The 57,671-nt window shown below is 74.5% G+C and carries 33 protein-coding genes, 1 pseudogene and 1 riboswitch (2 of these 35 cut by a window edge); of the genes and pseudogenes, 16 read left to right on the forward strand and 18 right to left on the reverse strand.

Annotated elements, in window-relative coordinates; all coding sequences use genetic code 11:
• The 5 genes from ABT070_RS12820 to ABT070_RS12840 all read right to left on the reverse strand — a co-directional run.
• Positions 1-1,916, reverse strand: the 5' portion of a protein-coding gene (locus ABT070_RS12820; RefSeq protein ID WP_351758682.1) for an SWIM zinc finger family protein. It extends 532 nt beyond the left edge of the window; only the first 1,916 of its 2,448 coding nucleotides appear in the window; its start codon is at positions 1,914-1,916; the stop codon falls past the left edge of the window.
• On the reverse strand, positions 1,916-4,750 hold the full coding sequence (locus ABT070_RS12825; RefSeq protein ID WP_351759620.1) for an SCO1167/SCO6262 family helicase: 2,835 nt from the start codon (positions 4,748-4,750) through the stop codon (positions 1,916-1,918). The genes ABT070_RS12820 and ABT070_RS12825 overlap by 1 nt, the downstream gene beginning before the upstream one ends.
• A 139-nt stretch (positions 4,751-4,889) precedes the next feature.
• Entirely contained in the window at positions 4,890-5,483 is a 594-nt protein-coding gene (locus ABT070_RS12830; RefSeq protein WP_351758684.1) for a sugar kinase, read from the reverse strand.
• A 69-nt stretch (positions 5,484-5,552) separates the two neighbouring features.
• Positions 5,553-6,701: an ROK family glucokinase gene (locus ABT070_RS12835; protein ID WP_351758686.1), complete on the reverse strand. Its 1,149-nt coding sequence runs from the start codon at positions 6,699-6,701 to the stop codon at positions 5,553-5,555.
• Between the two features lie 283 nt (positions 6,702-6,984).
• A complete protein-coding gene (locus tag ABT070_RS12840; RefSeq protein ID WP_199876132.1) occupies positions 6,985-7,722 on the reverse strand; it encodes a GntR family transcriptional regulator in 738 nt (245 codons plus the stop codon).
• 128 nt (positions 7,723-7,850) lie between these two features.
• Here ABT070_RS12840 and ABT070_RS12845 point away from each other — a divergent pair, with 128 nt between their 5' ends.
• Entirely contained in the window at positions 7,851-8,867 is a 1,017-nt protein-coding gene (locus ABT070_RS12845; protein ID WP_351758689.1) for a Gfo/Idh/MocA family protein, read from the forward strand.
• 62 nt (positions 8,868-8,929) lie between these two features.
• Here ABT070_RS12845 and ABT070_RS46260 read toward each other — a convergent pair.
• The 3 genes and pseudogenes from ABT070_RS46260 to ABT070_RS12855 all read right to left on the reverse strand — a co-directional run.
• Positions 8,930-9,052 (reverse strand): annotated as a pseudogene (locus ABT070_RS46260) (cytochrome P450); the annotation flags it as partial.
• A gap of 116 nt (positions 9,053-9,168) precedes the next feature.
• Positions 9,169-9,849 (reverse strand): response regulator, encoded by a 681-nt coding sequence (locus ABT070_RS12850; protein WP_351758692.1) that lies wholly within the window; start codon positions 9,847-9,849, stop codon positions 9,169-9,171.
• 86 nt (positions 9,850-9,935) lie between these two features.
• The gene (locus tag ABT070_RS12855; protein WP_351758694.1) at positions 9,936-11,198 is read right to left on the reverse strand and encodes a histidine kinase; all 1,263 of its coding nucleotides are present in this window, start codon (positions 11,196-11,198) and stop codon (positions 9,936-9,938) included.
• A gap of 201 nt (positions 11,199-11,399) precedes the next feature.
• Here ABT070_RS12855 and ABT070_RS12860 point away from each other — a divergent pair, with 201 nt between their 5' ends.
• Positions 11,400-11,600: a hypothetical protein gene (locus tag ABT070_RS12860; protein WP_351758697.1), complete on the forward strand. Its 201-nt coding sequence runs from the start codon at positions 11,400-11,402 to the stop codon at positions 11,598-11,600.
• A gap of 110 nt (positions 11,601-11,710) precedes the next feature.
• Complete coding sequence (locus tag ABT070_RS12865; protein WP_351758700.1) at positions 11,711-12,097, forward strand: guanyl-specific ribonuclease; 387 nt, start codon at positions 11,711-11,713, stop codon at positions 12,095-12,097.
• Between the two features lie 102 nt (positions 12,098-12,199).
• Here ABT070_RS12865 and ABT070_RS12870 read toward each other — a convergent pair whose 3' ends face one another.
• The gene (locus ABT070_RS12870; RefSeq protein WP_351758703.1) at positions 12,200-13,021 is read right to left on the reverse strand and encodes an AIM24 family protein; all 822 of its coding nucleotides are present in this window, start codon (positions 13,019-13,021) and stop codon (positions 12,200-12,202) included.
• 125 nt (positions 13,022-13,146) lie between these two features.
• Between ABT070_RS12870 and ABT070_RS12875 the strand changes: the two genes are divergently transcribed.
• Positions 13,147-13,893, forward strand: a complete 747-nt coding sequence (locus ABT070_RS12875) for an SDR family oxidoreductase (protein ID WP_351758705.1) — start codon at positions 13,147-13,149, stop codon at positions 13,891-13,893.
• A 115-nt stretch (positions 13,894-14,008) separates the two neighbouring features.
• Here ABT070_RS12875 and alc read toward each other — a convergent pair whose 3' ends face one another.
• On the reverse strand, positions 14,009-15,124 hold the full coding sequence (alc, locus tag ABT070_RS12880; RefSeq protein WP_351758707.1) for an allantoicase: 1,116 nt from the start codon (positions 15,122-15,124) through the stop codon (positions 14,009-14,011).
• Between the two features lie 79 nt (positions 15,125-15,203).
• Positions 15,204-16,541: an allantoinase AllB gene (allB, locus tag ABT070_RS12885; protein WP_351758709.1), complete on the reverse strand. Its 1,338-nt coding sequence runs from the start codon at positions 16,539-16,541 to the stop codon at positions 15,204-15,206.
• Between the two features lie 267 nt (positions 16,542-16,808).
• Between allB and ABT070_RS12890 the strand changes: the two genes are divergently transcribed.
• Complete coding sequence (locus ABT070_RS12890; RefSeq protein ID WP_351758711.1) at positions 16,809-17,606, forward strand: IclR family transcriptional regulator; 798 nt, start codon at positions 16,809-16,811, stop codon at positions 17,604-17,606.
• A 54-nt stretch (positions 17,607-17,660) separates the two neighbouring features.
• Here the strand turns inward: ABT070_RS12890 and ABT070_RS12895 are convergent, their stop codons facing one another.
• A complete protein-coding gene (locus ABT070_RS12895) occupies positions 17,661-17,975 on the reverse strand; it encodes a DUF5955 family protein (protein ID WP_351758713.1) in 315 nt (104 codons plus the stop codon).
• 190 nt (positions 17,976-18,165) lie between these two features.
• On the opposite strand from ABT070_RS12895, the gene ABT070_RS12900 reads away from it, so the two are divergent.
• Positions 18,166-18,777 (forward strand): nucleotidyltransferase family protein, encoded by a 612-nt coding sequence (locus ABT070_RS12900; RefSeq protein ID WP_351758715.1) that lies wholly within the window; start codon positions 18,166-18,168, stop codon positions 18,775-18,777.
• A gap of 184 nt (positions 18,778-18,961) precedes the next feature.
• Positions 18,962-20,596 carry a malate synthase A gene (aceB, locus tag ABT070_RS12905; protein WP_351758718.1) on the forward strand — a complete coding sequence of 545 codons (1,635 nt, stop codon included), beginning with the start codon at positions 18,962-18,964 and terminating at the stop codon, positions 20,594-20,596.
• A gap of 22 nt (positions 20,597-20,618) precedes the next feature.
• On the opposite strand, the gene ABT070_RS12910 is transcribed toward aceB, so the two are convergent.
• Positions 20,619-20,906 (reverse strand): Rdx family protein, encoded by a 288-nt coding sequence (locus tag ABT070_RS12910; protein ID WP_351758720.1) that lies wholly within the window; start codon positions 20,904-20,906, stop codon positions 20,619-20,621.
• Positions 20,903-21,817 (reverse strand): HipA family kinase, encoded by a 915-nt coding sequence (locus tag ABT070_RS12915; RefSeq protein WP_351758721.1) that lies wholly within the window; start codon positions 21,815-21,817, stop codon positions 20,903-20,905. The genes ABT070_RS12910 and ABT070_RS12915 overlap by 4 nt, the downstream gene beginning before the upstream one ends.
• Positions 21,818-21,922: 105 nt before the next feature.
• Positions 21,923-22,123, forward strand: a riboswitch (cobalamin riboswitch).
• A gap of 67 nt (positions 22,124-22,190) precedes the next feature.
• Between ABT070_RS12915 and ABT070_RS12920 the strand changes: the two genes are divergently transcribed.
• The 3 genes from ABT070_RS12920 to ABT070_RS12930 are packed head-to-tail and all read left to right on the forward strand — an operon-like array spanning position 22,191 to position 25,152.
• On the forward strand, positions 22,191-23,246 hold the full coding sequence (locus tag ABT070_RS12920) for an ABC transporter substrate-binding protein (protein WP_351758724.1): 1,056 nt from the start codon (positions 22,191-22,193) through the stop codon (positions 23,244-23,246).
• Positions 23,243-24,307: a FecCD family ABC transporter permease gene (locus ABT070_RS12925; RefSeq protein WP_351758726.1), complete on the forward strand. Its 1,065-nt coding sequence runs from the start codon at positions 23,243-23,245 to the stop codon at positions 24,305-24,307. Before ABT070_RS12920 ends, ABT070_RS12925 begins: the two co-directional genes overlap by 4 nt.
• On the forward strand, positions 24,304-25,152 hold the full coding sequence (locus ABT070_RS12930; RefSeq protein WP_351758729.1) for an ABC transporter ATP-binding protein: 849 nt from the start codon (positions 24,304-24,306) through the stop codon (positions 25,150-25,152). The genes ABT070_RS12925 and ABT070_RS12930 overlap by 4 nt, the downstream gene beginning before the upstream one ends.
• A gap of 18 nt (positions 25,153-25,170) precedes the next feature.
• Here the strand turns inward: ABT070_RS12930 and ABT070_RS12935 are convergent, their stop codons facing one another.
• Complete coding sequence (locus tag ABT070_RS12935; protein WP_351758731.1) at positions 25,171-25,926, reverse strand: cobalt-precorrin-6A reductase; 756 nt, start codon at positions 25,924-25,926, stop codon at positions 25,171-25,173.
• A 210-nt stretch (positions 25,927-26,136) separates the two neighbouring features.
• On the opposite strand from ABT070_RS12935, the gene ABT070_RS12940 reads away from it, so the two are divergent.
• From ABT070_RS12940 to ABT070_RS12950, 3 genes are all read left to right on the forward strand, one after another.
• The gene (locus ABT070_RS12940) at positions 26,137-27,897 is read left to right on the forward strand and encodes an ABC transporter ATP-binding protein (RefSeq protein ID WP_351758733.1); all 1,761 of its coding nucleotides are present in this window, start codon (positions 26,137-26,139) and stop codon (positions 27,895-27,897) included.
• Positions 27,894-29,711, forward strand: coding sequence for an ABC transporter ATP-binding protein (locus ABT070_RS12945; RefSeq protein ID WP_351758735.1), 1,818 nt, complete (start codon positions 27,894-27,896; stop codon positions 29,709-29,711). The genes ABT070_RS12940 and ABT070_RS12945 overlap by 4 nt, the downstream gene beginning before the upstream one ends.
• Positions 29,712-29,793: 82 nt before the next feature.
• A complete protein-coding gene (locus ABT070_RS12950) occupies positions 29,794-30,870 on the forward strand; it encodes an iron-siderophore ABC transporter substrate-binding protein (protein WP_351758738.1) in 1,077 nt (358 codons plus the stop codon).
• Between the two features lie 101 nt (positions 30,871-30,971).
• Here the strand turns inward: ABT070_RS12950 and ABT070_RS12955 are convergent, their stop codons facing one another.
• A complete protein-coding gene (locus ABT070_RS12955) occupies positions 30,972-31,175 on the reverse strand; it encodes an MbtH family protein (protein ID WP_351758741.1) in 204 nt (67 codons plus the stop codon).
• 65 nt (positions 31,176-31,240) lie between these two features.
• Complete coding sequence (locus tag ABT070_RS12960) at positions 31,241-53,329, reverse strand: non-ribosomal peptide synthase/polyketide synthase (RefSeq protein WP_351758742.1); 22,089 nt, start codon at positions 53,327-53,329, stop codon at positions 31,241-31,243.
• A 252-nt stretch (positions 53,330-53,581) separates the two neighbouring features.
• Here ABT070_RS12960 and ABT070_RS12965 point away from each other — a divergent pair, with 252 nt between their 5' ends.
• From ABT070_RS12965 to ABT070_RS12975, 3 genes are all read left to right on the forward strand, one after another.
• Complete coding sequence (locus tag ABT070_RS12965) at positions 53,582-54,607, forward strand: FecCD family ABC transporter permease (protein ID WP_351758745.1); 1,026 nt, start codon at positions 53,582-53,584, stop codon at positions 54,605-54,607.
• Positions 54,608-54,738: 131 nt separating this feature from the next.
• Positions 54,739-55,734, forward strand: a complete 996-nt coding sequence (locus tag ABT070_RS12970; RefSeq protein ID WP_351759623.1) for a FecCD family ABC transporter permease — start codon at positions 54,739-54,741, stop codon at positions 55,732-55,734.
• A gap of 4 nt (positions 55,735-55,738) precedes the next feature.
• The gene (locus ABT070_RS12975) at positions 55,739-56,722 is read left to right on the forward strand and encodes an ABC transporter ATP-binding protein (RefSeq protein ID WP_351758748.1); all 984 of its coding nucleotides are present in this window, start codon (positions 55,739-55,741) and stop codon (positions 56,720-56,722) included.
• Positions 56,723-56,829: 107 nt separating this feature from the next.
• Here the strand turns inward: ABT070_RS12975 and ABT070_RS12980 are convergent, their stop codons facing one another.
• Positions 56,830-57,671: the 3' portion of a methionyl-tRNA formyltransferase gene (locus tag ABT070_RS12980; RefSeq protein WP_351758750.1), read on the reverse strand. 112 nt of this gene lie beyond the right edge of the window; 842 of the gene's 954 nt are visible here — the last part of the coding sequence; its start codon lies beyond the right edge, outside the window; its stop codon occupies positions 56,830-56,832.

A 57,671-nucleotide genomic window follows, 5' to 3' on the forward strand; every position in this document is an offset into this window, starting at 1 on the left:
GGCGCGGACGGGTAGGCCGGGGGCTGCCCGGGGTGCGGGGGCACGGGCAGCGGGGCGGGCAGCGGCGGGAGCCGGCGCTCGGCGAGGGCCTCGGCGGCCCGTACGCCCGGCAGAGGTTCCGGTTCCTGCTCCTGGGCGGCGCGGGCCGCCCGGGTGGCGTTGCGGCGCGACAGGGCGTCGAGCACCTCGCGTTCGCCCCTGCCGCGCAGCAGGAGCAGCACGAACGGGTCGGCGTCGAGCAGCCGCGCGGTCTGGTAGCAGAGGGCGGCGGCATGCTTGCAGGGGTGACCGCGGTCGGGGCAGCTGCACTGCGGCTCGAGGTCGCCCGGGCCGGGCAGCAGCGGCACCCCGCACTCGGCGAGGGACTCGGGCATCTCCTTGTCGAGCAGCGCGGCGATGTGCCCGGGGCGCTCGACGGCCGCCTCCAGGAAGCGCTCCCAGTCCTCCCCGCCGAGCGTGCGCAGCCGCACCTGCACGCGGTAGGGGCGGGGGCGGCTGCCCTGCACGTACGCCAGGACGAGCCCGGGGGTCACGGTGATCGCGTCCACGTGTCCCTGCTCCGCGTAACCCCGCCCGCGGACCAGGCGGCCGGGGTCGAGGGCGCCCTCTTCCAGCGCGGTGACCCAGGCGTTGCCCCACCAGGTCCCGGCGAAGGATCCGCCGGTGCGAGGGGGGAAGGCGGGGAAGGTGCGACGGTGGTCGCCGTCCCGTGCGGGGGCTGCCATGGAGCGGGGGGCCCGGGACGGTTCGAGAGGCAGAAAAGGCGCGCTTCCGAGGAGAGTCGCCGAGGGCGAGTCATCGCGTGAACTTCGGTCATCCGCCGACGCGTTGCCGGCACCGGCCTCCCCCTCGGCCCGGCCGTCGGCCTCGAACTCGGGCTCGGGCTCGGGCTCGGGCTCGAAGTCGTGCGCGGCCTCGATCTCGTGCGCGGCCTCGATCTCGTGCGCGGCCTCGAACTCGGGCTCGTGCTTGGGCTCGTGCTCGGCCGTCCCTTCCGACGGCATCTGGAAGGCGCCCGCGAGCAACTCCCTTACAACACGCGCTCGTTCGTCGGCGACGCGGTCCTGTGCGCTGACGGGCCGCCGGGCGTCGGTGGGACGTGCGTCGGTACGGGGGCGGCGGCCGCCGTCGGCGCGCGAGGTACCGCGGCCTGCCCGCTTCCGGGTCTCGGCCGGGGCCTGCCGGGCCTCCGCGCGGGCGGCGCGCAGGGCCTCACGCGCGATGTCCCCGGGGCGCTGACCGGTACCGGCCTGCGGGGCGCGCGGCCCGGCGTCCGCCGACGGGGCCTCGGCCGACGAGGGGGTCGCGTGCGCGGGGTCCGTCGGCGAGAGGTCGGTCGGCGAGGGGCCCGTCGGCGAGGCATTGGTCGGCGAGAGGTCGGTCGGCGAGGCGGCTTTCGCCGGTGCGGGGTTCGCCTGCGCGGGGTTCGCCTGCGCGGAGAGCGCCCGCTCGGGGTTCGCCCACGCGGGGTTCGCCGACGCGGGGTTCGCCGGTGGAGTGGGGGCCGCGGTGGGGTCGGCGTCGTCGGCCCGGGCGGCTTTCGCGGGGGCCGGGTCCGCCACGGACACGGCCTCCGCTGTCGGCGCGGATTCCGCCGTGCGCCGCAGGGCCGCGCGGGCCGCGTCGCCGGGCCTGAGGGCGGGGCCCGCGGGCCGCGTCGAGGGCTCGTGCGACGGTCCTCGCGTCGGCCCCGGTGACGGCCCGTGCGGCGGTCCCTGCGCCGGCTCCTGTTCCTGCGAGCGCTCCCGAGCCGCCCGCAGCGCACGGCGTGCCTCGTCGGCCGGGCCGGCGGCCTTCTCCCGTTGCTCCCCGGCCGTGACGGCGGTGGCGGTCTCGGCCGCGCTCTCGGCGGCGGTGTCGGCCGCGGTCTCGGCGGCGGTCTCGGCCGCGGTCTCGGCCTTCTCCATCTCCCCCATCACGCCTCCCTCCGCAGCCTGACCAGGTCGGACAGTTCACGGTCCGTGAGTTCGGTGAGGGCCGACTCGCCGGAGCCGAGGATCGCGTCGGCCAGGGCGCGCTTCGCCTGGAGCATCTCGGCGATACGGTCCTCGACCGTGCCCTCGGTGATGAGCCGGTGCACCTGGACCGGCTGGGTCTGGCCGATGCGGTAGGCACGGTCGGTGGCCTGTTCCTCCACCGCGGGGTTCCACCAGCGGTCGAAGTGGACGACATGGCCCGCGCGGGTGAGGTTGAGGCCGGTGCCGGCGGCCTTCAGGGAGAGCACGAGGACCGGCGTCGCACCGGCCTGGAAGCGGTCCACCATCCGCTCCCGCTCGGGGATCGGGGTGCCCCCGTGCAGCAGGTCGACCGGGACCGCGCGGGCGGTGAGATGAGCGGTGATCAGGCGGGCCATCCCGACGTACTGCGTGAAGACGAGGGCCGAGCCGTCCTCGGCGAGCAGGGTGTCCAGCAGCTCGTCCAGCAGGGCGAGCTTGCCGGAGCGGGCGGCGAGGGCGTCGCCGACGGAGGCGGTCTCCTCCTTGAGGTACAGGGCCGGGTGGTCGCAGATCTGCTTGAGCGCGCCCAGCAGCTTCAGCACCAGGCCGCGCCGGGCGATGCCGTCCGCCGTCTCGATGGCCAGCAGGGACTCCCGCACCACGGCCTCGTACAGCGCGGCCTGTTCGCGGGTGAGCGGGACCGGGTGGTCGGTCTCGGTCTTGGGCGGCAGCTCGGGCACGATGCCGGGGTCGGACTTCTTGCGGCGCAGGAGGAACGGGCGGACCAGCCGGGCGAGGCGCTCCACCGCCTGGTCGTCCTCGCCGTTCTCGACCGCGCGCGCGTGCCGGGCGCGGAAGGACTTCAGGGGGCCGAGGAGCCCCGGTGTCGTCCAGTCGAGCAGGGCCCAGAGCTCGGAGAGGTTGTTCTCGACGGGGGTGCCGGTCAGGGCCACGCGCGCGGAGGTCGGGATCGTGCGCAGCGCCTTCGCCGTCGCCGAGTAGGGGTTCTTCACGTGCTGGGCCTCGTCCGCCACGACCATGCCCCAGGGCTGCCCGGCCAGCGTGAGCGCCGCCGAGCGCATCGTGCCGTAGGTGGTCAGGACGAAGCCGCCGCCGAGGTCCGCAAGGCTGCGGTCGGCGCCGTGGAAGCGGCGGACCGGGACGCCGGGCGCGAAGCGGTTGATCTCGCGCTGCCAGTTGCCCAGGAGGGAGGCCGGGCAGACCACCAGGGTCGGTTCGGCGCGGTCCCGCTTCAGGTGCAGGGCGATGACGGTGATCGTCTTGCCGAGGCCCATGTCGTCGGCGAGGCAGCCGCCGAGGCCGAGGGAGGTCATGAGGTCCAGCCAGGCCAGGCCGCGCAGCTGGTAGTCGCGCAGGGTGGCGTGCAGGCCGGCGGGCGGATCGGCGGGGTGCACACCGGTGGTGAGGCGGTCGCGCAGGGCGGCCAGGGCGCCGACGGGGACCGCCTCGACGCTCTCGCCGTCGACCTCCGCGGTGCCGCTGAGCGCGACGGACAGGGCGTCGACCGGGTCCAGCAGGCCCAGTTCCCGCTTGCGGGCCTTGCGCACGAGCGCCGGGTCGACCAGGACCCACTGGTCGCGGAGCCGGACCACCGGGCGGTGGGCCTCCGCCAGGGTGTCCATCTCGGCCTCGCTGAGCGGGTCGCCGCCGAGCGCCAGCTGCCAGCGGAACTGGAGCAGTTCCTCGCTCTCGAAGAAGCCGGTGCCGTCGGTCGCCGAGCCGGGTGCGGACCGGACCACGGCGGCGGCGCTGAGGTCCTGCGCCAGGTCCCTCGGCCAGTGCACGGCGACCCCGGTCGCCGCGAGCCGGGTGGCCGCCACCCCGAGGAGATCGCCGAGCTCGTCCTCGGACAGGGCCAGGACGTCGGGTGCGTCCTGTTCGGCGAGCCGGGCGAGCGGCGGCCAGACGCGGGCGGCGCGCCGTACGGCGAGGGCCGCGTCCACGCGGGCGCGCGCCCCGAAGGCGGCGTCGGCCTCGCCCGCCCACAGGGCCGCCGCGTCGGTCATCAGGGTGGGGTCGGCGAGGCTGTGCACCTGGACGATCGCGGCGCCCGCGCGGCGGGCCCGCTCGCCGTCGTCGAGCCGGTCGAACATGTCGTACGCGGACAGGTCGAGGCGGAGCGAGATCCGCACGCCCGCGTCCATGCCCGCGGCGACCTCCGCGGCCCAGTCGTGCGCGCCGGGCAGCCGCTGGGGCCGGCGGTCGGCGAAGGGCTTTCCGCACGCGTGCGGCGCGGCCGGGGTGCGGGGCAGGGTGTCCGCCACGGCGTCGAGGAACGACCGCATCAGGGCCTCGGGGCGGGGCAGCCGGAGCGGCCCGGGGCCGGGCAGCGGCACCGCGTGGCCCTCGTGCGGGAGCGCGGCGGCGACCGCGCGCAGATGTGCGATGTCCTCCGGGTCCAGCGGGCCCGCCCGCCAGGCGTCGTGGCCTGCGGGTGTCAGGCCGGGCAGCAGACGGCCGCGGGCGGTGAGCCGCAGCGCGTGCAGCGCGGCCGCGCCCCAGCAGGCGGTCGCCGGGTGGGCGGCGGGGTCGCGGCGGGCCCGCACGAGCAGCGGGAGCGCCTTGTCGAGCGGCAGGGACAGGGCGGGGGCCTGCTTGCGGCGGATCGCCGAGCCGTGGCGCCGGACGACGGTGAGCTCCGTGTGCTCGGCGTCCGCCGTGGTGGGCAACGGGCCGTCCGCCGGGTCCCAGAAGGCGACGCGGCCCTCGCGCGGAAGGGGCGCGGGCAGGAAGACGGCGGCGAGCCGCACGGAGACGGAGCCAAGCTCCGCCGCGGCCGTGCCGTCGGTCATGACGCTCATGCCGGGTGTCCACCTCCCGCCCGCGTGTCGGATCAGTCGTCTTCGACTCTACGGGCGGGGTCTGACAATCGGCCCCGGCGGCCGGCCCGGGCACCGCGTCCCGGTCCGGGCGGGACCTCGTCGGGGCCGGTCAGGGGACCGTGCGGGAGACCACGTAGACGAAGGGGTAGATCGCGTTGCCGGTGTTCACCACGACGTCCAGCGTCGGCATGGGCTTCTTCTGCTGGTGGACGATGCCGAAGTCGTCGCCGGGGCGCGAGCCGGGGCCGTCGAACTTCCAGCCCGTGACCTCCTGGTCGCGGGCGCTGATGGTGATCTCGCCCTTCTTCAGATCGGCCCTGCTGACGCCGATCTCGGCGAGGAACTGGTCGAGTCCGGCCTGCGTCGTCTGGAACTGCGCGTACAGGCGGCTGGTCTTCCAGTTGTTCGTCTCGTAGTAGGCGACCTGGTTCGAGGGGTGCGGGATCGGCACCTGGTACAGGCGGCGCTGGACCTTCGACGGCCAGCCCTCGGTCAGGCCGGTCGCCGAGTACTTGGCCTCCTTGTCCTTGCCGCTGTCGCGGCTCTGGTTGGCGGAGATCACCAGGTAGCCGGCCGGGACACCGATGAGCAGCACGATGATCAGCAGGGTGAGCGCCCTGCGGCGGATCACGTGCCGGCGGTCCTCCGGCGGGCGGTGCGGCTCGTCGGGGGGCGCGGCCTGGCGGGGCAGCGATGCTGTCATGCGGTGTCCCGGGTCGTGCGGGGTCGTGCGGCGGTCATGCGGTGTCCTGGGGGCGGGGCGGTACGGCGGTCACGCCGTGTCCTGGGTGCGGCGGGCCGCCTCGGTGAACCGTTCGAAGCGCTCGTAGCGCTCCACGCGGCGGCGCTTGGCGCGCCGGAAGCGGCGGGCGACCAGGCGGGCCAGGTCGGCCGCGCCGACCATACCGGCCTCGGGGCCCAGCTGGGCGCGGACGATCCGGGCCTCGGGGCGGTAGCCGCGGCCGGTGAGCTGACGCTTGAACGCGTCCCGGGCGGGGCTGATCAGGAGATCGTCCGCGGCCGAGACACCGCCGCCGATCACGAAGCAGGACGGGTCGAGGGCGGCCGCCAGGTTGGCGATGCCGACGCCGAGCCACTGGCCGATGTCCTGGAGCAGCTCGATGCACATGGCGTCGCCGTCGCGGGCCAGCTCGGTGATCATCGGGCCGGTGATGTCGCCGATGTTGCCCTTGACGTGCTCGATGATCCCGTACGCCACCGGGGAGTCGGCGGCGGCCAGCTCGCGGGCCTCCCTGACCAGCGCGTTGCCCGAGCTGTACTGCTCCCAGCAGCCGCGGTTGCCGCACGGGCAGCGGTGGCCGCCGGGCACGACCTGCATATGGCCGAACTCACCGGCGACGCCGTACTTGCCGCGCTTGACCTGCCCGTCCTCCAGGATCGCGCCGCCGATCCCGGTACCGAGGGTGATCATGACCAGGTGGTCCTCGCCGCGGCCCGCGCCGAAACGCCACTCGGCCCAGGCGGCGGTGTTGGCGTCGTTGTCCACCAGGACGGGGACCGCGAGACGGCCGGAGAGGCGGTCGCGCAGCGGCTCGTTGCGCCACGACAGGTGGGGGGCGAACAGGACGCGGTTGCGGTCCGCGTCGACCCACCCCGCCGCGCCGACGCCGACCGCGTGCACGTCGTGGCGGTCGGACAGGTCCAGGACCAGCTCGACGATCGTGTCCTCGACGACCTTCGGGCTCTTGGACTTGTCCGGAGTCTCCGTGCGGACCTTCTCCAGGATGTTGCCGTCGGCGTCGACGACCCCCGCCATCACCTTGGTGCCACCGATGTCGATGCCGACCGTCGGCACTCGGGGTGCGGTGAGGTGCGATCGGCGCTCCCTCGTGCCCACGGTGCGGAGTGCGGGGGCGCGGCGGGAGCCGATGGGGGCGGTGAAGTTGCCGTAGGTGCTCATCGCCGCCGATTCTGCCTCACCCTCCCGCCGGGTGCCGAGCGGGGCGGCGGCGGGGCGGGCGGCCTGTGCCGGGCGCGGGCGCGTCGCGGCCGGTCACGCCCGGTGCGGCCGCGCTTCGGTGCGGGTCCGCGCTCCCCGGGCCCCGAACGGCCCATGACCGGACATGAAATTACGCAGAATTACGCGCACTCGGGCCGGGACCGCCCATCACTCACCTTGTACGGATATCCGGTCGCATTGTCCGGACAATGCGACCAGGGCGGGCCGATCGCGCCGGTGGGAGTCAGGGGCGTACGAGGAGCTGGAACTCGAAGGAGTAGCGGGTCGGCCGGTAGATGTGGTCGCCGAACTCCACCGCCCGGCCGGTGTCGTCGAAGGTCGTGCGCTGCATCGTCAGCAGCGGGGCGCCTTCCTCCTCGGCCAGCCGCTCGGCCTCGGCGGTGGTGGCGGCGCGGGCGCCGATGGACTGGCGGGCGCTGTGCAGGGTGATCCCGGCGGCCCGCATCAGCCGGTACAGGCCGGTGGCCTGGAGCTGCCCGGTGTCCAGGTCGAGCAGGCCGGACGGCAGGTGGTTGCACAGGTACGCCATCGGCTCCCCGTGCGCCAGGCGCAGCCGCTCCACCCGGTGCACGTCACTGCCCTCGGCCACCGCGAGCGCGGCGGCGACTTCGGCGGACGCCGGGACCATGGTGTTGACCAGCACCGTCGTGGCCGGGCGCTGGCCGGCGGCCTCCAGGTCGTCGTAGAGGCTGCTGAGCTCCAGCGGGCGCTTGACCTGGCTGTGCACGACCTGCGTGCCGACCCCCCTGCGGCGGACCAGGAGGCCCTTGTCGACGAGCGACTGGATCGCCTGGCGGACGGTCGGCCGGGACAGGCCGAGCCGCGCGGCGAGCTCGATCTCGTTGCCCAGCAGGCTGCCGGGGGTGAGCGAGCCGTGCTCGATAGCGGCCTCCAGCTGCTGGGCGAGCTGGAAGTACAACGGCACCGGAGAACTTCGGTCCACACGTAGTTCTAGCTGCACGGTCGGGTCCACTTCTGGTTTCGGCACGGCCCGAGCGTAGCTCCGCGACCGGTTGACGGGAAGTTGTGTAGTTCGGTTGTCCGGACATACGCATTGACAGCGCCCGGCCTGGAACGCACCTTTGTCTCATGCGCATCGGGGTCATCGGGACGGGCCGCATAGGCACCATTCATGCGAACACACTCAGCCGTCACCGCGAGGTCGGATCCCTGATCCTGACGGACGCGGACCACGCGCGGGCCCAGGAGCTCGCGCATCGGCTGGGCGAGACGGCCGCCCCAGGGGTGGACGAGATCTTCCGCTGGGGCGTGGACGCCGTGGTGATCACGACGGCCACGTCGGCCCACGCCGAACTGATCGGTCGGGCAGCACGCTCCGGGCTCCCGGTCTTCTGCGAGAAGCCGATCGCCCTCGATCTGGCCGGGACCTTACAGGCGATCGCCGAGGTCGAGACCGCCGGAACGATCCTTCACATGGGCTTCCAGCGCCGCTTCGACGCGGGGTACACCGGGGCCCGGGAGGCGGTGCGTTCGGGGCGGCTCGGACGGCTGCACACCGTACGGGCACTGACCTCCGACCAGTCGGCGCCGCCGGCCGCGTGGCTGCCGGTGTCCGGCGGGATCTACCGGGACGCGCTCCTGCACGACTTCGACTGTCTGCGCTGGGTGACCGGCCGCGAGGTGACGGAGGTGTACGCCGCCGGCTCCGACGCCGGGCCCGCGATGTTCCGCGAGGCGGGGGACGTGGACACGGCGGCGGCCGTCCTCACGCTCGACGACGGCACCCTCGCCACGGCGACGGCGACGCGGCTGAACGGGGCGGGCTACGACGTCCGCATGGAGCTGGCAGGGGAGCTCGACCAGATCGTCGTCGGCCTGGACGACCGCACCCCGATCGCGTCCACCGAACCCACCGGTCCCCCGGCCGCGGACAAACCGTGGACCGGGTTCCTGGAGCGGTTCGAGCCCGCCTACACGGCCGAGCTCAACGCCTTCGTGGACGTGGTGCGGGGCGAGCGGGCCAACCCCTGCGGCGGCCGCGAGGCGCTCGAGGCCCTGCGGATCGCCGAGGCCTGCGAGGTGTCCCGGCGAGACCGCAGGGCGGTGTGGCTCGCGGAGATCCCGGTGACGTCCGGGACGGGGTGAGGCAGCACCGGCCCCGGAGACGCCGGGGCCCGGCCGGCACCCGGAACGGGCCGGCCGCCGTTCTACCAGCGCACCGGGAGGCTGCGCATCCCGCGCATCAGGGGGCCGGGGAGCCAGTCACCGGGTGGGCCGTCGAGCGCCGGGGCGGGGGTGCGCTCGAGCAGGGACCGTAGCGCTCCGGAAGCCGTCGCCGAACTCCCCCAGGTCGATCACCTCGGCCATGTCCTGCCCCCTCCCGTCACGCCCACAACGAGCGGGACGCCCGTCCGGTGCCCACCGCGCCGCCCGTCTTCGCGGCCCGTCACCCGGGCCCGTCCGCCCCCTCCTCCAGAAGCCCCGCGTCGTAGGCCAGCAGGGCGATCTGCACCCGGTTGTTGAGGCCGAGCTTGGCCAGGACCCGGGAGACATGGGCCTTGACGGTGGCGACGCTCATGAACAGTTCGGCGGCGATGTCCGCGTTGGACAGCCCCCGGCCGACCGCGACGGCCACCTCGCGTTCGCGTTCGCCCAGGGCCGCGAGCCGCACGCGCGCGTGCGGGCGCCGGGCGTCGGCCGCGGTGCCGGCCGCGTGGTCCATCAGCTGCCGGGTGACCGTGGGCGACAGGACGGGGTCACCGGCCGCCACCCGGCGCACGGCGTCGAGGATCTCGGCGGGCGGGGTGTCCTTGAGGACGAACCCGGCGGCGCCCGCGCGCAGCGCGCGCAGCACCTGCTCGTCGGCGTGGAAGGTGGTGAGCACCACGACCTGCGGGGCGTCCTCGCGCCCGCGCAGCCGTTCCGTGGCGGTGAGTCCGTCCACGGCCGGCATCCGGATGTCCATCAGGACCACGTCGGGGCGGGTGCGCTCCACGAGCCCCTCGACCTCGCTCCCGTCGGCGGCCTCACCGACGATCTCGATGTCCTCGGCGCCCCCCATCATGAAGGCCAGACCGGCCCGCACCAGGGGATCGTCGTCGACGAGGAGGAGCCTGATCGCAGTCATGGACCTCACGTAATCACGGTTGTGGGCGGGCGGGTCCCCGGTTCGCGACGAACGGTCCCCCGGGGGCCGGCCCCGCCCGGCCCCCGCTAGGGCGTCGCCGGCCACGGCAGCCACGCCCGTACCTCGAATCCCCCGTCCCCCCACGTCCCGTGCGCCAGCCGGCCCCCGGTCAGGGTGGCCCGTTCGGTCAGGCCGATCAGGCCCTGGCCGGAGCCGGGAACGGGCGGTACGGCGCCCTCGGGGGCCGGGTTGCGCACGGTCACGTCTAGGCCCTCGCCGGGGCCGCCCGTGACGGTGACCGCGACCTCCGCGCCCGGGGCGTGCTTACGGGCGTTGGTGAGGCACTCCTGGGCGATGCGGTAGGCGGTGCGGCCGACGGAGGCGGGGACCGCGCCGGCGTCGGCGACGCGCTGGTCCAGGGTGACCTTCATGCTGGCCTCGCGGGACTCGGCGACCAGGGTGTCGAGCGCGGCCAGCGTCGGCTGGGGGCGGCCCCCGTCGTCGGGTTCGCCCGCGCGCAGGACGCCGATGATCTCCCGTAGGTCCTGGAGGGCCTCGTGGGCGCTCTCGCGGATGACACCGGCCGCCCGCGCGATCTCCTCGCGGGACGCGTCCGGCCGGAACTCCAGCCCGCCCGCGTGCACGCTGAGCAGGGTCAGCCGGTGCGCCAGCACATCGTGCATCTCCCGGGCGATGGCCTCCCGGGCCAGCCGCTGCGCCTGTTCGGCACGCAGCCGGGCCTCCGTCTCGGCGCGCCGGGCACGGTCGCGCAGGCTCAGCATCAGCTGCCGATTGGACCGGACGAACATGCCCCAGCCGATGACCGTGACGGTGAACAGCACGCTCCACGCCACCGAGGGCCCGTACGCCAGGGTGGGATCCGGGCGGGCCCAGGCCAGCAGCGGGAACAGGGCCACCTGGGCGCCGCCCACCCAGGCCACGTACCGGAACGGCCGGTGCACGGCGAGGGTGAAGAGGGCGACCGTGCAGGCGCCGGCCGAGGTGGTCGACAGGAAGCCGAGGGGGACCATCGCGACCGCCAGGCCCAGGGGCCAGCGGCGGCGCAGCCAGACCGCCGCGCAGGCCAGGGCGCCCAGGAGCTGGTCGGCCGCGGCGACGATCTCAGGCAGGTCCCGTTCGCCGGGGAAGGAGTCCGCGACCGTCAGACCGACGGCCACGGCCACGAGGAAGCAGAGGAAGTCGACGATCCAGTCGCGCGCGGTGCGCCGGTGCGGCCGGCCGGGGCGCCCCGCGTCGGGGGCGAGTTCCGCGGCCACGGCCGACGGCAGCAGCCATCGGCGTCCCGTGAAGCCGGGTGCCGCCGGTGCCGCGCTGTCGTCTGCCCTCATGGCCGACAAATCTATGCGGCGCGGGGCCGGCCCACCCCTCCGTGGCCGCGCATCCCCTACCGAAGGCCGGGAAGCGCCGACCGACGTCGCGGCGGCGTCCACTTTCGGCGCGGCGGGCCGACGATCCGCAGTCTTCCGTCGCGCAGGTCCCGCCCGGCGGCCGATGTCCTTCCGGGGTTCCGCGGGGCGAGAGTCCTGGGCATGAGGGAACTGCTGGGAGTACTCGGTTTCATCGCCCTGGTGCAGGGCGTCCTGGGCCTGCTGCACGAGTTCACCCGCTGGCACGTGGGCCTCGTGCAGCGCCTCGGCCTCCTCGACGGCCACGAGGTGTACGCGAGCGCCGCGCTGATCGTGCTGGCGTTCGCCCTGTTCGCCGCCGCGGAGAGCCGGAAGCCGGGCTGAACGCGGGAGTCCGGACGCCGGTTAACACCGTGAAAACTTCTCGGGCCCGAAGGCAAAATCCCGCGTCTTGTCATTGACATGACACTGTCTACGCGCGTCATCATGAGGTCATGAGATTCCCCCCACGGATCACTCGTACCGTCACCTCGGCGGCCGTCCTGTCCGCCCTCCTCGTCGGCGGCGCCGTCTCCGCCACCACGGCCCACGCCGCCGTCGGCAGCGTCTGCTACACGAAGCTGCCCTCCCAGGCGTACGACACGCTCGACCTGATCGACGCGGGCGGGCCGTTCCCGTACTCGCAGGACGGCGCCGTCTTCCAGAACCGGGAAGGCGTCCTGCCCAGCCAGACCACCGGTTATTACCACGAGTACACGGTGAAGACCCCGGGCTCCTCGACGCGCGGCGCGCGCCGCATCGTGACCGGGAAGAAGTCCGCCGAGGACTACTACACCGCGGACCACTACGTCACCTTCAACCTGATCAACTACGGCTGCTGACCGACACCGCCCGCTCGTCCGATCCACAGACCCTCGCCCCGCGGACCCCCCACGTCTCCAGGCCGCGGGGCGAGGCACGTCCGGCACCCGCGGCTCGTCGGCTCAGCCCGCGTCCGTCGAGAACAGTCCGCCGGTCGGCCCCTGTTTGTCGCCGCCCCGGGCCTTCCTCAGCGCGTTGGCGAGACCCTCGATGGTGAGGGACTGGAGGATGACGCGGCCGCTGCCCTCCAGGGTGGCCAGGGACAGGCCCTCGCCGCCGAACACGGCGTTCATGACCCCCTGGCGGTCGAGACCGCCGACGCGCTGGACGCCGTACCGGATGCCCTCCTCGAAGGCGACCACGCAGCCGGTGTCGACCTCGACGCGGCCCCCGAAGTCGGCCGGGTCGAGGTCGATGAAGTTGCCGGCCCCCGCGATGATCACCGTGCCGCGACCGGTGAACTTCTCCAGGACGAAGCCCTCGCCGCCCTTCATGCCGGTGCGGCCGCCCCGGAAGGCGATGCCGAACTCCACGGTGGACTCGGCCGCCACGAACGCGTCCTTCTCGGCGAACCACGCGCGCGTGCCGTCCAGCTCCAGGGCGCGCATCTCGCCGGGGAGCACCCCCGCGAAGGCGACCGTGCCTTCGCCGCCCTGGGCGGAGAAGTACTGGAACGCCGGCGACTCGCCCGCGAGCGCGCGCTGGCCGGCCTGCACGGCCGTGCCCATGGCCTGGCGCAGCATGCCGCCCATGCCGCCGCCGGACGGACCGCCCTGCGGTTGCCCGCCCCGGCCGCCGGAGGGGCCGCCCAGCCGGGTCTCCATGGTCACGTTCGTCGTCTTGAAGAGGAACTTTCCCGCCTCGCAGTACACGGTCCCGCCGGGCTGCAGGCTGACGACCGCCATCTGCATGGCGTTGCCGACGATCTCTTGCCGAAGGGTCACAGAAGGAGAACGCGGGAACCGGAGGAAAGAGTTCCGCTCTCCTCGGACGGCGTACCGGGTGCGGGCCGGACCTCGACGTCCGTTCGCCGCCAGCGGCAGGGGGCGCCGGCCGCTGGGATGGACCCATGACAACGACCGAGAAGACGCTGGACGGCAAGGTGGCCCTCGTGACCGGCGGCGGCCGCGGTATCGGAGCGGCCACGGCCCTGCGGCTCGCAGGCGAGGGCGCGGACGTGGCGGTGACCTACGTGCACGACAAGGAGGCGGCCGACGACGTCGTGGCGGCCGTGGAGGCACTGGGGCGACGGGCGGTGGCGCTGCGCGCGGACGCGGCGGACCCCGAGGAGGCGGCCGGGGCGGTGGACCGTACGGCCCGGGCGCTGGGCGGCCTCGACGTGCTGGTGAACAACGCGGGTGTCGGCGTCCTCGGGCCGCTGGAGGGGCTCGGCCTCGCGGACGTCGACCGGGTGCTCGCCGTGAACGTCCGCGGGGTGTTCCTGGCCTCGCAGGCCGCCGCCGGGCGGATGACGGACGGCGGCCGGATCATCACGATCGGCACCTGTATGACCCAGCGGGTGCCCGGCCCCGGCGGGACCCTGTACGCGATGAGCAAGTCGGCCCTGGTCGGTCTGACCAAGGCCCTCGCCCGGGAACTGGGCCCGCGCGGGATCACCGCGAACCTCGTCCACCCCGGCCCGATCGACACGGACATGAACCCGGCGGACGGCCCGTACGCGGCCGGTCAGGCGACGTTGACCGCGCTGGGCCGCTTCGGCACGGCACAGGAGGTCGCCGCGACGGTCGCGCACCTGGCGGGGGCCTCGTACGTCACGGGCGCCGAGTTCGCCGTGGACGGCGGACACGCGGCATAGAGATCGGCCGCGGGAGCGGGCGAGGCTGTCGTGGAGGGCGGGGTGGCCTCCGCCGCTTCGCCGCCCCGTGAACGCCCCCTGCCGTCCGGGGTGTTCACGGGGCGGGGCGGCCGGTTCAGCCGCCGAGTTCCTGGTGGCGGGCGGTCAGCGCCGCCGCGCCCGCTTCGGTGAGGGAGCCGAACAGGCGCAGACGGGAGATGCCGCCGTCGGGATAGATGTCCACGCGCGCGTGCGTGCCGACCGCCGGGGCCGGCAGGACGAAGCGGTGGTCGGTGTCGGGCTGGAGACGGGTGCGCGGGAGGATCTCCGTCCACTCGCCGCTCTCGCCGTCCTTGACCGACACCGAGGCCCAGCCGGCGCTGTTGCCCTTCAGATAGGCCGTGTCGATCTCCAGGGCGCGGATCCGCGCCTGGGCCGCGAGGCGGTAGCGGATCCAGTCGTTGCCCCGGTCGCGGCGGCGGCGGGTCTCCCAGCCGTCGTCCATCTTGCGGGAGCGGCCCGGCTGGATGGTGTTGCTCGCCGGCGAGTAGAAGAGGTCGGAGGCGTCCTCGGCGAGGCCGCCGTTCTCCAGGGCGACGACGTCGAAGGTGCCGAGCACCGTCAGCCACTCGGGATCGGGCACGACCTCTCCGTGCACGCGCAGACGGGCGATGCCGCCGTCGGGGTGCTGGTTGACCCGCACATGGGTGAAACGCTGCTCCACCGACACGGGGAAACCGTTCGCCGCGTGGCCGCCCACGGGCGTGCGCGGGACCAGCGTCGTCCACTTCACATGGTCGCCGAGGAGCTCCTCGGGGGACGGCGAGCCCGGCACCGAGGCGCCCTCGACCGACACCGCCTGCGGGTAGTTGCCGCGGAAGTGCGCCGTGTCGACGACGATGCCCCGGATCACCCCGGGCGCGCCGAGACGGACGAGCGCCCAGTCGTGGTCCTCGGCGGTCGGCCAGGGGTGGTCGGCACTGGCGCCGCGGCGGCGGCGGCTCTCCCAGCCGTCCATGACCTTGCCCTTGTGCCCGAAGTGCTCCGGGTCGAACGCGGCGGGTCCGGGCAGCAGCAGGTTCTCGCGCTGGGCGAAGAACTCGTCGTTGGCGGCGACGACTCCGGCTCCGAGCTGCCGGCCGGCGAGGTCGGCGTACCGGGTGAAAAGGAAGTCGGCGGTGCGGTAGTCCGCGTACGGGTCGCCGCCGCCGTAGGGGTTCGCGTCGCCGGTGAAGCTCTCTATCGCCGTCACGGTGATCAGGTCTGCCTTTCGGGAGTCGGCCGGTGCGGGTGCGGGTGGCGCCGGAGTGCGGGTCGGGCGCCCCTCCGGCTCAGGGGGTGCGGGTGAGGAGCCGGCCCTTCGGTTCGGTGAACTCGCCGTCCGAGACGATGCGTTCGCCGCGCAGCCAGGTGGATCTCACGACGCCGTGCAGGGTCTTGCCGGCGTACGCCGTGACGCGGTTGCGGTGCTGGAGTGCCGCCGGGTCGACGGTGAAGGTCTCGTCGGGGGCGAGGACGGCGAAGTCGGCGTCGCGGCCCGCCTCGATCGCGCCCTTGTGGGAGAGGCCCGCGAGGGCGGCCGTGCGGGCGGACATCCAGCGGACGACGTCCTCCAGGCCGTGGCCCCGTCGGCGGGCCTCGGTCCACACGGCCGACAGGCTCAGCTGGAGGCCCGAGATGCCGCCCCAGGCCGTCGCGAAGTCGTCGGTCTTGAGGTCGGCCGTGGACGGGGAGTGGTCGGTGACCACACAGTCGATGGTGCCGTCGGCGAGGGCCTGCCAGAGCAGGTCCTGGTTGGCGGACTCGCGGATGGGCGGGCAGCACTTGAACTCGCTGGCGCCGTCGGGGACTTCCTCGGCGGTCAGGGTTAGATAGTGCGGGCAGGTCTCGGCCGTGATGCGGACGCCCTCCGCCTTGGCGGCGGCGATCAGCGGCAGCGCGTCGCTGGAGGACAGGTGCAGCACGTGCACGCGCGCGTGGAGGCGCTTCGCCTGCGCGACGAGGTTCGCGACGGCGGTGTCCTCGGCGTCGCGGGGGCGGCTGGCCAGGAAGTCGGCGTACCGGGGGCCGCCCTGCTGCGGGGCGGCGTCGAGGTGGTGCGGGTCCTCGGCGTGCACGATCAGCAGGCCGTCGAACCCGGCGATCTCGGCGAGGGAGCGGGCGAGCCGGTCCTGGTCGAGGTGCGGGAACTCGTCGACGCCCGACGGGGAGAGGAACGCCTTGAAGCCGAAGACGCCGGACTCGTGCAGCGGGCGCAGGTCCTTGACGTTGTCGGGCAGGGCGCCGCCCCAGAAGCCGACGTCGATGTGCGCCTTGTCGGCGGCGACCTCGCGCTTGACCCGGAGGTGGTCGACCGTCGTGGTCGGCGGGAGGGAGTTGAGGGGCATGTCGACGAGGGTGGTGATGCCGCCGGCCGCCGCCGCGCGCGTGGCGGTCCAGAAGCCCTCCCAGTGGGTGCGGCCGGGATCGTTGACGTGCACATGAGTGTCGACCAGGCCGGGCAGCAGGACGTCGTCGCCGAAGTCCTCCAGCCGGGCCCCCTCGGGGACGGGGGCGTCGTGCGGCAGTACCGCCGTGATCCGGCCGGCGGCGACCGCGACCGCGGCGGGCCGTGACCCTTCGGGAGTGATGACGCGCGTCGAGCGCAGCACCAGTTCGGCGTCGGACACCCGGACCCCTCTCTTCCGCTCTCCTCCGGTCACACCGAAGAAACTTCCACGTAACGGAATTCAACGTTCTGTTGAAGGAGTCTTCCCTTCCGCCCGCACGCCGTCAAGAGCACACTCCCCCAGGGTGCACCCACCCCCGGCACTCTGGACGTTTCCGCATAATGGAATTACTATTCCGGTCAGCAGAATCTAACGACGCGCAAGCGGGGAGTCAACCGACCGCCGGGTAGGCTGCAGCCCTTCCGCCAGTTTCGAAAGGAACGCGCCGTGCCGACGTCCAGCGCCAGCACCACCGACTCCGCCAAGTCAGCCAGCGGCGGGGTCCAGTCCCTCGAGCGCGCCTTCGATCTCCTCGAGCGGATGGCGGACGCGGGCGGCGAGGTCGGCCTGAGCGAGCTGTCCGCGAGCAGCGGGCTGCCACTGCCGACCATTCACCGCCTGATGCGCACCCTGGTGGTCTGCGGCTACGTCCGGCAGCAGCCCAACCGGCGCTACGCGCTGGGCCCTCGGCTGATCCGGCTCGGCGAGTCCGCCGCCCGGCTGCTGGGCACCTGGGCCCGCCCCTACCTGGCCCGCCTGGTCGAGGAGACCGGCGAGACGGCCAACATGGCACTGCTCGACGGCGACGAGATCGTGTACGTGGCGCAGGTGCCGTCCAAGCACTCGATGCGGATGTTCACCGAGGTGGGCCGCCGTGTGCTGCCGCACTCCACGGGCGTCGGCAAGGCGCTGCTCGCGGGCTTCCCGGACGACGAGGTGCGCGCCCTGCTCGCCCGCACCGGCATGCCCGCCGCCACGGACAAGACGATCACCACCCCGGACGGCTTCCTCGCGGCCCTCGCGGACGTGCGGCAGGCCGGTTACGCGGTCGACGACAACGAGCAGGAGATCGGCGTGCGCTGCCTGGCGGTGCCGGTGCCGGACTCCCCCACCCCGGCGGCCATCTCCATCTCCGGCCCGGCGGGCCGTGTCACGGAGTCCGCCACGGAGAAGATCGTGCCGGTGCTGCGACAGGTGGCGGTGGAACTGTCGCAGGCGCTGACGACCTCCGGTCCCGCGGTCTAGGGCGGTTCCCGGGCGGACTCCCGCCGTGCCGCGCGCGGCCGTGTCGACGACCGCTCAGCGGCGTGGCGCCTGCCCGAACAGCTCCACGGCGTGACGTACCTCCGACAGGCCCCGGGCCAGTGCGCTCACCGAGCCGATGGCACCCGCGATCAGCAGCAAGGAACGCCGTAACCGGGGGACTTCGGGGATGCCGTGGGTCACCATCGCGGCGAGCGCGGCGAGTTCGTCCTCGGCGATCGCCCGGTCCGGGAACTCGGCCGGATACGTGGCGAGTTCGCGGCGCAGCCGGGACACCGCGGTCCGCAGTCCCGCCACCCTCGGATCCTCGTAGCTGCCGGTCACTGCCCTCTGCCTCAAGCTTCGCAACACAGCTCTCCCCCCGCGCGCTCCGCCGAGCGCGCGTACGCGCTCACCCGCCCCGCAGCCCCGCGGTACCGCCCGGACACCGCAGGACGCGCGGGTCAGTAAACGCCACCCGACGCGGCGCGCGCCACTGCGCGGACCGAAATTCAGCCCCACGGAACCGCGCGGTCGACGCCATGTCAGGTATGCAGGACGCATGACGCAAAGGGAAGACCGGGCCGCGGACCAGGTGACCGGCCTGCTCCTCGCGGCGGGCGGGGGCCGCCGGCTCGGCGGGCGCCCCAAGGCGCTGCTCGAACACCGGGGACGGCCGCTCGTCGAACACGCGGTGGGGGTACTGCGCACGGCGGGCTGCGCGCGGGTGCACGTGGTACTCGGGGCCGCCGCCGACGCCGTACGGGAGCGGGCGCGGCTGGAGGGGTGCGTGATCGTGCCGAACCCGCAGTGGGAGCAGGGCATGGGCTCGTCGCTGCGGGCCGGACTCGGCTCGCTCGCCGGGACGGGGGCGCGGGCCGCGCTGGTCCTCCTCGTCGATCAGCCCGGCATCGGGCCGCGGGCCGTGGCCCGGGTGCTGGCCGGCTACGAGGACGAGTCCTCGCTCGTCTGCGCCGCCTACGACGGGGTACGCGGCCATCCCGTGCTGTTCGGGGCCGGCCACTGGGCGGCCGCCGCGGCGACCGCCACCGGCGACCGGGGGGCACGCGCCTATCTGAAGGAGCACGAGGAGGCGATCACGCTCGTCGAGTGCGCGGACGTGGCCCGCCCCTTCGACATCGACACCCCGCAGGATCTCGCCCACCTCGAGTGAGGGGCCTGGCACTGAGCGCCACCGTGCCTCGACGCAGAGAATCTCGACATCAACAAATCATTGAAGTTCCACGATGAGGAAACTAGTATCCACTGTTCAGAAGGACCCGGCCCGCCCGGGGCCCCCGCCCGACGCACCCGGTTCGACCGGCACCCGGTGCCACCGCTGAAGGAAGTGACCGCTCATGTCCGCACCAGCGCCGTCCCCGCTGGCCATCGTCGACGCCGAGCCCCTGCCGCGGCAGGAGGAGGTCCTCACCGAGGCGGCGCTCGCCTTCGTGGCCGAACTGCACCGGCGGTTCACCCCGCGCCGTGACGAGCTCCTCGCCCGGCGCGCGGAGCGCCGCGCCGAGATCGCCCGCACGTCCACCCTGGACTTCCTCCCGGAGACCGCCGCGATCCGCGCCGACGACTCCTGGCGGGTGGCCCCCTCCCCCGCGGCCCTGGACGACCGCCGGGTCGAGATCACCGGCCCGACCGACCGCAAGATGACCGTCAACGCCCTCAACTCGGGCGCCCGGGTCTGGCTCGCGGACTTCGAGGACGCCTCGGCGCCCACCTGGGAGAACGTCGTCCTCGGTCAGATCAACCTGGCCGACGCCTACACCCGGAGCATCGACTTCACGGATCCGGCGTCGGGCAAGTCGTACGCGCTCAAGGACGCCGGCGAGCTCGCCACGGTCGTCATGCGGCCGCGCGGCTGGCATCTGAACGAGCGTCATCTCGTGGACGCGGACGGCCGCCAGGTCCCCGGCGCCCTCGTCGACTTCGGCCTCTACTTCTTCCACAACGCCCAGCGTCTCCTCGACCTCGGCAAGGGCCCCTACTTCTACCTCCCGAAGACGGAGTCGCACCTGGAGGCCCGGCTCTGGAACGAGGTGTTCGTCTTCGCGCAGGACCACGTCGGCATCCCGCAGGGCACCGTCCGCGCCACCGTGCTCATCGAGACGATCACGGCCGCGTACGAGATGGACGAGATCCTGTACGAACTGCGCGACCACGCCTCCGGGTTGAACGCCGGCCGCTGGGACTACCTGTTCTCCATCATCAAGAACTTCCGTGACGGCGGCGCCAGGTTCGTCCTCCCGGACCGCAACGCGGTCACGATGACCGCCCCGTTCATGCGGGCGTACACCGAACTCCTCGTCCGCACCTGCCACAAGCGCGGCGCGCACGCCATCGGCGGCATGGCGGCCTTCATCCCGTCCCGCCGCGACGAGGAGGTCAACAAGGTCGCCTTCGAGAAGGTCAAGGCGGACAAGGACCGTGAGGCGAACGACGGTTTCGACGGATCGTGGGTGGCCCACCCGGACCTGGTGCCGATCGCCCTGGCCTCCTTCGACGCCGTGCTCGGCGACCGGCCGAACCAGAAGGACCGGCTGCGCGAGGACGTCGACGTCAAGGCGGCCGACCTGATCGCCGTCGACTCCCTGGAGGCCAGGCCGACGTATCCGGGCCTGGTCAACGCCGTGCAGGTCGGCATCCGTTACATCGAGGCCTGGCTGCGCGGCCTGGGCGCGGTCGCCATCTTCAACCTGATGGAGGACGCGGCCACCGCCGAGATCTCCCGTTCGCAGATCTGGCAGTGGATCAACGCGGGGGTGGAGTTCGAGCGCGACGGGACCACGGTGAAGGCCACGCCCGAGCTGGCCCGCGAGATCGCCGCCGGGGAACTGGCCGCGATCCGCGCGGAGATCGGCGAGGAGGCCTTCGCGGCCGGCCACTGGCAGCAGGCGCACGACCTGCTGCTGACGGTCTCCCTCGACGAGGACTACGCGGACTTCCTCACCCTGCCGGCGTACGAGCGGCTCAGGGGCTGAGCACCGGCACCGACCGGAACGCTCACCTCTCCGAGTGGCCCAGGGACTTCCCCGGGGCCACTCGGTCGCGTACGAGCTTCTTCACCGCGGTCGGCTCGGGGAAGCCCTGTTCGCGCCGGTCCCAGACCACCTCGTCGTTCACCCGGACGACGAAGACCCCGCCCGTGCCGGGCCTGAGGGCGAGCTCCGTCAGCTCGGCCTCGAAGGTCGTGAGCAGCTCCTGCGCCAGCCAGGCCGCGCGCGGCAGCCAACGGCACTGGGTGCAGTACTCGATCTCGACCCGCCCGCTCGCGTCACTCGTTTCGCTCATCCGAGGTGCACCGACCAATCCTGTTCCGCGGCCGGCCTGCCGTGCAGGTCGGGGACCCGCTTCAGCCAGTCGGGCCGTCCTTGCTGCGTCCTCGCCGCACGCCGGGCCTCGTCGGCGGCGAGCTCCTTCGGGCCGGGGAAGTCGGTGGGCAGCCAGGCCGCGGAGGCTGCCGCGCGCGCGTGGAGGTACCGCACGTACGCCTCCCGGACGGCGTCCGGGGTCGTGAACCCCTCCTCGTCGGCCAGCCAGGCGTCCGGCACCTCCGCCACGATCCGGCGCAGCAGCTCCTCCGTCACCCTGGGCGCCAGCTCGGCGTCGGCGGCCCGGGTGTCCGGGGCGCAGCGGCCGAGGGCGTGGTGGCGGAAGTCGTAGCGCTTCTCGGGGTCGGCGCCGTCCCAGCGGTGGTGGAAGACGAGTGCGGCGCCGTGGTCGATGAGCCACAGCCGGGGCGGGACGGTGCCGAACGTCGGCCAGACCATCAGGTTGGAGCTGTGGACCGTACGGTCGACGTTCACGGTCAGGGCGTCCAGCCAGACGATCCTCCCGGCCTCCAGCGGCTCCACCGGGAAGGCCTCCGCGACCTCCGGGGTGAAGTCCTCCGCACCCGGCAGGAAGTCCATCCCGAGGTTGAGCCCCGCGCTCGCGGCGTGCAGGTCCCGTACCTCCTGGTGCGGTTCGTGCTCCGCGATCGCCGGGTCGAAGTGCACCAGGACCAGCTCGGGGAAGCGCAGCCCGAGGGCGCGCGCCAGCTCGCCGACGATCACCTCGGCGACGAGCGCCTTGCGGCCCTGCGCGGAGCCCGTGAACTTCACGACGTAGGTGCCCAGGTCGTCCGCCTCGACGACGGCCGGCACGGAACCGCCCGCCCGCAGAGGGGCGAGGTAGCGGGTCGCTGTGACCTCGGTCAACATGACTCTCTCCCTCTGGCCTGGAGAAGCATAGTAACCAGGCGTGACAGCCGGCGAGAGGGTCTGATCCACCGTCCGAAACGGCCCGCGGGCGGCCTCGGCGGCGTGTGGTAGCTTGCCAAGGCCAGTCGAACCCATGTGCGCACGCGTGTGTGTACGGGTCAGGGAATCCGGTGCGAATCCGGAGCTGACGCGCAGCGGTGAGGGCGACGGGCGGGGCAACGGCCACTGGAGCGCGTACGCGGTCCGGGAAGGCGCCTCGTCCGGGTGACCCCGAGTCCGAAGACCTGCTGGCGACCCCACTGCCGTCGGACGGCCGGGGGAGCACCGTACGACCGGGCTTCGCGCTTGAGCCCTCGACGCCGAAGGAAGCCCTGTGCCGTTCGCACGTGCCGTCCGTCCTGCCCGTCCTGCCGTTCTGTTCCTGGCCGGCGCCCTGTTGCTGGCCGGCTGCGGCTCCTCCGGCCCGGCGGATCCCTCGGGCCCGGCGGGGAAGGGCGGGGCCGCCGGCTATCCGGTCCGGCTCGACAACTGCGGGCGGCAGATCGGTGTCGACGGCCCTCCGCGGCGGGCCGTCTCCCTCAACCAGGGCACGACCGAGATCATGCTCTCCCTCGGGCTGGCCGACCGCATGGTGGGCACCGCCACCTGGACCGACCCGGTGGCCGAGGGCCTGGCGAAGGCGAACGCGAAGGTGCGGCGCCTCGCCGACAACGCCCCCTCCTTCGAGAAGGTCCTGGACACCGAACCCGACTTCGTCGCCGCCTCCTTCGCCTCCACCCTCGGCAAGGGCGGGGTCGCCCCGCGCGAGCAGTTCGAGAAGCTCGGCGTGCCCACCTACCTCTCCCCCTCCGACTGCGTCGGCAAGGACAACAGCGGCGACGGCGACGGCGTCCGCACCGAGCCGCTGACCATGGAAGCGGTCTACGGCGAAGTACGCGACCTGGCGCGGGTCTTCGGCGTCCGGGAGCGCGGCGAGCGGCTCGTGGCCGGGCTGAAGGGCCGGGTGACCGAGGCCACCGCCGGACTCGACGCCCGAGGCGTGACCCTCATGTACTGGTTCGCCAACTCGCAGTCCCCGTACCTCGCGGGCTGCTGCGGCGCTCCGGGCATCGTCACGAACGCGCTCGGCGCGAAGAACGCCTTCGACGACACCCAGGAGGAGTGGCCCCAGGTCAACTGGGAGACCGTCGCCGACCGCGATCCCGACCTCCTCGTCATCGGCGACCTGACCCGCAGGCAGCAGACGGCCGAGACCGCCGCCAAGAAGATCGAGTTCCTGGAGTCGAACCCGGTCACCAGGAACATGACCGCGGTGAAGAAGAAGCGGTACGTGCTGCTGTCCGGACAGGCCATGAACCCGACCGTCAGGACCGTCGAGGGCATCGAGAAGGTCGCGGCGGCGCTGCGCAGCCACGGCCTCGCGAAATGACCGGCGCGCCGGCCGCGCCCACGGCGGTGGCCAGGGCCGCGGCGGCGGGCGGACTGCGCCGCGCGCTGCTGTGGGCGTCCGGTCTCGCGCTGCTGTGCGCCTCGGTCGCCGTGGCCATCACCATCGGCCCCGCGGACATCGCCGTCGGTGACGTGTGGTCCGCGGTCGCGTCCCATCTCGGCTGGGGCCAGGCGGAGTTGACGCCGCTGCGGGACGGCATCGTGTGGAACCTGCGGCTGCCGCGCACCCTGCTCGCCGCGGTGTGCGGCGCCGGCCTAGCGGTGTGCGGGGCCGTGATGCAGTCCCTGCTGCGCAACCCGCTCGCCGATCCCTTCGTCCTCGGGGTCTCCTCCGGCGCCTCGACCGGCGCGGTGCTGGTCGTCGTGCTCGGCGCGGGCGGCGGCCTCCTGTCGGTCTCCGGTGGCGCGTTCCTCGGCGCGCTGGTCTCCTTCGCTCTGGTGCTGCTGCTCAGCCACACCCTCGGCGGCACCACCGACCGGGTGGTCCTCGCCGGGGTCGCCGCCATGCAGCTGTTCTCCGCGCTCACCTCCTTCGTCGTGATGACGGCCGCCGACGCGGAGACCACCCGCGGAATCCTGTTCTGGCTGCTCGGCTCGCTCAGCGGCGCCGACTGGACGGACGTGACCGTCGGCGCGGCCGCGCTGGTCGTGGCGCTGGCGGTCTGCCTCGGGCACGCCAAGGCGCTGGACGCGTTCGCCTTCGGGCAGGACGCGGCCCTCTCCCTCGGCGTCTCCGTGGCCCGCACCCGGCTGGTGCTGCTGTGCACCACCGCGCTGCTCACCGCCGCGCTGGTGAGTTCGGCCGGGGCGATCGGCTTCGTCGGGCTGGTGCTCCCGCACGCGGCACGCGCCCTCACCGGCCCCGGCCACACCCGGCTGCTGCCCGCCACGGCCCTGACCGGCGCGGTGTTCCTGGTCTGGGTCGACACCCTCGCCCGCACCGTGCTCGACCCGCAGGAGGTGCCGGTGGGCGTGGTGACCTCCCTCATCGGCGTCCCCGCGTTCGTCGCCGTCCTGTACCGCGCGAAGGGCACCCGATGACCGGCTCCGAGGCGACCGGCCCGGCGGCGAGCGGCCCGGCGGCGAGCCGTTCGGCGGCCGCCGGCTCCGAGGGGCTGCGCGCCGACCGGGTCACCCGGACGGCCGGCGGCACCCTGATCCTCGACGGGGTCAGCCTGACGCCCCGCCCCGGCGCCGTCACCGGCCTGCTCGGCCCGAACGGCTCGGGCAAGTCCACCCTGCTGCGCCTGCTCGCGGGCGTGCTCGCGCCGGACTCCGGCGTCGTCACCCTCGACGACCGCCCGCTGGCCCGGGTGGGCCGCCGCGCCGTAGCCCGGCGCGTCGCCGTCGTCGAGCAACAGGCCGACACCCAGCTCGCGTTGAGCGTCCTCGACGTCGTACGCCTCGGCCGCGTCCCGCACCGCCGCGGCTGGGCCTCCGCCTCCGCCGCCGACGAGGAGGCGGTCCGCTCCGCGCTGGCCCGCACCGGCCTCGCCGACAAGGCCCACCGGCCCTGGCACTCCCTCTCCGGCGGCGAGCGCCAGCGCGTCCAGATCGCCCGGGCCCTCGCCCAGGAACCCCGCGAACTCCTCCTGGACGAACCCACCAACCACCTCGACATCCAGCACCAGCTCGCCCTGCTGACCCTGATCACCGAACTCCGGGTCACCAGCGTCGTCGCGTTGCACGACCTCAACCTGGCCGCGATGTACTGCGACCGGCTCGTCGTCCTCAAGGAGGGGCGTGTGGTGGCCTGCGGCGGCCCGCACGACGTCCTCACCGAGGCGCTCGTGGCCGACGTCTACGGTGTCCGGGCCACCGTCACCGCCGACGGCCCGGGCGACCGCCCCCACATACGCTTCCTGGGCGCCGTACCGGCCCTCTGACGCGGTGTCCGCCGCCCGCTACTCCGCTCCCGTCGCGATACCCCTGAGCCGCTCCAGGGCCTGCTCCGGCCCCGCCACGACCCGGACGCCCGCGGGCGCCGGCGGCCTGCGCACCACGACCACGGGCAGCCCCGCCGCGCGGGCGGCGGCCAGCTTCGGGGCGGTGGCCGCTCCCCCGCTGTCCTTGGTCACGACGACGTCGATCCGGTGCCGGCGCAGCAGTGCGCGCTCGCCGTCGAGGGTGAAGGGCCCGCGGTCGAGCAGCAGTTCCATGCGGGACGGGACCGGCGCCTCGGGCGCTTCGACGGACCGTACGAGGAACCACAGGTCGTCCAGGGCGGCGAAGGCGGCCAGGCCCAGGCGTCCGGTGGTGAGGAACACCCGCCGGCCGAGCGGGGGCAGCAGTTCGGCGGCCTCCGCGAGGGAGGCGGCCTCGTGCCAGACGTCGCCCGCCACCGGGACCCAGCCCGGGCGGCGCAGCGCGAGCAGCGGAACACCGGTGCCGGCCGCGGCCATCGCCGCGTTGCGGCTGATGGTGCCGGCGAAGGGGTGGGTGGCGTCGACGAGCGCGTCGACCGCGTGCCCGCCCAGCCACGCGGCCAGCCCCCCGGCCCCGCCGAAGCCGCCCACGCGTACCTCACCGGGCGGCAGCCGGGGCGTGGCCACCCGTCCGGCCAGGGAGGTCGTCACGCGGAACCCGGACAGGGGGTCGGCCGCCAGGAGTTCGGCGAGGCGCCGGGCCTCGGTGGTCCCGCCCAGGATCAGTACGTGCACGAAAGTCCGGTTCCCTTCCGCGATACGCGGTCCGAGCGGCGCGGCCCGGGGCGGTCGCGGCGCTTCACTGAAGCACACTGGTCCCGGCCCGGCGAACCCCCGTCGCAGGTGGGAGCGTCGGGCGCGGCCGACGGGCCGCCAGGGCATTGACTCACCCGGATTGACTTAGAGTAGCCTTGCCTAAGTTGACCGGTTTCCGGAGGGTGGCTGGTGGGATCAGGGGAACAGTCGGGGCGGGACGTCCTGACGCGCTCGGTCAGGGGGCAGGCGCGGCGCGTCGGCCTCGGGGCGGCGCTCGGGTGTGTGCACCAACTGGGGGAAGCCCTGGTCCCGGTGCTCATCGGTGTCGTCATCGACCAGGCCGTGGCCGGACAGGACGCCGGGCGGCTCGCCCTCTGGCTGGCCGTCCTGGCCGTGATGTACGTGGCGCTGTCGTGGAGTTTCCGGCTGGGCGCGCGGGCCGGTGAGCGCGGTGCCGAAGAGGCCGCGCACACCCTTCGCCTGGCGATCGTGCGCCGGGTGCTCGACGCCCGCGGCGGCGCCGAGGACGGACGGCTGCCCGGCGAGCTGGCCAACGTCGCCACCGAGGACGCCAAACGCGTCGGCGCGGTCAACATGGCGCTGATGAGCGGGATATGGGCGATCGCCGGCATCACCGTCAGCGCCGTGTGGCTGCTGCTGACGTCCGTGCCGCTGGGGCTGATCGTGCTGCTGGGCACGCCGGTGCTGCTGTGGCTGGGGCATCTGCTGAGCAAGCCGCTGGAGCGCCGCAGCGAGGCCGAACAGGACCGGGCCGCCCATGCCTCGGGGGTGGCCGCCGACCTGGTGGCCGGACTCCGGGTGCTGAAGGGGCTGGGCGCCCAGCAGGCGGCCGTCGAGCGGTACCGCCGTACCAGCCGCGCCTCCCTCGCGGCCACCCTGCGCGCGGCCCGTGCCGAGTCCTGGCAGACCGGGCTCGTCCTGGCCCTGACCGGCGGGTTCATCGCGCTGATAGCGCTGGTCGGCGGACGGCTGGCGCTCGACGGCTCGCTCACGTTGGGGCAGTTGGTGTCCGCGGTGGGTCTCGCGCTGTTCCTGCTGGGGCCGTTGGAGACGTTCGCCTGGGTCAACGCCGAACTGGCGCAGGGCCGGGCCTCGGCCGCCCGGGTGGCGGAGGTCCTCGCCGCCGCGCCCGCCGTGGTGGGCGGGGACGCCCCGGTGGCGGAACCGGTGCGCGGGGAGCTGCGGCTGCGCGGGGTGCGGCTCGGCGGGCCGGACGGCGTCGACCTCGAGGTCCCGGCCGGACGGCTGACCGGGATCGCCGTGACCGATCCGGCCTCCGCCGAGGCCCTGTTGCGCTGTCTGGGCCGGGAGACCGACCCGGAGTCGGGTTCGGTCGAACTCGACGGAGTGCCGTTGACCCGGCTCGATCCGGCGGCGCTGCGGGCCGCGGTGCTGGTGGCCGCCCATGACGCCGTGCTGTTCGACGGCTCGCTGGCCGCGAACGTGACTCCGGAAACGGAGTCACGGAGCGGCCCGGCGGAGGACGGGGTGGAGGCCGGGGCGAAGGACGGAGCGGCGGACGGGGCGGCGGATCTCCGGACGGAGCGCGCCATGGCCGCCGCCCACGCGGACGAGGTGGCCCGCTCCCTGCCGCGCGGCGCCGCGACCGGCGTCGGCGAGGGCGGCCGGTCGCTGTCCGGCGGTCAGCGTCAGCGCGTCCTGCTGGCACGCGCCCTGCGCGCCGGGCCGCCCGTCCTGGTCGTGCACGATCCGACGACGGCCGTGGACGCGGTGACCGAGGCGCGCATCGCCGAGGGGCTGCGCGAGATCCGGCGCGGCCGCACCACGGTCGTGGTGACCAACAGCCCGGCGCTGCTGGCCGTCGCCGACCGGGTGATCCTCCTCGACGGCGGCCGGGTCGGCGCCCAGGGCACGCACGCCGAACTCGTACGGGCCGAGGCGACCTACCGGACGGCGGTGCTGGCGTGACCACCGAACAGACAGAGACCGCGACGGCGCAGGCCGGGCCGGTCGAAGCCGAGCGGGCGCTGCTGCCGACGGCGAGTCCCGCTCGTACCCGGGCCGCGGTGCGCGAGTTGTTGCGGCCGCACCGGGGGCTGGCCTGGGGCGGGTTCGGGCTGATGGTGCTCGCCACCTCTGTCGGGCTGCTCACCCAGCCGCTGCTCGGCCACATCGTGGACGTGGTCACCGAGCGGCGCTCCCCCGACGCGCTCACCGTGCCCGTCGTCGCACTGGCCGGGGTCGCCGTGGTGCAGGGCATCACGACCGCGCTCGGCATGTCGCTGGTGTCCCGGCTCGGCGAGACCGTGCTCGCCCGGCTGCGCGAGCTGTTCGTGGAGCGTGCGCTCTCCCTGCCGCTGGAGCGGCTGGAGAAGGCGGGCTCCGGCGACCTCAACGCCCGCGTCACCCGGGACGTCTCCCGGGTCGCCGACGCGGTGCGCGGCGCCCTGCCCGAGCTGGCGCGCTCCGCGCTCTCGATCGTGCTGACCCTGGGCGCCCTCGCCCTGCTGGACTGGCGGTTCCTGCTGGCCGCGCTCGTCGCCCTGCCCGTACAGGCGCACACCGCGCGGTGGTACATGCGCAACGCCGTGCCCCTGTACGCCAAGGAGCGCATCGCCACCGGGGCCCAGCAGCAGCAGTTGCTGGACACCATCGGCGGGGCCCGGACCGTGCGGGCGTACCGGCTCCAGACCGGGCACGCCCGGCGGGTCACCGACCGCTCGCGGGCGTCGGTGGAGCTGACGATGCGCGGGGTGCAGCTGGTGCTGCGCTTCTACAGCCGTCTGCACATCGCCGAGTACGCGGGCCTCAGCGCCGTCCTGGTCACCGGGTTCCTGCTGGTGCGCTCCGGCTCCGCCTCGGTCGGCACGGCCACGGCCGCCGCGCTGTACTTCCACAGCCTCTTCGGACCGGTGAACACCGCGCTCGTGCTGCTCGACGACGCCCAGTCGGCGACGGCGGGACTGGCCCGGCTGGTCGGGGTGGTGGACGAACCGGCGCCCGAGTCCGCCGAGCGCGCGGACGACCGTTCGACCGCGGCCGGCGCCCCGTCCGTGACGCTGACCGCCGTCTCCCACGCGTATGTGCCCGGCCGCCCGGTGCTGCACGGCGTCGACCTGGAGATCCGGCCCAAGGAACGGGTCGCTCTGGTCGGCACGACCGGGGCGGGCAAGACGACGCTCGCGAAGCTGGTGGCGGGGCTGCACCGGCCGCAGGGCGGCCGGATCGACATCGGCGGCGTCGAACCGGACGAGTCCGGCCGCCTGGTGGGGCTCGTCACCCAGGAGGTGCACGTCTTCGCCGGACCGCTCGCCGACGACCTGCGGCTGGCCCGTCCGCAGGCGGACGACGAGGAGCTGCGCGAGGCGCTGGCCACGGTGGGCGCCCTCGGCTGGGCCGAGGCGCTGCCGGAGGGCCTGGAGACGGTCGTCGGCGACGGCGGACACCGGCTGACCGCCGACCGGGCCCAGCAACTCGCGCTGGCCCGCCTCCTGTTGGCCGACCCCCCGGTCGTGGTCCTCGACGAGGCGACCGCGGAGGCGGGCAGCTCGGGCGCCCGCCAGCTGGACGAGGCCGCCGAGCAGGCCCTGCGGGGCCGTACGGCGCTCGTCGTGGCGCACCGGCTCAGCCAGGCCGCCACCGCCGACCGGGTCGTCGTCCTCAGCGACGGCCGGGTCGTGGAGAGCGGCACCCACCAGGAACTGCTCACCGCCGACGGCGCGTACGCCACCTTGTGGCACGCCTGGTCCGGCAGCCGCTCCACCGCCCCGGACGGCCCCTGACGAGAACCCTGTCCGCCATCCCCCCGCCCCGGATCCAGCCACCCCCCGCCGAAAGCACCGCGACGAACAGAAGGATCATCCGATGCCCCGCGCCACCAGAGCCTCACGGCTGTCCGGCCTGCTCGCCTCCGTAGTCCTGCTCGCCGTCGCGGCCGTCGGCTGCGGCGATTCCGACTCCGGTTCCGGTTCCTCGACCTCCGGCGCGAAGGGGTCGGACTCGTCGTCCGCCGCCGGCGCCTTCCCGGTGACACTCGACCACAAGTACGGCAGTACGACGATCAAGTCCGAGCCCCGGCGGATCGTCACCGTCGGTCTCACCGACCAGGACGCCGTCCTCGCGCTGGGCAAGGTGCCGGTCGGCACGACCGAGTGGGTCGGCGGCTACAAGGGCGCCGTCGGTCCGTGGGCCGAGGACAAGCTGGGCGGCGCGGCGGCGCCGACCGTCCTCACCGACACCGGTACCGGGCCGCAGGTGGAGAAGATCGCCGCCCTGAAGCCCGATCTCATCCTCGCCGTGTACTCGGGGCTGACCAAGGCCCAGTACGAGAGCCTGTCGAAGTTCGCGCCGGTGGTCGCCCAGCCGAAGGCGTACAACGACTACGGCGTGCCGTGGCAGCAGCAGACCGAGGAGATCGGCAAGGCGCTCGGCAAGGAGACCGAGGCCAAGACGCTCGTGTCGGGCGTCGAGGACAAGTTCGCGGCCGCCAAGAAGGCCAACCCCGCCTTCGCGGGGGCCACGGCCGTCATGGCGACCCCGTACGAGGGCACGTTCGTCTACGGCAGCCAGGACACCCGCTCCCGGATCCTGTCCGGTCTCGGCTTCTCGCTGCCGAAGGATCTCGACAAGGTGATCGGGGACACGTTCGGCGCCAACATCAGCAAGGAGCGCTTCGACCTGCTCGACCAGGACGTCGACGTGTGGATCGTGCCGGACCTCACCACGGCGGTCACCAAGCTGCACGGCGACAAGATCTACTCCGACCTGAACGTGGTGAAGCAGGGCCGTGAGGTCTTCGTCCAGGAGACCGGCGACTACGGCAACGCGGTGTCGCTGTCGACCGTGCTGAGCCTGCCCTACGTCCTCGACCGCCTGGTGCCGCAGCTCGCGGCGGCGGTGGACGGCAAGACCGCCACGAAGGTGGAGCAGCCGGCCTCCTGACCGGTCCCACGGCATGACGGAGGGGGCGGGCCCGCACGGGCCCGCCCCCTCCTTCGTGTCCCGCCGGGCTCAGGTCCCGCCGGGCTCAGGTCCCGCCGGGCTCAGCCCCCGTCGACGAGGCTCTTGGGCCGCAGGTCCGTCCAGTTGGCCTCGATGTGGTCCAGGCACTCCTGGCGGGCGGCCGGGCCGTGCGCGACGGTCCAGCCGGCCGGGACGTCCACGAAGTCGGGCCACAGGCTGTACTGGCCCTCGTCGTTGACGAGGACGCGGTAGACGCCGTCGGGGTTCTCGAACGGGTTGCTCATGCCGGGGTCCTTGTCTCTCTGGATCTGTCCGATCCGGTCTGTACTCATGGGCAAGTGCGCTTCGGTCAGGGCTTGTCGAGGGCGGCCGCCCGCCGTACGACCGCCTCCAGCGCCCGGAACCAGGTGTGGGCCAGGTCCCGTACGGCGTCCTCGGTGAGGAGTTCGGCCGCGTACGCCCAGTGGGCGCTCAGTTCCGGCCCCTCGGGACGGTCCTCGGTGAGGGCGTTGAGGGTGAGGGCGTGGGACATCGGCATGCCCGGGTCCGCGTCGAGGTCGGCGGCGTCGGCCTCGGGGGCGTAGGACCAGTCGGCGGCCTCCGGGTGCTCGAAGCGGCCCATGTAGTTGAACTCGATCTGCGGTTCGCCGAGCCGGGCGAGCCCGGGGCCGGTCCGGGGGTTGAGGTGCCGCAGCAGGCCGTGGCCGATGCCGGACACGGGCAGTGCCGAGAGGTGGGCGCGGATCCGGGCCAGGGCCTCGTCCAGCGCGGGGCCGCCCGCGAAGGCGTCCGCCGGGTCGGCGGCGCCCGGGTCGAGCCGTACCGGGACGACGCTGGTGAACCAGCCGACCGTACGGGACAGGTCGGCGTCGCCCGCGAGTTCCTCCTCACGGCCGTGGCCCTCCAGATCGACCAGGACCGGTCCGCCCGGACCCCGGGCGCCCGGGGTCCGGGCCCGCCAGTCGCCGACCGCGAGGGCGAACGCGGTGAGCAGGACGTCGTTGACCGTGGCGCCGAAGGCGGCCGGGACCCGGCTCAGCAGGGGGCCGGTGAGGTCGGCGGGCAGGGTCAGGGAGAGATAGCGGGTGGTGGCGACCGTGTCCCGGACGGAGTCCAGGGGGCGGGCCAGGGGGAGGCCGGCGCCCTCGGCGAGGGCGGAGGTCCACCACTCCAGCTCGTCCTCGGCCGCCGGATCGCCGGCGCGGGTCCCCAGCAGCCGTGACCAGCGGGCGAACGACAGCTCCACGGGCGCCAGTTCGGGGGTGCGACCGGCACGGACTGCGGCCCAGGCGGTGGCGAGGTCGGGCAGCAGGACCCGCCAGGAGACGCCGTCGATCACCAGGTGGTGGACGAGGATCAGCAGCCGGCCGGGGTGTCCCGGTCCGGCGTCGAACCAGACCGCCCGCACCATCGCCCCGGCGTCCGGGTCGAGCCCGGCCCGGGCCGTCCCGGCGTGCGCGGAGATCGCGGCGCGCAGTGCGGCCTCGTCCGCGCCGCGCACGTCGGCCCGGGTGAGCCAGGAGCCGACGTCGAGATCCTCGGCCGGGAGCACCCGCAGGGTCCGCTCCGGGTCGCGGACCAGCCGGGCCCTGAGCATGTCGTGCCGGGCGGCGAGCGCCGTGAGCACGGCCAGCAGTCCCGGTTCGGTCAGGTCGGCCGGGGTGCGGACCAGGGCCGCCTGGTGGTAGGCGGCGACGGGGCCGCCGCGTTCCAGCAGGGCGCGCATGATCGGGGTGAGCGGGACGGTGCCGGTGCCGTCGTCGTGGGCCGCGTGCCGCTCGTCGGCGCCGAGCCGGACCGCGACGGCGGCCAGCGCGGCGACGGTGCGGTGCTGGAAGACCTGTCGGGGGGTGACCCGCAGGCCGCCGGCCCTGGCACGCGCGACGAGCTGCATGGCGATGATGCTGTCGCCGCCGAAGGCGAAGAAGTCGTCGTCCGTGCCGACCGCCTCGGCGGGCAGCCCGAGGGCGTCCGCGAACAGGTCGCGCAGGGTGCGCTCGGCGTCGCTCTCAGGGGCCCGGCCGCCGCCCGCGGCGGTGAAGTCCGGGGCGGGCAGGGCCGCCCGGTCGACCTTGCCGTTGGACAGCAGCGGCAGCCGGTCCAGGGCGACCACGGCGGCCGGGACCATGTAGTCGGGCAGCGCGGCGGCGGCATGGGCGCGCAGCCCGGCCGGGTCCCGCGTACCGTCCGGGACGACGGCGTACGCGATGAGCTGCCGTACGCCGGGCCGGGGTTCGCGGGCCACGACGACGGTCTGCGCGACGGCCGGGTGGGTGTCCAGCGCGGCCTCGATCTCGGCGAGTTCGACCCGGTAGCCGCGGATCTTGACCTGGTCGTCGGTGCGGCCGGCGAACTCCAGCAGGCCGTCCTCGGTCCAGCGGGCCAGGTCGCCGGTGCGGTACATGCGCGCGCCGGGCGCCCCGAACGGGTCGGCCACGAAGCGCTCGGCGGTCAGGTCGGGCCGGCCGAGGTAGCCGCGGGCCAGGCCCGGCCCCGACAGGTACAGCTCGCCGGTGACGCCGGGCGGGACCGGGCGCAGCGCGGTGTCCAGCACATAGGCGCGGGAGTGGTGGACGGGGCGTCCCACGACCGGGCTCGCGCTGTCGCGGACCCGGCCGACGAGCGCGTCGACGGTGGCCTCGGTGGGGCCGTACAGGTTGAACGCCTCGGTGTCCGGCAGCGCGGCCAGCCGCGCCCACAGCGACGGGGGCACGGCCTCGCCGCCGAAGCCGACCACGGAGAGCGGGCAGTCGCCCCCGGGGCCGATCAGCCCGCTGTCCGCCATCCGGGCGAGCAGCGAGGGGGTGACCTCGATGAAGTCGATGCCCCGGTCGCGGATGAAGGCGGTGAGGAGTTCGGGGTCGCGGCGGGTCTCGTCGTCCGCGATGTGCAGGGCGTGCCCGTCCAGCAGCCACAGCTGCGGCTGCCAGGAGGCGTCGAAGGAGAAGGACCAGGCGTGCCCGACGCGCAGATGCCGGCGTCCGGTGCGGCGCCGGGCCGCTTCGTGCAGGTCGTGGCGGTGGCTGTGGAAGAGGTTGGCGACACCGCGCTGGGTGACGACGACGCCCTTGGGGCGGCCCGTCGAGCCGGAGGTGTAGATGACGTAGGCGGGGTGGTCGGGGGCGGGGGCGGTGGGTTCCGCCTCCGGCGGGCCGTCGGCCGGGGCGGCGCCCGACGCGTCGGTGAGGGCGCCGGCCAGGGCGTCGAGGAGCAGCACCGGGACCTCGGTGGCGGGCAGCGCGCGGGCGGTCTCCTCGGTGGCCAGGACCAGGACCGGGCGGGCGTCGTCGAGCATGCCGGTGAGCCGGGACCCGGGCAGGTCGGGGTCGAGGGGCAGATAGGCGGCGCCCGCCTTCATCACGGCGAGGATCGCGGCGATGTGGTCGGCGGTGCGGGGCAGGGCGAGCGCCACGATCCGCTCGGGGCCCGCGCCGTGCCCGGCGAGGATCCGGGCCAACCGGTCGGTGCGGGCGTCGAGTTCGCGGAACGTCCAGGTCACCGAGGCGTCGGTGACGGCTGTCTCGTCCGGTGCGGCGGCGGCCTGGGCGGCGAACAGGGCGGGCACGGTGGCCGGCCGCCCGGCCACCGGTACGGGCAGCGCGGTGTCGTTCCAGGTCTCGAGGACGGTGTGCCGGTCCGCGGGGCCGAGCAGGTCGAGGCGCCCGACCGGGCGGTCGGGGTCGGCCGCCATGCCGGTGAGCAGGGCGGTCAGGGCGTCCGTGATCCGCCGTACGGTGGCCGGCGTGAACAGCTCGGGACGGAACTCGGCGGTCAGCCGCAGCCGTTCGGCGGGCTCGACGGCCCACGCGAACGGATAGTGGGTGGAGTCCTCGTGGTCGCGGACCGTGACGCGCGGCCCGTCGCCCTCCTCGTCCGCCTCGGCCACCGGGTACGACTCGAACACCACCAGGGTGTCGAAGAGTTCGCCGAGTCCGGCGGCCCGCTGGATGTCGGCGAGGCCGAGGTGCTGACGGTCGATGAGCCGGGACTGCTCGTCCTGGAGCCGGGCCAGCAGGCCGGCGGTGCTCTCCCGCGGGCGGACCCGCACGCGGACGGGGACGGTGTTGATGAACAGGCCGATCATCGACTCGGCCCCGGCCAGTGCGGGCGAGCGGCCGGCGACGGTCGCGCCGAACACCACGTCCTCCCGTCCGGTGAGCCGGCCGAGGAGGACGCCCCAGGCGGCCTGGACGAGGGTGTTGAGGGTGACGCCCCGGCCCCGGGCGAACGCCTCCAGCTCCGCGGTGCGGACGGCGTCCAGTTCGACGGTGTGGGTGTGCGGCACGGCGGCGGCACGGTCGGCGTCGGCGGGCGCGAGCCGGGTGGGCTCGGCTAGACCGCCGAGGGCCTCGGCCCACGCGGCGGCCGAGGCGGCCGGGTCCTGGGCGGCCAGCAGCCGCAGATGCTCGCGGTACGGGGCCGGCGCGGCCGGGGTGCGGCCCTCGTAGCGCGTCCACAGCTCGGCGGTGAGCAGCGGCAGCGACCAGCCGTCCAGCAGGAGGTGCTGGTGCGAGAGCACGAGCCGGTGCCGGTCCGGGCCGAGCCGAGCCAGCAACAGCCTCAGCAGCGGCGGGCGTTCGGGGTCGAAGCGGCGCCGCTCCTGACCGAGCAGCCGCGTCCAGGCGTCCGGGTCGTCGGCCCCGCCGGTGCCGGTGCCGGTGTCCGGGCCGGTGAGGTCGAGCTGCCGCCAGGGCAGCACGGCGGTACGCGGTACGACGGCGACGGGCCGCCCGGAGGACAGGTGCCGAAAGCCGCTGCGCAGGTTCTCGTGCGCGTCGAGCACCGCCTGTCCGGCGGCCCGCAGCCGGTCGGCGTCCAGCGGTCCTTCCAGGTCGTAGGAGACCTGGACGGTGTACACGTCGGGGCCCTCCTCGCCGGAGTCGAGGGCGGCGTGGAAGAGCAGGCCGGCCTGGAGCGGGGAGACGGGCAGGACCTCGGTCCCGGCGGGCAGGGCGGCGAGCTCGGCGCGCTCGTCGTCGGTGAGGTCGAGCAGCGGCTTGTCGTCCGGGTCCGCGGTGTTGGTGCCGGTGTTGGTGCCGGTGCCGGTGTCGGCGGCCACGGTGGCCAGTCCCGCGACGGACTTGTGCCGGAACACGTCACGCGGGCTGAACGCGAGTCCGGCGGCGCGGGCGCGGGCGACCAGCTGCATGGCGACGATGCTGTCGCCGCCGAGGGAGAAGAAGTCGTCCTCGACACCGACCCGTTCGAGGCCGAGGACGTCCGCGACGAGCGCGCCGAGGGTCTCCTCCAGCGGTGTGCGCGGCCGGGTGCCGGTCACCCCGGCGGCGAAGTCGGGGGCGGGCAGCGCCCGGCGGTCCAGCTTGCCGTTGGGGGTGAGCGGGAGGGCGTCGAGGGTGACGACGGCGGCCGGGACCATGTGGTCGGGCAGCACGGCGGCGGCGTGGGCGCGCAGCGCCGCCGCACTGACCGGCGCGCCGTCCCCGGCCGGGACCACGTACGCGATCAGGTGCGCGTCGCGCGGGACGACGCTGACGTGGCCGACGGACGGGTGGGCCGCGAGGACGGTCTCGATCTCGCCGAGCTCGATCCGGAAGCCGCGCAGCTTGATCTGGTCGTCGGCGCGGCCGAGGTACTCCAGGGCGCCGTCCCGGGTCCAGCGGGCCAGGTCTCCGGTGCGGTACATCCGGGCGCCGGGCTCGCCGCTGTACGGGTCGGCGACGAACCGCTCGGCGGTCAGGCCGGGGCGGCCCAGGTAGCCGCGGGCCAGCTGGACGCCCGCCAGGTACAGCTCGCCGGCCACGCCGGGCGGGACCGGGCGCAGCCCGGCGTCGAGGACGTAGGTGCGGGTGTTCCACACCGGGCGGCCGATCGGCACGGCGGCCGGGTCGGCGGGCACCTCGTGGGCGGTGACGTCCACGGACGCCTCCGTCGGGCCGTACAGGTTGTGCAGCCGGCTGCCCGGCAGGGTCCGGTGGAAGCGGGCGGCCAGCGAAGCGGGCAGCGCCTCGCCGCTGCACATCACCTGGCGCAGCCCGGTGCACCCGGCCGCGGCCGGTTCGTCGAGGAAGGCACGCAGCATCGACGGCACGAAGTGCGCCGTGGTGATGCGCTGCCGCTGTATCAGGCCGGCCAGGTAGACCGGGTCCTGGTGGCCCTCGGGGCGGGCCACGACCAGCGCGGCGCCGGCCACGAGCGGCCAGAAGAACTCCCAGACCGACACGTCGAACCCGGCCGGGGTCTTCTGCAGGACCCGGTCGGCGGCGCCGAGACGGTAGGTGTCCTGCATCCACAGGAGCCGGTTGGCGATGCCCTCGTGGGGCACCGTCACGCCCTTGGGGCGGCCGGTGGAGCCGGAGGTGTAGATGACGTAGGCGGGGTGGCGGGGGTCGTGGGCGGTGGGCAGGGGGGCGTGCGCCGGGTGGTCGGGGGCGCCGTCGGCGTCCACCGTGAGGGTGGGCACGCCGGTGTCCGGGAGGGTGACCCCGTCGGCGGTGACCAGGCAGACCGGGCGGGCGTCGGTGAGCGTGTACGCGAGCCGCTCGGCCGGGTAGCCGGTGTCGAGGGGCAGGTAGGCGGCGCCCGAGCGGTGGACCGCCAGCAGCGCCACCACGAGGGCGAGGGAGCGCGGCAGGGCGACGGCCACGGTGGCCTCGGCCCGCGCCCCGTGCGCGGCGAGGGTGTGGGCGAGACGCTCCACCCGCAGGTCGAGTTCGGCGTAGGTGAGGGCGGTGTCCTCGAAGACGACCGCGGTGGCCTCGGGGGTACGGGCGACCTGGGCGCGGAACAGCTCCGGCAGGGTGAGGCCGGGGACGGGCCGCGCGGTGTCGTTCCACTCGGTGAGGACCAGGGCGCGCTCGTCCTCGCGCAGCACGTCGAGGGTGCCGACTCGGCGGCCGGGGTCGGTGGCGACCTGTTCCAGGAGCGATTCGAGCCGCCGGGCGAGGAGTACGACGGTGGACTCGTCGAAGAGGTCGGCGCTGTACTCGATCCAGCACCGCAGCCCTTCCTCACCCTGCTCGACGAAGTCGAAGCTGAGGTCGAACTTGGCGCCCTGCTGGCCGAGCGGTTCGCGGTGCGCGGTCAGACCGGGCAGGGCGGGCGTGGCGCCGGAGTTCTCCAGGTGCACGACCATCACCTGGAACAGCGGGTGCCGGGCCAGTGAGCGGACCGGGTTGACGGCCTCCACCAGGCGTTCGAAGGGCAGGTCCTGGTGCTCGTAGGCGGCGAGGTCGGTCTCCCGGACGCGGGCGAGCAACTCGGCGAAGGTGGGGTCGCCGGACAGGTCGGTGCGCAGGACGAGGGTGTTCACGAAGAAGCCGACCAGGTCTTCGAGGTGTTCGTCGGAGCGCCCCGAGACCGGTGCGCCCAGCGGGATGTCCGCTCCGGCGCCGAGCCGGTGCAGCAGCGCGGCGACGGCCGCCTGGGCGACCATGAACATGCTGACGCCGTGACGGCGGGCCAGCAGACGCAGGTCCCGGGTCCGTCCGGCGTCGACGGTCAGCCCGACGGCGCCACCGCGGTGGCTGCTCTCCAGCGGCCGGGGCCGGTCGGCGGGCAGCGCAAGTTCCTCCGGCAGGCCCGCGAGTGCGCCCTGCCAGTAGGCGAGCTGGCGGGACTGGCGGCTGTCCGGCGCGTCGGCGTCGCCGAGTGCCTCGCGGTGCCAGAGGGCGTAGTCGGCGTACTGCACGGGCAGGGGCGCCCAGGCGGGCGGCCGTCCCGCGCGGCGGGCCTCGTAGGCGAGGGCCAGGTCCCGCCAGAGGGGGCCGTCGGACCACTGGTCGCCGGCGATGTGGTGCAGCACCAGCAGCAGGACGTGTTCGTCCGGGTCCAGGGCGAACAGGTGGGCGCGCAGCGGAAGGTCGCGGTCGAGCTCGAAGCCCCGCGCGGCGGCCTCGGCGAGCCGGCCGGGCAGTTCGCTCTCGGTGACCCGGCTGTGCCGGACGGGGACCGTGACACGGGACGGGTCGAGCACGACCTGGCGGGCCCGGCCGTCGTCCTCGGGGAAGACCGTGCGCAGGCTCTCGTGGCGTACCGCGACGTCGTTCAGCGCGGCGGCCAGCGCGTCCGGGTCGAGGGCGCCGGTCAGCCGCCAGGCCGCCGGGATGTTGTAGGTGGCGCCCGGCCCCTCGATGCGGTGCAGCAGCCAGAGCCGCTGCTGGGCGAAGGACAGCGGGAGTTCCTCGGGCCGGTCCGCGGGGACCAGGGCGGGCAGGCCGCCGGCCCGGTCGTCGAGCCGCGCGGCGAGCAGCGCGGGGGTGGGTGCCTCGAAGACGGTGCGGACGGTGAGGTCCGCTCCGAGGACCGTACGGACGCGACTGACCAGGCGCATGGCGAGCAGGGAGTGCCCGCCGAGGGTGAAGAAGTCGTCGTCGGCGCCGACCCGGTCGAGGCCGAGGACATCGGCGAAGAGTCCGCCGAGGATCTCCTCGCGCGGGCCGCGCGGCGGGGCGCCCTGCGCGCCCGCGGACGTGAAGTCGGGTGCGGGCAGGGCCCGCCGGTCGAGCTTGCCGTTGGGGGTGAGGGGCAGCGCGCCGAGCGGGACGAAGGCCGCGGGCACCATGTGCGCGGGGAGCGCGGCGCCCGTATGGGCGCGCAACGCCGTGGCGTCCACCGGTCCGGCGTCCCGGTCCGGCACCACGTAGGCCACCAGCCGCTGGTCACGGACCACGACGACGGCGTGGGCGACGGCTGGGTGCCGGGTCAGGGCTCCCTCGATCTCGCCGGGTTCGACGCGGAATCCGCGCACCTTCACCTGGTCGTCGGTGCGGCCCAGGTACGCGACCGTCCCGTCGGCCGTCCACCGGGCCAGGTCGCCCGTGCGGTACATGCGGGTACCCGGCGCCCCGTACGGGTCGGCGACGAACCGCTCGGCGGTCAGCGCGGCCCGGTCGAGGTAGCCGCGGGCCAGCTGGACGCCCGCGAGGTACAGCTCGCCGGGGACGCCGGGGGGCACCGGGCGCAGCCCGGCGTCGAGGACGTACACCCGGGTGTTCCACACCGGGCGGCCGATCGGCACGCTCGGCGCGTCCGGCCCGATCTCGACGGCCGTCACGTCGACCGACGCCTCGGTCGGCCCGTAGAGGTTGTGCAGCTCGGCGGTCAGGACCTCGTGGAAGCGGTGGGCCAGGCCGACGGGCAGGGCCTCGCCGCTGCACATCACCCGGCGCAGGCCGACGCACTGCGCGGCGGTGGGCTCCTCCAGGAACAGCTGGAGCATGGAGGGCACGAAGTGGACGGTGGTGACGTCCTGTTCGCGGATCAGCCGGGCCAGGTAGGCCGGGTCGCGATGGCCCTCGGGCCGGGCGAGCACGAGGGCGGCGCCGGTGATCAGGGGCCAGAAGAACTCCCACACCGACACGTCGAAGCTGGAGGGCGTCTTCTGCAGGACCCGGTCGGCGGACGTCAGGCCGTAGGCGTGCTGCATCCACAGCAGCCGGTTGACGATGCCCTCGTGCGGGACGACGACTCCCTTGGGGCGGCCGGTGGAGCCGGAGGTGTAGATCACGTACGCGGGGTGCGCCGGATCGTGGGCCGCGGGCAGGTCCTCCTCCGGGCCGGTCGGCAGGCCGTCGCGGATCACGCACACCGGACGGGCGTCCTCGACCATCAGCGCGAGGCGTTCCTCCGGGTAGTCCGGGTCGAGGGGAAGATAGGCGGCTCCGGCGCGGTGGACGGCGAGCAGGGCGACGACCAGTTCGGGCGAGCGCGGGAGCGCGACGGCCACGATCCGCTCGGGGCCCGCGCCCAGCCCGGCCAGCACCCGTGCGGTCCGCTCCACCCGGGCGTCCAGCTCCGCGTACGTCAGCCGCTCGCCCTCGAAGACGAGCGCCGTGGCCTGCGGGGTGCGCGCCGCCTGGGCGGAGAAGAGGCCGGGCAGGGTGGCGGACGGGACGGGGTGCGCGGTGGCGTTCCACTCCTGAAGCACCTGCGCCCGTTCGGCCTCCGCCAGGAGCGGGAGGTCGCGCACCGGGCGGTCCGGTTCGGCCGCGACGTGTTCCAGCAGCCGCGCCGCACGGCGGGCGAGCAGCTCGGCCGTCCCGTGGTCGAAGAGGTCGGCCGCGTACTCCAGGAGCAGCACGACACGGTCGCGGCCGGTCTCGTCGACAAAGGTGAAGTGGAGGTCGAACTTGGCCATGCCGGTGTCCATGTCGAACCATTCGGTCCGCAGGCCGAGCACGTCCGGGTCGCCGTCGGGGCGGTGGTGGTAGCCCAGCATGACCTGGAAGAGGGGATTGCGGCCGGCCACCCGGGGCGGGTTGAGGGCCTCAACGACCCGGTCGAAGGGCAGGTCCTGGTACTCGAAGGCCTTCAGGGACGACTCCCGCACCCGGCCCAGCAGCCGCCGGAACGTGAGGTCCTCGCCGGACAGGTCGGTGCGCAGGACCAGGGTGTTCACGAAGAAGCCGACCAGGTCGCCGAGCGCCTCGTCGGTGCGGCCCGCGATGGGCGCGCCGAGCGGGATGTCGTCCCCCGCGCCGAGCCGGTGCAGCAGCGCCGCGGTGGCGGCCTGGAACAGCATGAACATGCTGGTCCCGGTGGCTCCGGAGAGGTCACGCAGGGCGTGGCCGGTGGCAGTGGGCAGCTCCAGGCGGACCTTGCCGCCGCGCCCGGTCGGCTCGACCGGACGCGGCCGGTCGGCGGGCAGGGCGAGCTCGTCGGGCAGGCCGCGCAAGGCGTCCGCCCAGTGGGCGAGCTGGCTCTCGCCGGTCCGGGCGAGCAGGTCGTCCTGCCAGAGGGTGTGGTCGGCGTACTGCACCGGCAGGGGCGCCCAGGCGGGCGGCCGTCCCTCACGGCGGGCCGCGTAGGCGGCGCTGAGGTCGGCGAGGAAGGGCCGGTCGGACCACTCGTCGGTGGTGATGTGGTGCAGGACGACGGCCACCACGTGGTCGTCCGGGCCCAGCCGGAACACCTCGCAGCGCAGCGGCAGTTCGGCGGACAGGTCGAAGGGGCGGCGTTGGGCGGCCTCGATCAGCGCGGGCAGCGCCTCCTCGGCGCAGTCGGTCACCGTGCAGTCGGGGAACGCCTCGGCGGCCGGGACGATCCGCTGGTACGGCTCGCCCTGGTGCACGGGGAACACGGTGCGCAGCGCCTCGTGGCGCCCGGCGACGTCCCGCAGGGCGGTGCCCAGCGCCTCGGTGTCGAGGGCGCCGCGCAGCCGGAAGACCAGCGGGAAGTTGTAGGCCACGCCGCTTCCGGTGATCTGCTCGACCAGCAGGAGCCGGCGCTGAGCGGCCGACACCGGGATGCGGGCGGGCCGGTCGGTGACGGGGGCGACGGCCGGCCGGGCCGGGCTCGCCTGGTCCGCGCGGCCCGCGAGCAGCGCCGGGGTGGGCGCCTCGAAGAGGTCGCGGATGGCGAGTTCGGCGCCCAGTTCGGTGCGGGCGCGGCTGACCAGCCGGGTGGCGAGCAGCGAGTGGCCGCCCAGGTCGAAGAAGTTGTCCTCGGCACCGACCTCGGGCAGCCCCAGCACCTCCGCGAACAGGCGGCACAGCACCTCCTCCCGCGGGGTGCGCGGGCCGCGTCCGCCGCCGAGGGCGACGGCGGGCTCGGCGTCGGGCAGGGCCCGCACATCGAGCTTGCCGTTGGCGTTCATCGGCAGGCCGTCGACGGTGACGAAGGCGGCCGGGACCATGTAGTCGGGCAGTTCGCGGCCCAGGTCCTCGCGCAGCCGGCGCACCAGGGCGCTCGCCTCGCGGGCGGCGGTGGGGTCGTTGGCGTAGGGGCGGGTGCCGCCGCCGGCGCGGAACAGGCCGCCGACCAGACGCGGTGCGTCGGCATGGGCGTCGGCGTCGGCGTCGGCCAGGAACACCGCGTCGAACGTACCGGGCCGCGCCGACCAGGTGGTCAGCACCCGGTATCCGGCGGCCGCGCCGAGTTCGTGCAGGTGCTCGGGGTCGACGCCCGTCTCGGCGATCCGGCCGTCGGGCACGCCGGTCAGGCGCAGGCCCGCGGGCCGTTCGCCGCGCGGGTGCCGGCCGGCGCCGCCGGTCGCGGACCAGTTGCCGCCGAGCAGTGCGCCGATGCTCTCGGCGCCGGACCAGTCCCCGCGCACGAGTTCGCCGATGGTGTCGGCCGTGGCCCAGTCGACCACCGGCACATCGTCGAGCCGTACGTCCGGCTCGTCGGCGTACAGGACGACGTCGTAGCGGTGCCGGCTCAGCTCGTTGTGGTGGTGGCCGCGCTTGGTGCGCAGGTCCGCCCCGTAGCCGAGGGTGGTGAAGAAGTCGGGGTCGACGAGGAGTTCCTTCTCCAGCCGCAGCCCGCGCTCCACCGCCGCCTCCAGGTCGGCCTCGGCGGTGCCGCGGGCGCGCTGGATCTCGGTGTGGAAGGTGCGGGCCAGCCGCAGGTTGCGGACGTCGCCGACGAACAGGGCGCCGCCGGGCGCGAGGAGGTCCATGGCGCCGCGCAGCACGGCGGCGAGGTGGTCGATGCTCGGGAAGTACTGGATGACGGAGTTGATGACGATCGTGTCGAAGTATCCGGTGGGCAGGCCGCCGAGGTCCTCGGCCGGGCGGCAGCGCAGTTCGACCTTGGCGGCCAGGGCCGGGTCGCGCCGCACCTCCTCACCGATCTTGCGGATGACGGGGGCGGCGAAGTCGGTCGCCCAGTACGCCTCGGCGTCCGGGGCGAGCCGGGAGAGCAGCAGGCCCGAGCCGACGCCGATCTCGAGGATGCGGCGGGGCCGCAGGGCGCCGATGCGGGCGAGGGTGGCCTCGCGCCACTCGTGCATCTCCTCGAAGGGGATGGGCTGCCCGTCGTAGGAGCTGTCCCAGCCGTCGTAGCGCTCGGTGAAGACGGCGGTGCCGATCTCCTCGTACTCGTCGGAGTAGATCTCCTGCCACTCCCCGACCTGAGCGGCCTCGGCCGCGGAGCGCTCCGCGGAGTCGGCGCCGGAGGGCACGACGTAGCCGACGAGGCGTTCGTCGCGGACCACGACGGCGGCCTGGGCGACCAGCGGGTGGCGGCTGAGGGCGGTCTCGATCTCGCCGGGCTCGATGCGGTAGCCGCGGATCTTGACCTGGTCGTCGGTGCGGCCGAGGAAGTCGAGGTTGCCGTCGGGGCCCCGGCGCACCAGGTCGCCGGTGCGGTACATGCGTTCGCCGGGCTCCCCGAACGGGTCGGCCACGAAGCGTTCCGCGGTCAGGGCGGGCCGGTCGAGGTAGCCGCGGGCCAGGCCGATGCCGGCGATGTACAGCTCGCCGGGCACGCCCTCGGGCACCGGGCGCAGCCAGGCGTCGAGGAGGTGGGCGCGGGTGCCCCGGATGGGCTTGCCGACGGTGGGGGTGTCGCTGTCGAGGGTGCCGCCGCCGAGGGTGTTGATGGTGTACTCGGTCGGCCCGTACAGGTTGTAGCCGTACGTCCCCCCGGTGTCGCGCAGGGCCGTCCACACCGTCTCCGGGACGGCCTCGCCGCCCAGCAGCACCAGCGGCGGGACATGGCCCGTCAGCAGGCCCTGCTCGATCAGCAGCCGGGCGTAGGTGGGGGTGACGTTGACGACGTCGACGCGGTGCCGCTCGCAGTAGGCGACCAGTGCCTCGGCGTCCCGGCGCAACTCCTCGTCGCACACGTGCACTTCGTGGCCCTCGACCAGCCAGAGCAGTTCCTCCCACGACATGTCGAAGGCGAACGACACGGTGTGCGCGATGCGCAGCCGTCGGCCGCCGGCCGAGGCGATGGCCGGGGCGAAGATCTCCTTCTGGTGGTTGAGCTGCATGTTGGTCAGGCCCCGGTAGGGGGTGACGACGCCCTTGGGGCGGCCGGTGGAGCCGGAGGTGTAGATGACGTACGCGGGGTGTTCGAGGCTGAAGCGGAGCCGGACGGGAGCGTCCGACCGGGCGGCCAGCTCCCGCTTCGTGTCCGGGTCGTCGAGCAGGACCCGGGTCATGCCGCCGTCCAGCGTGGCGGAGACGGCCGTGGTGGTGAGCAGCAGGAGCGGGCGGGCGTCGGCGAGCATCAGGGACAGCCGGTCGGCCGGGTGGTCCAGCTCCAGCGGCAGGTAGGCGGCGCCGGTGCGCAGGACCGCGAAGAGCGCGACCACCATGTCCAGGGAGCGGGGCAGCCCGAGGGCGACGACCCGCTCGGGGCCCGCGCCCCGGTCGATCAGCAGCCGTGCCGTGCGGTTCACGGCCGCGTCGAGTTCGGCGTACGTCAGGGTGCGCTCGCCGAAGACGAGGGCCCGCTCGTCCGGGGTGCGTCCGGCCTGCGCGGCCAGCAGGTCGGCGACGGTGTCCTCGGGGTCGGGCACCCGGCTCGCCGCCGACTGGGCCCGCAGCGCCGCGTGTTCGGCGGGCAGCAGCGGGTCGAGGGAGCCGACGGGCACCGTGAGGTCGGCGCTCAGACGGTCGAGGAGCAGCGCGAAGCGGTCGAGGAGGGCGCGCGCCCGGTCGGCGGGGACGAGGTCGGGCCGGTGGGTGAGGGTGACGGCGATCCGGTGGCCCGGGGTGATGACGAGGTTGGCCGGGTAGTGGGTGGCGTCGACGTTGGCGACGGCCGTGGCGCCGTGCCGGGTGCGCAGGTCCGCCAGCCGTTCCTCGGTGTCGTTGTTGCGCAGCACGAACAGGGTGTCGAAGAGCTTGCGGTGTCCGGTCTCGGCCTGGAGCACGCCGAGGCTGAGGTGCTCGTACGGCATGAGGTCGAGGCGTTCGCCCTGGATGCGGCGGAGCAGTCCGAGGACCGGCTCGGCGGGGTCGAGGACGATCCGGGTGGGGACCGTGTTGAGGAAGAGCCCGATGATGTCGCCGACGTCCGGGACCTCGCTGGGCCGGCCGGCGACGGTGGTGCCGAACACCACGTCGGGGCGGCCGGTGGCGGAGGCGAGGGTGAGCCCCCAGGCCGCGTTGAGGAGCGTGTTCAGGGTCAGCCCGTGGGCGCGGCCCGCCTCCCGCAGCCGGTCGCCGAGCTCGGCGGACAGGCGTAGGTCGAGCTGGTCGGGGATGACCGGTTCGAGGCCGTCGGCTGCGGCCGGGGCCAGCAGCGTGGGCTCGTCGAGACCGGCCAGGGCGGTGCGCCAGGCGGCCGTGGCGGCCGTGTCGTCCTGCCGCTCCAGCCAGGTCAGGTAGTCCCGGTAGCTGCCGGGGCGGGGAAGGGCGCCCGCGTCGCCGCCCGTCTCGTAGAGCGCGAACAGCTCGTCGAGGAACAGCCAGGCCGACCAGCCGTCCCAGAGGATCAGATGGCGGCCGATGACGAGCCGGTCGCCGCGCTCCGCGCCGAGGCGCAGCAGGAGCAGCCGGAACAGCGGGGGCGCCGACAGGTCGAACCGGCTCTCGCGCTCGGCGTCCGTCAACTCCCGCAGCCGTACGTCCTGTTCGGCGGCGGGGAGGTGGGAGAGGTCGACCTCCTCGAGCGGGACCTCCGGGTCCTCGACGATGAACTGCACCGGCTGGTCGAGGCCCTCGCTGGTGAAGCCGGCGCGCAGGCCCGGGTTGCGGGCGAGGAGCGTGCGCACGGCGGCGCGCAGCCGTCCGGTGTCGAGCCGGGTCGCGAAGTCGAAGGTCTCGTGGACGGTGTAGACGTCGAGGGCGCCCTCGTCGTACGCGGAGTGGAAGAACAGGCCCTCCTGGAGGGGGGCCAGCGGCCAGACGTCGGCGACCTCCGCCGGGGCGGCCAGGGCGCGGACGCGGGCGTGTTCGGCGTCGGTGAGGGTGAAGGGGGCCGCGGGGGCCCGGTCGGCGGCCGGGGCCGCCGTCACGGCACCGGCCGCCGCCGCCAGGGCCGCGGGGGTGCGGTGGGTGAACACGTCGCGCGGGCTGAGGTCCAGGCCGGCCGCCCGGGCCCGGCCGGCGACGCCGATGGAGCTGATGCTGTCGCCGCCGAGCCGGAAGAAGTCGTCGTCGGGGCCGGCGTCCTCGATGCCGAGGACGGCCGCGAAGATCTCGGTGAGCCGGCGTTCCAGCGGGCCCGCGGGCTCCCGGCGGGCGGCGCGCTCGGCCTCGGGGGCGGGCAGCGCGGCCTGGTCGAGCTTGCCGCTCGGGGTGAGCGGGAGGTCGGCGAGGAGGACGTACGCCTCGGGGACCAGGGGCGCGGGCAGCGCGTCCGCGAGGGCGGCGCGCAGCTCGGCGGGGTCGACGGCGGTTCCGGCCGCCGGGACCGCGTAGGCGACGAGGCGCTGGTCGCGGACGACGACCGCGCCCCGGGCGACGGCCGGGTGACGGGTCAGCACGGCCTCGATCTCGCCGGGTTCGACCCGGTTGCCGCGCAGCTTGACCTGCCGGTCGGTGCGGCCGAGGTAGTCGATCGTGCCGTCGGGGCGGCGGCGCACCAGGTCGCCGGTGCGGTACATGCGGGTGCCGGGCTCGTCGGCGTACGGGTCGGCCACGAACCGGTCGGCGGTGAGCGCGGGCCGCCGGTGGTAGCCGCGGGCCAGCTGGACGCCGGTCAGGTACAGCTCGCCGGGCACCCCGTCGGGGACCGGGCGCAGGCAGTCGTCGAGCACGCGCAGGCCGGTGTTCCACACGGGCCGCCCGATGGGCACGGTGGTGTCGGACGCGCCGTCGTAGGCGTGGTGCGTCACGTCGACGGCGGCCTCGGTGGGGCCGTAGAGGTTGTGCAGCGGCACCCCGGTGAGGTCGTGCCAGCGGCGGGCCGCGGTCCCGGCCAGGGCCTCGCCGCTGCTGAACACGCGGCGCAGGCCGCCCGCCCACGCGGGGTCGGCGGTGACCTCGTCGGACGCGAGGAACGCCTCCAGCATCGACGGCACGAAGTGCATGGTCGTCACGCCTTCGGCGCGGATCAGGCGGGCCAGGTAGGCGGGGTCGCGGTGGCCGTCCGGCGCGGCGAGGACGACGGCGGCGCCCTCGCACAGCGCCCAGAAGAACTCCCAGACGCTCACGTCGAAGCTGGACGGCGTCTTCTGGAGCACCCGGTCGTCGGGGTCGAGGCCGTACGCGCCCTGCATCCAGGCCAGCCGGTTGACGATGGCGCGGTGGGTGACGACGACGCCCTTGGGACGGCCGGTGGAGCCGGAGGTGTAGATGAGGTAGGCGGGGTCGTCGGGGCGGGCCGGGTCCACGGGGCCGGCCTGCGCGGTGTCGCCCGCCGCCGTGTCCGTACCGGTCGTGGCGCTCGCGCCGCCCACGTCGATCACGTCTAGGCCCTCGACCGACGGCAGCCGTCCCGCGTCCCGTGCCGTCGTGACGACCGTGGCCGCCCCCGAGTCGGCCAGCATGTGCGCGAGCCGTTCGGCCGGGTAGTCCAGGTCCAGGGGCAGGTACGCGGCCCCCGACTTCAGGACGGCCAGCAGCGCCACCATCAGCTCGGCCGAACGCGGTACGGCGACCGCGACGAACCGTTCGCGGCCGGCCCCCCGGGCCCGCAGCCGACCGGCCAGTTCCCCGGCGCGCGCGTCCAGTTCGGCGTAGGTGAGGGTGGTGCCGTCGAAGACGACGGCGGTGGCGTCCGGGGTACGGGCGGCCTGCGCGGCGAACGCGGCGGCGAGCGTGGTGGCCGGGACCTGCCGGGACTCCCCCGTCGGGTGGGCGCCGGCCAGCTCGCGCGGGGTGAGCAGTCCGAGGTCGGCGACCCGGACGGCGGGGTCGTCGGCCAGGGCGTTCAGGACGAGGGTGAGCCGGTCGGCGAGGGACTGCGCGGCGTCGGCGTCCAGGCGTCGGACATGGTGCTTCAGCCGCAGGTCGAGACGGCGGCCGGGCTTGACGATGAGGGCCAGGGGGTAGTGCACGGCGTCGTGGAAGGCGTGCCCGGCGACGGCGATCGCGCCGGTGGGGTCGGTGATGCCCGGGGCGCCCTCGCCGCCGGGGTAGTTCTCGAACACCACCAGGGTGTCGAAGAGTTCGCCGCCGCCGGTGTGCCCGGCGGCCCGCTGGATGTCGGCGAGGCCGAGATGCTGGTGGTCGAGCAGGGCGCTCTGCTCCTCCTGGAGCCGCTCCAGGAGCCCGCCGAGGGTGTCGCTCCGCGTCCAGCGCAGCCGGGTGGGCAGCGTGTTGATGAACAGACCGATCATCGACTCGATGCCGTCGACGGCGGCGTCACGTCCGGCCACGGTGGTGCCGAACAGCACGTCCTGACGGCCCGTCATACGGCTGACGAGCAGTCCCCACGCGCCCTGCACGAGGGTGCCCAGGGTCACGCCGTGTTCCCGGGCGCGGGCGGCGAGCCGGGCGGTGACCCGCTCGGACAGCTCCACCCGGATCTGGGCGGGTTCGACGGGTCCGGCGGGCGCCGGGGCCTCCACCAGCCGGGTGGGCTCCTCGACCCCGGCGAGCGCGGCGCGCCAGGCCGTCCGGGCGGCCTCCCGGTCGGCGCCGGCGATCCGGCGGAGATAGCCCCGGTACGGGGCGACCTCGGGCAGGGGAGCCGGGTCGTCGCCGTACAGGGCGAGCAGTTCGCGGTGCAGGATCGGCAGGGACCAGCCGTCCGCCACGATGTGATGGAACGTCAGGACCAGTCGGCTGCGCTCGTCCCCGAAGCGGATCAGCGCGCAGCGGACCAGCGGCGGCCGGGCGAGGTCGAAGCGGTGGGCCCGCTCGTCGGCGGCGACGGCCTCGGCGAGGGCACGCCGGACCGCGAGGTCGTCCTGTGCGGTCAGGTCGACCTCGCGCCAGGGCAGTCGGAGGCCGGTGGCGATGATCTGGACGGGGCGGCCGTCGGACGTCTGCCGGAAGCAGGCGCGCAGCGGGGCGTGCCGGTCGAGGAGCCGCTGGGCCGCCTGGCGCAGGAGGGCGCCGTCGACCGGGCCGGACAGCTCGACGACCTGCTGCACGACGTACGTGTCGTGTTCGGCGCCGTCCATCAGGGCGTGGAAGAAGAAGCCCTCCTGGAGCGGGCCGAGGGGCAGCGCCTCCTCGACGGTGACGGCGGACTCTCCCTGGAGGGAGGCGAGTTCGTCGTCGCTCGGCCGCCACGAGGTGTCGTCCACCGGGCCGGCCGCCGCGGTGCGGGCGGCGCCTGCCAGTTCGGCGACCGTGCGGTGGCGGAAGACGTCGCGCGGGGTCAGCTCCAGGCCGGCCCGGCGGGCCAGGACGAGGAGCTGGACGGCGACGATGCTGTCGCCGCCGAGCGCGAAGAAGTCGTCGTCGACGCCCACCGAGGGCACCTTCAGCGCCCGGGCGTACAGACCGCACAGCAGCCGCTCGCGCTCCGTGGCGGGCGCCCGTCCGGCGCCGGCCCGGGTGAGGTCCGGCACGGGCAGGGCGGCGGCGTCGAGCTTGCCGCTGGGGGTGACCGGCAGCCGGTCCAGCGGGACGAGGGCGGCCGGGACCATGTAGTCGGGCAGGTACTCGGCGGCGTGCCGGCGCAGGGCCGTCATCAGCGCGGTGACGTTGCGGAAGGGAGCCGGACGGTTGGTGAGCGGGTGGCCGCCGCCGGGGCGGTACCGAACGGCGAGGTCCTCCCCCGCGGGCGCGAACACGGCGTCCAGGCTGCCGTCCTCGGCGTCCCCGTTCCAGGTGAGCGTGGCCTCGTAGCCGTGCCGGGCGGCGGTCTCGTGGAGGGACTCGGGGTCCACTCCGTGGGGCGCGCCGGCCGGTCTGCTGCTGTCCCGGAGCGCGTCGAGCGCGGCCAGGTCGTCGGCGAGCCGGGCGTTGGGGATGCCGGTGACCCGCAGCTGCCCCGGATCACCGGCGAGCAGCGTGTCGAGGGCGTGGACCGAACCGAGCCCGGGCCAGGGCGACTCGGGCACCCGCGGGTAGGCGTCGTCGCGCGGGCGCAGGACCACGTCGTAGCGGTACCGGGTGAGTTCGTTGTGGTGGGTGCCGCGCTTGATCCGGATGTCCGCGGTGAGGCCGTCGAGCGTGGTGAAGTAGTCCGGGTCGACGAGGAGTTCGCCCTCCCAGGCGAGCGCCCGGTCCACGGCGGCGCGCAACGCCTCCTTGTCGCCGTCCGCTCCCTCCCGCACCCGTCCGCCCTCGACGGCCGCGCTCAGGGTGCGCAGCAGCCGCAGGTTGCGTACGTCGCCGACGAAGAGGGCGCCACCGGGCGCGAGCAGCGCGGCGGCGGCGCGCAGCACGCCGGTGAGGTAGTCGCCGCCGGGGAAGTACTGGACGACGGAGTTGACGACGATCGTGTCGAAGTGGCCCTCGGGCAGGCCGGTCAGGTCGTGCGCGGGCCGGGCCAGCAGGGTGACCCGGTCGGCGAGGCCGGGGACGGCCGACACCTGGGCGTCCAGGGCCCGTACGGCCTCCTCGGACAGGTCGGTGCCCCAGTACGCCTCGCAGTCCGGGGCGAGCCGGGACAGCAGCAGGCCGGAGCCGACGCCGATCTCCAGGACGCGCCGGGGCCGCAGGGCGCGGATCCGGTCGAGGGTCGCCGCACGCCACTCGCGCATGTCGGCGAGGGGGATGGGCAGCCCGTCGTACATGCTGTTCCAGCCGGCGAAGTTCTCCTCGAAGCCCTCCGAACCGGCCGCGGAGTACAGCAGTTCGTGCAGGTCCTTCCAGTCGGCGACACCGGCATCGGCGTCCGCCTCCGGGCCGGCCTCCAGCGAGGGCACGACGTAGGCGGCGAGGCGCCGTTCGCCGGGACGGTCCTCGCGGACGACGACGGCGGCCTGGTCGACGGCCGGGTGGGAACGCAGGACGGACTCGATCTCGCCGGGCTCGATGCGGAAGCCGCGGATCTTGACCTGGCTGTCCACGCGGCCGTGGAACTCCAGCCGTCCGTCGGCCTTCCAGCGCACCAGGTCGCCGGTGCGGTAGAGCCGGTCGCCGGGCGCGGCGGCGAGGTCGGCGGGGGCGGCGACGAAGCGTTCGGCGGTCAGGCCGGGGCGGCCGAGGTAGCCGCGGGCCAGGCCGGAGCCGCCGAGGTAGAGCTCTCCCGTGACACCGGCGGGGACCGGCCGCAGCCGGTCGTCGAGGACGTAGGCGCGGGTCCCGGGGTCGGGCACGCCGATCGGCACGATGGTGCCGGGCGGGGTGTCGGGATCGCACAGGCCCAGCGTGGAGTTGGTGGTGGCCTCGGTCGGGCCGTAGGCGTTGAACATCATCCGGCCGCGCGCGTACCGGCCGACCAGCTCGGGTGACACCCGTTCCGTACCGGCCAGCAGCGTCGCCTGCGGCGGGAGTTGCACGTCGTCGGGCATGGCGGCGAGCAGGGCGGGCGGCAGGATCATGAAGGTGATGCCGTGCTCGTTCGCGTAGTCGGCGAGCGGTGCGCCCGGCACCCGGCGGTCGGCGGGCACGACGACCAGCCGGCCGCCGGACAGCAGGCCGAGGCACAGGTCCCAGAACGCCACGTCGAAGCTGGGCGAGGCGAACTGGAGGACCCGGCTGTGCGGGCCGATCCCGAAGCGTTCCCGCTGCGTCGCGACCAGCCCCGCGACACCGGCGTGCGAGAGCACGGTGCCCTTGGGGCGGCCGGTGGAGCCGGAGGTGTAGATCACGTAGGCCGCGTGCGCGGCCGTCAGCCCGTCGGCGGCCGACGGACCGTGTGCGGGGCGGGCGGCCAGCTCGGCGACGGTGTCCGGGGCGTCGAGGACCAGCGGATCGATGTCCGGGGGGAGGTCGGGCAGGATCTCGGCGGTGGTGACGAGGCAGACCGGCCGGGCGTCGGCGAGCATGTAGGCGATGCGGTCGGCCGGGTAGTCGGTGTCGACGGGCAGATAGGCCGCGCCCGCCTTCAGGACGGCGACCTCCGCGACGATCATGTCGGCCGAGCGCGGTACGGCGAGGGCGACCACGGTCTCCGGCCCGGCGCCCCGGGCCACCAGGGCGTGTGCCAGCCGGGCCGCGCGCGCGTCGAGTTCGGCGTAGGTGAGGCGGACGTCCTCGTGGACGAGGGCCACCTCGTGCGGACGGGCGGCGACCTGCTCGGCGAACATCCGCGGCCAGGTGAGCGCGGGGACGTCGTGGGCGGTGTCGTTCCAGTCGTACAGGATCCGGTGCCGTTCCTCGTCGTCGAGGAGTTCCAGGCCGGCGACCGGGGTGGCCGGGCGGGCGAGGGCGTCGGCGAGGAGCGTGCGGTAGTGGCCGAGGATCCGGTCGACGGTGGCGGGTTCGAAGAGGTCGGTCCGGTAGTCCGCCGACACCTCCCCGTCGGCCACGGTCAGGGCCAGGTCCAGCGGGCCGCCCTCGTCCCAGGGCGCGCTGCCGAAGCCGGTGGCGCACAACAGCCCGCCGCCGCGGAAGGGTTCGGGGGCGAGGAGGGCCAGCAGCTCGGCGGTCGGCAGACGGTGGGCCGCGGCCTGCGTGCGTGCCTGGGAGACCCGTGCGCACAGTTCGGCGAACGGGGTGTCTCCGTCGACCTCGACGCGCAGCGGCAGCCCGTCGTGCGCCACCGCCGCCCCGGTGGCCGCCGCACCGCCGTAGCGGTGCAGCAGGGCCACGAGGGCGGCGAGTCGGGCCGCCTCGTCGACGGCCGCCTCCAGCTCCAGCGCGACCGCGCGCCGCGCGCGCGGCGCCGGCCCCTCCTGGCGGGGTGGATGCGGAAAGTCCAGCGGCAGTGCGGGCTGCGGTACCGGTGCGGCGAACCGCCGCCGCCAGTAGTCCGTCGCCGTCGCCTGTGCAGAAGAACGCGTGTTGCCCGACACAGCTGCCCGTGCCTCCCGGTGCGGTGTGGAACGGCTCAGCGGAGCCGCGACCGCTCGAATAGTAAGGTAAGCATTGCCTTACTTGATAGCCCCCTTCTCGAACCTCGGGTCCAAGTCACACCGGCTGAGGTTATGCTCACCTAACCTGCTGACAGGATTGTCCGGTGGTCCGCCAACAGGGGTCTGCGCGAGGGGCGATGACCCGACGGCACCCCCCGGCTGGACCCCGGACCGCGACATGGAGACCGGCAAGTGGCTTCAGGCAGAAGGCTTCGCACCGCGGTGCTGGTGACCCTCGTCGTCACCCTCCTCATCGTCCTGTCCCTGCTGTCCGTCGCGCTGGGCGCGCTGAACGTCCCGCTCGACCAGGTCGTGCGCGCGGTCCTGGGCCGTCCGCCCAGCCGTCTCGTCGACAACGTCGTCTGGTCGGTGCGGGTGCCCCGCACCCTGCTGGGACTGACGACGGGCGCCGCCCTCGGCCTGTCCGGCGCGCTGATGCAGGCCCTCACCCGCAACCCGCTCGCGGACCCGGGCATCCTCGGGGTCAGCGCCGGGGCGTCCTTCGCGATCGTGCTGGCGGTCGCGGTGTTCGGGGTCGGATCGCTCTACGGCTATGTGTGGTTCGCGTTCGGCGGGGCGCTCGCCGCGAGCGTCCTGGTCTTCTGCCTGGGGCGGCTGGGACGGTCCGGGGCCACCCCCGTGAAACTGGCGCTCGCCGGCGTCGCCGTCACCTCGCTGCTGTCCTCGCTCACCAGCGCCGTGGTGCTGACCGACCAGGACGCCCTGGACCGCTACCGCTTCTGGTCGGCCGGCTCGCTGGCCGACCAGGGCTCCGGCGAACTGCTGCGCATCCTGCCCTTCCTCGCCGTCGGCGCCGTCCTCGCCCTGTCCTGCGCGCCCGCCCTCAACAGCATGGCCCTCGGCGACGACGTGGCCGCCTCGCTGGGCCGGCGGCTCGGCCTGGTCCGCCTCCAGGGGGTCACCGCGGTGATGCTGCTGACCGGCGCGTCGGTCGCCGTCATCGGTCCCGTGGTCTTCCTCGGCCTGGTCGTCCCGCACATCGCGCGGGTCCTCGCCCAGTACGCCGGGATCGGCCCCGACCAACGCTGGCTGCTGCCGCTGTCCGCCGCGCTCGCGCCCGTACTGCTGCTGTCCGCCGACATCCTGGGCCGGACGCTGGCCCGGCCCACCGAGATCCAGGCGGGCGTTCTCGTCGCCTTCCTCGGCGGCCCGTTCTTCATCGCCCTGGTCCGCCGCCGTAAGCTCGCGGAGGTGTGAGCGTGCCCGCACAGTCCCCCGTCACAGCGGCCGAACCGGCAGAACCGGCCGTCGAGGCGTCCCCCGCCGTCCCCGCGCACACCGCGCTGCGCGGCCGGCCGTTCCGGCTGGCCTTTCCTCCGGTGTCCGGCATGCTGCGCCCGCGCCTGGTCCTGACCGGGGTGCTCGTCTGCGCGGGCGCGTTCCTGCTGTTCTGCTGGGGCCTCACCCTCGGCGACTACCCCGTGCCCCTCATCGACGTCGTCCGGGCGCTCGGCGGCGCGGGCGACCCCGGCACGGTCATCGTCGTACAGGACCTGCGGCTGCCGCGCGCCCTGACCGGACTGCTGGTCGGCATCGCGTTCGGCGTCTCGGGGGCCGTGTTCCAGACGATGACCCGCAACCCGCTGGCCAGCCCCGACATGATCGGCCTGACCGAGGGCGCCGGAACGGCCGTGGTGGCGGCCGTCGTTCTCGGCTGGACCGGCGGCCTCGGACTGTCGACCCTCGGGCTGCTGGGCGCCCTGGCGACCGCGCTGCTCGTGTACGCGCTGGCCTGGAAGGGCGGCACCACCGGGTACCGCATCATCCTCGTCGGCATCGGCGTGTCCTGGATCTGCACCAGCGCCACCGACTTCCTCGTGGCGCGCGGCAGCCGGTTCCAGGCGGAGGAGGCCATCGGCTGGCTGGTCGGCAACCTCAACGGCCGTACCTGGGACCAGGTGGACACGCTGGCCCTCGCCATGGCCCTGCTGCTGCCGGTCACCCTGGCCATGGGCCGCTGGATGCGCACCCTCCAGCTCGGCGACGACGTGGCCGCGGGGCTCGGCACGCCCGTCCAGTCCGTCCGGCTGGCACTGCTGCTGGCCGGGGTGGGGCTGGTCGCCTTCGGCACGGCGGCGGCCGGTCCGGTGGCCTTCGTGGCCCTGGCCTGTCCGCAGATCGCCCAGCGGCTGGCGGGCACCGCGTCGCCGCCGCCGATCGTCTCCGGTCTCACCGGCGCGCTGGTCGTCCTCGGCTCGGATCTCCTCGCCCGCGAGGCGATCCCCGGGACGGAACTGCCGGTCGGGATCGTCACCGGCGCCCTCGGCGCGCCGGTCCTGCTGTGGCTGCTCATCCGCGCCAACCGCGCGGGCTCTGGAGGCTGATCCCATGTCGACCACCGACCCGCGCACCCCGCGCACCCCGCGGCCGTCCGAGCCGAGGTCCGGCGCCGGCGTCCCGCGCCCGTCCGGCATCGAGTCGGCCGCCGACGCCGGCGCGAGGGGCCCCGCGAAAGCCGCTCACCCGCCGTCCGGCGGCCCCGAGCTGCGGGCCAGGAACCTGCATCTCGCCTACGACGGACGGTCGGTGGTGGAGGATCTGGACCTTCAGGTGCCGACCGGCCGGATCACCGCCATCGTCGGGGCCAACGCCTGCGGCAAGTCGACCCTGTTGCGCGCGCTCGCCCGGCTGCTGACGCCGCGGCAGGGCGTCGTCGAACTGGACGGCGTCGCCCTGCGGTCCGTGCCCACCCGCAAACTCGCGCGCACCCTCGGCATCCTGCCGCAGACGCCGGTGGCGCCGGAGGGGCTGACCGTCTTCGACCTGGTGGGCAGGGGCCGTTCACCGCACCAGACCTGGTGGCGGCAGTGGTCCGCGGCGGACGAGGAGGCCGTGCACGGGGCGCTGGCGGCGACCGGTCTGACCGACCTCGCCGACCGTCCCGTCGACGAGCTCTCCGGCGGCCAGCGGCAACGCGCCTGGATCGCGATGGCCGTCGCCCAGGGCACCCCCGTCCTGCTCCTGGACGAGCCGACGACCTATCTCGACCTCGCCCACCAGATCGACGTACTGGACCTCGTCACGGACCTCAACCGGCGTGAGGGACGCACGGTGGTGATGGTGCTGCACGACCTCAACCAGGCGTGCCGGTACGCCGATCACGTCATCGCCATGAAGGCGGGCCGGATCGTCGCCGAGGGCGCGCCCGCCGAGGTGGTCACCGAGGCCACCGTCGAGGACGTCTTCGACCTGCGCTGCCGGATCACCCCCGACCCGGTCAGCGGGACTCCACTGGTCATCCCGCTGGGCAGGCACCACCACGACGGAGCCGTCCGGGGCCAGGACGCGCGGCCGGCGGCGATCGTCGACTGACCGGCGACGGCCCCCCGCCCTGCGCGGCGGGAGGCCGTCCGGTTCAGCCGTACCTGTTCAGGCCTTGAGGCTTTGAGGCCTCAAAGCCCTTGCGGCCCTTGAGGCATTCAGGGCCGGGACGTCAGATACCCGCCCATGGTGCGGAACCAGTCGGTGGCCGCGTACTCGGTGCCGTCGTCGGTGCGCACCCGCCGCACGAGGAGACCCCGGCAGCGGCCGGACCAGGACTCGGCTCCCGCCACCACGACGACGCCGTCCCCCTCCCGGATGAAGATCCGGCCCGGGGTGCCGCCGTAGTACCCCTCCGACACGGCCGCCGAGACGATCCTCAGCCGCTGACCGCGGTGGTAGGCGTACGCGTTCGGGTACGGGTCCGACTGGGCCCGCACGAGCCGTTCCAGCCGCTCCGCGGGCCAACTCCAGTCGATCCGGCTGTCCTGCGCCGACCGCTTGTGGAAGAAGCTGGCCCGGGCGCGGTCCTGCGGCACCCACTGGCCGGCGTCCCGGCCGGAGGCGATCAGATCGAGCGACTCGCGCACGATGGGCGCGATGAGGTCGACGGTCCGGTGGAACAGGTCGGTCGCCGTGTCGGTGGGCCCCACCGGCACCGACCGCTGCACCAGGACGTCCCCGGCGTCGAGTTCGGTGTTCATGCGGTGCGCGGTCACGCCGACGCGCTCCTCGCCGTTGAGGAGCGCCCAGATGATCGGCGAGAACCCCGCGTATGACGGCAGCAGCGAGTCGTGGATGTTGAGGGTGCCGTGCGGCGGCAGGTCGAACAGCTCCGGGGGCAGCCAGGTGCGCCAGTTGTTGGCGACGATGATGTCCGGCCGGGCGTCCGCCACCGCGGCCAGGAGTTCGGCGTCGTCGGGACGGTTGCGCAGCAGGACGGGGACGTCGTTCTTGTCCGCGAGTTCGGCGACGCTGTCGTCCCATATCTTCTCGTAGG

Source organism: Streptomyces sp. NPDC002884 (genome assembly GCF_040295245.1).
Taxonomy (GTDB): Bacteria; Actinomycetota; Actinomycetes; order Streptomycetales; family Streptomycetaceae; genus Streptomyces.

Bases quoted from the DNA above. Each gene is read 5' to 3' on its own strand.
- ABT070_RS12860 (WP_351758697.1), top strand. From the start codon at position 11,400: ATGAGGGAACTGCTGGGAGTACTCGGTTTCATCGCCCTGGTGCAGGGC.
- ABT070_RS12910 (WP_351758720.1), bottom strand. From the start codon at position 20,906: ATGAGCGAAACGAGTGACGCGAGCGGGCGGGTCGAGATCGAGTACTGC.
- ABT070_RS12950 (WP_351758738.1), top strand. From the start codon at position 29,794: ATGCCCCGCGCCACCAGAGCCTCACGGCTGTCCGGCCTGCTCGCCTCC.
- ABT070_RS12915 (WP_351758721.1), bottom strand. From the start codon at position 21,817: ATGTTGACCGAGGTCACAGCGACCCGCTACCTCGCCCCTCTGCGGGCG.
- aceB (WP_351758718.1), top strand. From the start codon at position 18,962: ATGTCCGCACCAGCGCCGTCCCCGCTGGCCATCGTCGACGCCGAGCCC.
- ABT070_RS12975 (WP_351758748.1), top strand. From the start codon at position 55,739: ATGTCGACCACCGACCCGCGCACCCCGCGCACCCCGCGGCCGTCCGAG.
- ABT070_RS12825 (WP_351759620.1), bottom strand. From the start codon at position 4,750: ATGACCGACGGCACGGCCGCGGCGGAGCTTGGCTCCGTCTCCGTGCGG.
- ABT070_RS12830 (WP_351758684.1), bottom strand. From the start codon at position 5,483: ATGACAGCATCGCTGCCCCGCCAGGCCGCGCCCCCCGACGAGCCGCAC.
- ABT070_RS12925 (WP_351758726.1), top strand. From the start codon at position 23,243: ATGACCGGCGCGCCGGCCGCGCCCACGGCGGTGGCCAGGGCCGCGGCG.
- ABT070_RS12900 (WP_351758715.1), top strand. From the start codon at position 18,166: ATGACGCAAAGGGAAGACCGGGCCGCGGACCAGGTGACCGGCCTGCTC.
- ABT070_RS12970 (WP_351759623.1), top strand. From the start codon at position 54,739: ATGCTGCGCCCGCGCCTGGTCCTGACCGGGGTGCTCGTCTGCGCGGGC.
- ABT070_RS12955 (WP_351758741.1), bottom strand. From the start codon at position 31,175: ATGAGCAACCCGTTCGAGAACCCCGACGGCGTCTACCGCGTCCTCGTC.
- ABT070_RS12845 (WP_351758689.1), top strand. From the start codon at position 7,851: ATGCGCATCGGGGTCATCGGGACGGGCCGCATAGGCACCATTCATGCG.
- ABT070_RS12850 (WP_351758692.1), bottom strand. From the start codon at position 9,849: ATGACTGCGATCAGGCTCCTCCTCGTCGACGACGATCCCCTGGTGCGG.
- ABT070_RS12835 (WP_351758686.1), bottom strand. From the start codon at position 6,701: ATGAGCACCTACGGCAACTTCACCGCCCCCATCGGCTCCCGCCGCGCC.
- ABT070_RS12875 (WP_351758705.1), top strand. From the start codon at position 13,147: ATGACAACGACCGAGAAGACGCTGGACGGCAAGGTGGCCCTCGTGACC.
- ABT070_RS12855 (WP_351758694.1), bottom strand. From the start codon at position 11,198: ATGAGGGCAGACGACAGCGCGGCACCGGCGGCACCCGGCTTCACGGGA.
- ABT070_RS12865 (WP_351758700.1), top strand. From the start codon at position 11,711: ATGAGATTCCCCCCACGGATCACTCGTACCGTCACCTCGGCGGCCGTC.
- ABT070_RS12930 (WP_351758729.1), top strand. From the start codon at position 24,304: ATGACCGGCTCCGAGGCGACCGGCCCGGCGGCGAGCGGCCCGGCGGCG.